The following is a 57,131-nucleotide window of genomic DNA, read 5'->3' on the forward strand; positions in this document are numbered from 1 at the left end:
CGACCTCAAGCGCGAATACGACGAGCGGTTCGGCCACGAACGGCCGCTCCACTACGGGCAGGTGTACTCAACCCTCGCCCGGCTGCTCAAGAACGGCTATGTCGAGGTCGAGGCGGAACCCGGTGACGGCCCCGATCGCAAGCGGTACGCGATCACCTCCGCCGGCGTCAGCGACGTCGCCTCCTGGCTGGACCAGCCCGAGAAGCCGGAGACGTACCTCCACAGCACCCTGTTCACCAAGGTGGTCCTGGCACTCCTCACCGGGCACGACCCCAAGGACGTGCTCGACACGCAGCGGGCCGCGCACCTCCAAGTCATGCGCGTGCTGACCCGCCGCAAGGCCGAGGGGGACCTCATCGACCAGTTGGTCTGCGACCACGCCCTGTTCCACCTCGAAGCAGACCTGCGGTGGCTCGAGCTGACCGCAGCACGCCTGGAGGACATCGCCAGCACGGTCCGTCCTTCCGCATGACCCGCCCATCAGCCGAGCAGCCAGACCGCCGCCCCGAGCTCGGGGCCGTCGCTGCATCACACCAGGGAGAGACCATGCACGATGCGCCGTTGATGACCGCCCGCGACCTGCACAAGCGATTCGGCGAGACGCAGGCCCTCGACTCCGCGTCGGTGGACCTGCACGCCGGGGAGGTCCTGGCGCTGATGGGGCCGTCCGGCTCCGGCAAGTCGACCCTGCTGCACTGCCTCGCGGGGATAGTCGCCCCAGACGCGGGCAGCATCATCTACGACGGCCGGGACCTCGCGCAGATGTCGGACGTCGAGCGCAGCGCCCTGCGGCGCTCGGAGTTCGGCTTCGTGTTCCAGTTCGGCCAGCTCGTGCCCGAGCTGACGTGCCTTGAGAACGTCGCGCTGCCGTTGCGGTTGGCCGGCGTCGGCCGTCGGGCCGCGGAGAAGTCAGCCGCTGAGTGGTTGCGGCGCCTGGAGGTCGCCGACGTCGCGGACAAGCGCCCTGGGCAGGCGTCGGGCGGGCAGGGCCAGCGGGTCGCCGTGGCGCGCGCGCTGGTCACCAGCCCGAGGGTCGTCTTCGCCGACGAGCCCACCGGCGCGCTGGACTCGCTGAACGGCGAGCGGGTCATGCAGCTCCTGATCGCGGCGGCTCGCGACACCGGCGCCGCGGTCGTCCTGGTCACGCACGAGGCCCGGATCGCGGCGTACTCGGACCGCGAGGCCGTGGTCCGTGACGGGCGCGTGCGCGAGCAGGAGTTCGCGCGATGACGGCCATGGCTCCCGTCCGGACGAACGCCCCCACGGCCCCACCACGACGACGCAGGGGGGCGCCGTGGTGGAGGGACATCATCCTCGGTGTCCGGCTGAGCGTCGGGGGAGGGCGGGCAGGGTGGTCCCGGCTCGCCCTGATCGCCGGGGGAGTGGGCGTCGGGGTGGCCGTGCTGCTCGTCGCCACCGCCATCCCCTCGGCGATGAGCGCCCGCGAGGGGCGCATGGCTGATCGCCACCCGGTCTCCCAGATGGTCGGCGAGTCCACCCCGACGGACAGCTCTGTGATCATCCAGGCCATCCGGTCCGACTTCCGCGCGAGCGCCATCGAGGGCCGGCTGATCCAGCCCGAGGGCGGCGACCCCGTGCTCCCGCCGGGCGTCGACCGGATTCCCGCCCCGGGAGAGATCCTGCTCTCGCCTGCGCTGGCCCGGCTGATGGACTCGGAGGACGGCGAGGCGCTGCGGGGCCGGTGGAGCGACGACATCGTCGGCGAGATCGGCGAGGAGGGCTTGTCGGGGCCGAAGGAGCTCACCTTCTACCTCGGGGCGGACGGCCTCGAGAAGAAGGAGTTCGCAGACCGCGTCACCGCGTTCGGGGGAGCGCAGCCGGGCGCGGGCGCGGAGGCCGCGTGGCTTGTGCTCGGCATGCTCGCCGCAGTGGTGGTGCTGATGCCCGTGGTGATCTTCATCATCACGGCGATCCGGGTCGGCGGCGAGGCGCGCGACCGACGGCTCGCCGCGGTGCGGCTGGTTGGCGCGGACGTCGGCATGACCCGGCGGATCGCCGCGGGCGAGACCCTCGCGGGGGCCGTCCTCGGGCTGCTGGGCGGCGGGGCGCTGTTCGCCTTCGTGGCGCGGTTCATCCACCAAGTGGTCCCCGCCGAGTTGAGCTTCTTCCCCGGCGAGTTCCGCCCGGTGCCGCTCTACGCGGCGCTGGTTCTCATCCTCGTTCCGGTCGCGTCCGTGCTGGTGACGGTCTCGGCGATGCAACGCGTCGTGGTCGAGCCGCTCGGCGTCGTGCGGCGCGGCGTCGCCCGGTCGCGCCGCCTGTGGTGGCGCCTCCCGCTCATCGTCGTCGGGCTCGGCCTGATCGCCGTCCCCTGGTCCAGCAGGGGATCCGACGACGGGGGAGGAAATGTGGCCATGGCCGCCCTCGCGGCCGGGCTCGTCTCCCTGTTCACGGGGGTCGTGCTCATCCTTCCGTGGCTCGTGGAGGCGACGGTCCGGCGTATGCGGCCCGGCGGCGTCGCGCGCCAGCTCGCCGTGCGACGTCTCCAGCTCGAGAGCGGCACGGCCTCCCGCGCCGTCTCCGGGATCGCCGTCTCGGTCGCCGGCCTCATCGCCCTCCACGGGGCGTTCGGGGCGGTCGGCCAGCAGCTCAGCGAGGGCGAGAGCCCGTGGACGGAGGTCACCGGCGCCCAGGAGGGATGGGTCGAGGACCTGCCGGCTGTGCAGGACGCCCACCCCGTCGTCAATGCCTGGGGGCCAGTTCGGGTGGTGATCGGCTCGTGCGCCGTCCTGACGCACTGGGCGCCGGTGGACTCGTGCCAGGACGGTGACGTCTTCACCATCGAGCGGGACGACTCCCCGGCGCTGGCGGCGGGAGACACGGTCGAGCTCAGCGGCGCCGACGAGGGCACGGACGTGCGGTGGGCCCTGCCCAGCACCACCCGTGCCGTGGCGTCGACCGACTGGTGGGGGCCGCAGGTGCTCGCGACGCCCGGCGCCGTCGATGGCCTCGCGATCGACAGGTCCGACGTCGACCTGTTGGTGGCGCTCGACCCATCCGTGCCCGACGCGATCGACCACCTGCGCACCGCGGTGTCCCAGCACAGCGTCACCGCGCGCGTCGAGTCAGGGTCCGCGCGGTACGAGGGGGCGATGAGCACCGCGCAGCAGGTGCTGATGGGCGTCAGCATCGCCATCCTGGTCATGATCGGGGCGAGTCTGCTGGTGAACATGCTCGAACAGCTGCGCGAGCGGCGACAGCTGCTCGCGGTGCTGCTCGCCTTCGGGACGCGTCGCAGCACGTTGAGCGGCTCGGTGCTCTACCAGGTCGCGATCCCGGTGGTGCTGGGGGTGGCCCTGGCGGTGATCACCGGCACCGGCATCTCGATGATCCTCCAGTCCGTGCTCGAGACGCCGGTCCAGGTGGACGTGGGCGGCATCGCGGCCACAGCGGGGGTGGGCGTGGCCGTGGTGCTGCTGGCCACCGCCGCCACGCTTCCTTTGCTGTGGCGGCTGACCAGCGCGGCGGGCCTGCGCACCGAGTGACGCGCAGTGCTAGGTGAACACCGCCGCACCGGCCTGCTTCCAGAGCAGGCCGGTGCGGCGTCTCGCGTGGTCCAGCTTTCGCTGGTGGACGTCAGTAGGTGAAGGTGTCGACCTGGGAGCGCAGGTCGGAGGACATGCGGGCGAGCTCGTCCACGGCGGCGCCCATCTGGCTGACGACGGCGGCGTTCGACTCGGCCGCGGAGGCGACGCCGGTGATGTTCGCGGCGATCTCCCCTGAACCGGAGGCCGCCTCGCCCACTCCGCGCGACATCTCGTTCGTGGTGGCGGTTTGCTCCTCGACCGCGGAGGCGATGGTGAGCTGGAAGTCGTTGATGGTCGCAATGATCTGGGAGATCTCGCCGATGGCGTCGACCGCGCCCGCGGTGTCGGCTTGGATGGCCTCGACGCGGCGGGCGATGTCCTCGGTGGCCCGGGCGGTCTCGGAGGCCAGCTCCTTGACCTCGCCGGCCACGACGGCGAACCCCTTGCCGGCCTCGCCGGCGCGGGCGGCCTCGATCGTCGCGTTGAGGGCCAGCAGGTTGGTCTGCTCGGCGATCGACGTGATGACCTTGACGACGTTGCCGATCTCCTCGGAGGACGTGCCGAGCTTCGCGACCCGCTCGTTCGTTGACGCGGCGACCCCGGTGGCCCGCTCGGCCACGCGTGCCGCCTCGTTCGCGTTCAGGGCGATCTCCCGGATCGAGGCGCCCATCTGCTCGGAGCCCGCCGCCACGGCCTGGACGCTGCGGTTGACCTGCTCGGCGGCCGCGGCCACCACCCCGGCCTGCACGCTGGTCTCCTGCGACCCGGCGGCCACCTGCACGTTCGCAGCAGACAGCTCCTCTGCCGACGCGGCCACCGCGTCTGCCGTTCCGGCGACGCCCCCGATGAGGTTGCGCAGCGAGTCCTGCGCCTCGCCCAAGCCACGTGCCATGTCCCCGAGCTCGTCGCGCGAGCGGACGACAGGGCGCACCGTCAGGTCACCGCGAGCCAGGGCGTCGACGGAGCGCTTCACCTCGGTCACCGAGCGGCGGATCCCGATGCTCAGCCATGCGCCCACCGCCGCGGCGACCAGCATGCCAGTCACGGCGACGAGCATCCCGAGCATCGTCGCTCTGGCGGCCTCGGACTCCGCTTCCTCCGCCATGGCGTTCATCGCCTCGGTGACCTCGGCCTCCACCTCAGTCAGGCTGGCGACCATCGCAGTTCCCTGCTCACCCATGCCGCCGCTCCGGAGCTTGAGGAAAGCGGCCGAGTCGGCGTTCCGGGCGGCGTCGAACGCGTCGCTCTCGACGGCGGCGCGGTACTCGCTGAGCGACGACGTGAACGCTGCCCAACTGGCGGGCTCGCCACCCATGTGCGAGTCGAACTCCGCCAAGAACACCACGCCAGCGTCATCGACTGTGTCGAACGCGCCGCTGACAGTCGACATCTGCGCGGTTGCCCCGTTCTTCCCGACGACGACCAGGTACGGAATCTGCATGCGGGTGTTCCACAGCGCGTCCTTGAGGCCGGTCAGCGACGCGGCGACCGTGGACTGCGTGTCCGCCAGCTCGGAGGACGCGTCCGCGACGGTCCTGAGCGACTTCGTGGAGTAGGCGCTCAACCCGCCTGTCAGCGCCATGGCCAGGCCCACCAGGGCGCCGATCTTCATGCCGACCGTGAACCTCCGCCCGCCGGGCGCGCTCGCGGCGCCAGCGTCAGCGGCTCCCGCCTGCGTACCACTGGACCCTGACATCGCCGACGACTCCGCAAGCACCACTCGACTTCTCCCCACGCGCTCCGGGCCGCGGGACGCTCCCGGTGGCCACGCAGATCCCATCGGCCGTCAACGGATAGTGGGGACGGAAACATGGTGTGATCCACATCATGCGTGGGGCATCTCATTGCGCGTGTTTGACCTAGGTTGTCGCTTAGTCACCCTCGTCGGCCTTCCCGCCCACCCTCTGCGTTGGGGGGCAGCCGAGACCCCGACGAGCCTCTCCTGCCACGTGTGGACCGCTCTACTCGCCCCTTCCGGCATCCGGACGGCCTGCCCGCTTCCCCCAGGACTGATACCGGCATCGGTTCGGGGGTGTCGGTGTCGAGCGCGAGGTGCGACCATGTCGTCGGTGAACCCCCTGAACTCGATGAACGCGGTCCCGGTCTTCGTCGCGGGCATCGGCAACTCGGGTCCCGAGCACTGGCAGACGTTGTGGCACGCCGAGCTGGCGCACAGCGTGTGGGTGGAGCATTCGTCGTGGGACGCGCCGGTGCGCGACGTGTGGGTGCGCGAGCTCGACGAGGCCCTCAGAGCCGTTGACGGGCCGAAGGTGCTGGTGGCGCACAGCCTCGGGTGCACGCTCGTCACCGAGTGGGCGGCGCAGCACAAGGACGAGGGCGTGGTCGCCGCGCTGCTCGTGGCAATGCCGGACGTCCACGGCCCCGTCTTCCCCGGCGAGGCGGTCGGGTTCGACACACCAGAGCTCCATGACCTGCCATTCCGGACCGTGCTGGTCGCCAGCCAGGACGACCCGTACGGCGCCTTCGCGCACGCCGAGGGCGCGGCGGCCACGCTCGGTGCCGAGTTGGTGGACGTTGGCGCCCTCGGCCACATCAACTCCCTGTCTGGCCTCGGGCGCTGGACACAGGGGCGGGCTCTGCTCGATGCGTTGCTGACAGCGCGCCGTGGAGCCGACGACTGACTCGCGAGCCGTGCAGGGTGGGATCACGCACACGTTCGACGGCCCCGCCTGGGCAATCGCCATATCGTGCATACTCGCCTCGAAAAGCGCATACCGGACACCGCTAGCGCCGGAGGGGGAGCCGCGAAACGCCGCGTCGAACCGCGCCTGCCGTCGGGGCACGTCTCGGCGGCGATGCCGCCTGCCCGCTTCCCGGGTCCTGCGCGGCAGCCTGGACGGAGGGCGCCACACCGAGGAGCGCGAAGGGTGATGAGCGCGGCCGCCGCGTTGCGAGACCGCAGTACGGCGCCCCCGATGCCGTGAACCGCCACCACTCGGCGCCCGGCCGCAGCCTGGAGTGGCAGGAACTGTGGCAAAGGGGCGAGCCGTCTCGCACGTCGCCTCTGGGGCGAACCTAGGGCCACAAGTGAGGAGGCGCCAGCCCCGCCACTAGCTTTTCGCCGCCCGGACCAATGGCTGGTCGCCCCGAGATGGGTCGGCGCGCCTTCTGCCCGCCCGTCACCATCCCCGGGCGCCGCGAGAGGTTGGTGCTCGGCGGCGTGCTGACGGCCGTCGACCCGCAGCCGCACGGTGGGCGATAAGGTCCCCGCGATGGGCTACTAGTGGCCCGTGCCAACTGGAAGAGCGCGCGCTGAGCGGTCTGAAGCGCTGAACCTGAGGGCCACCATGCCCGCGCCTACATGACAGTCGACGACTTGCACCGTGGGGCGGCGATCAGAGATCTCACCTGCCGCGATGAGCAGGGCGGGGTAGTCCCAGTCATGTGTGGGGTCACCAAGGGCGGGAAATGGCCGGGTGCTGGGCAGTTCAGAGGTGTAGCCATCGACGTCGGCCTGCGCCGCGCGCTTCGTGAGGTACGCCGGGGCTCTCGTCTCCTCAAGGACCGCGATCGGGTTTGCGGTGCCGCCCCACGCCTGGCACAGCCGTCGCACCATCGACTCTGCGTCCGTGATGTCTGAGACACAGCGAATCGTCCGATGCGGACGGAGGGCCACCGTCGCGCCGTGCAGCCCGGCCAGGAGCTCGCTGCCCAATACAGACTTCATCCCGATGATGCTCGCACCTCGGGAGCCTCGGGAGCCTCGGGAGCCTCGGGAGCCTCGGGAGCCTCGGGAGCCTCGGGAGCCTCGGACGCCGGTCCGACGCGGACGGACCGGCGATCTCTCTTGACCTCCTGGCATCTGGTCGCGCTCGCTCGACTGGTGTCGCCTCCGCTTCTGGCGCTTCGCGAACGATCCGAACCCGCCGGGTGCGACGGAAGTACTCGGGGTCTTTAGCCCCTCGAGGTGTGGAAATGCCGAGTCAGCTTCAGGGAGTGGACCGGTCGCCCGGACGGCTGCACGGCGAGCGTGCCGCCGCGGTAGCGGCGATGTTGCAGGACGATCACCGAGCCAGCCGAACGACGGACGTCAGGTGCTCTCGGCGCGTGGCGTCGCGGCTGCGGCTGACGCCCGCGCTACGACCAAACCTAGACGGTTGACCAAGACAATCGTCCAAGTCGTGTTTGGAGGAAAGCAACAAAAAAACTCCTGAATCTTTGTTCGGTGTTCGCCCGCAACATTGGCGAACCGCTGTCATGGTCATCGATGACTGCAGTTCCGGGGGTCAAGGGGGGCAAGTCAAAACGATGTCAAGGGGACAGCTTGACGTTTCGACGCTGATCCCGTTCGTGCCCACCCGGCGTTCCGAGATCGAGCCGTTCGCGGAGCTGGTCAGGGCAGGACGGTCGGGCCGGCTGTGGCAGGGCCAGGCGACGCGCGTCGAGACGTTCCAGGCGTTCGCGAACGTGCTGGGCTCGGGCGAGCGGTTCGCCGCCGGCACGGGCGTGACGCTGATGCCGCTGCGGCACCCGTACGAGGCCGCGATCCAGGCGCGCAGCCTCGCGATCCTCAGCGGTGAGCCGGTGATCGCCGGCTTCGGCCCCGGGTCGGTCCAGTTCCAGCAGTCGCTGCTCGGCGAGCCCTACGCGAAGCCCCTCGTCGCAGCCCGCGAGTACCTCCAGGTCGTCACGCAGCTCCTCCGGGAGGGGACGGCCGACCTGGACGGGCAGTACTTCCGCGTGCACGCCACCCTGCCGTTGATGGTCGCCCCGCGCGTGGACGTCGGCCTTGGCGTCCTGCGGCCCGGGATGGCCCGGCTGGCGGGCCGGGTGGCGGACGCGGCGATCACCTGGCTCACACCGGCGTCCTACCTGCGGGACGTCGTCGGGCCGGCCCTCCAGGAGGGCGCCGCCGACGCAGGACGGACCGTTCCCCGCCAGGTCGCCATGGTGCCGTTCGCCCTCCTCGAGCCCGGTCGGGACATCGAGGAGATCGTGCTCGCGAGCAACGAGGGGCACCTCGCGCAGCCCCACTACCTCGACATGCTCGCGACGTCGGGGATCGACGTCGCGACGAGCGACCCGGGCTCCCAGGCGCGTGCGCTGGTCAAGGGAGGTGCGTTCCTCCTCGGCACGCCGGCGGAGATCGCCGAGCAGCTGGACGCCTACCGTGCCGCCGGGGTGGGCGAGGTCGTGCTCAACGCCACCGGGGTCGCGCGCACGCTCGGTGCCCGCCACGCGCTCGCCGACCTCGAGGCCGTCATCGACGAGTGGCGGGGGCCGTCGCCCGCGCTGGTGAACGGCCGCCGCTCGACGACGGCCCGCCGCGATGCGTCCGACGAGCGACCGGCACCGACGATGCGTGCGGTCGGCGCGCGGCTGCTGTCCTGGGCGGCCGGCGAGGCCCCCGACGCCGGGACGCCCGCCGGGCGGGTGGTCGTGCTGGCCGACGCCGCCCACCTCGAGCCGCTCCTCGACGGTGAGCTGGTCGACCCCACCACGCTCGTGCTCGCGCCGCGCACACCGGGTGCGCCCGCCGTCGCGGGTGCCGTGGTGCGCTACACGGGCCGGCTGGACCTGCCCTCGACGACGTGCGCGGTCATCGGGAGCGAAACCTACCTCGACGTCACGACGTACTCGAGCACGCGCCCGCTGGCCGAAGGACCGCGGCTGGTCCGGTTCGTCGACGACGCGGACGTCCACCAGCTCGTCGGCGACGTCGGGGCGGCGCGCGAGACCGGCACCTTCCCCGCGCTGCTCCTGCACGGCGCCGTGCACCTCACCGACCTGCCGGCGCTCGGCGTCCCCACCTCGCGCGGGGGCCCCGCGCACCGGCTCTTCGTGGCCGCCGACGGGTCGTGCGCGGTCGCGCCGGGCGCGCCCGTCCTCGGAGCCGTGACCGACCCGCTCTCCGCTCTGGAGTCGCAGTGGTCGGCGTCGACGGGGCCGGCCGACGGTCCGCGGCCGACCGCAGGTGCCGGCACCGCCTGGGCTGCGCTGGCCGACGCGGTGGCAGCCGACCCCTGGCTGCCCCGGTACGTCCAGGCGGTGCGGCTGCTGCGCACGCTCGCCGTCCGCGGGATCCGCGACGTCCACGTCTCCGGCTTCGGTGCGCACCTCGCCGACGGGGTCGGCGCCGAGGTGGCGCCGCTCCCGACAGATCCGCTGGTCAGCTGGAACGACCGGTCCGCCTACCTGGGGGACCCGGTGACCGGTCGGTCGTTCGCCGTCGGCACCGGGGTGGCGCAGATCGTCGACGCCCTTGTGCGCTTCGGATCGGACTGCGTCGGGACGCTCGTGCGCCCCGAGCACGCCCAGCAGGTACGAGAACGTCTTGACGGTCTCGGGGTGACCCTGCGCCTGCACTGACGCCGCCCCGCCCACCGCACACCCGACAGCCACGAGGACAGGACACACATGCGTTCCGAGCAGACGGCCCGCCTCCAGGAGAGGCTCATGTCCTGGGCGACCGCCCGGACGTCGGCGACGCGCCCCGGGGGAGCGCCGGGCGTCGCGACGATCGTCGCGGAGGACCCCGACCACGTCGAGGCGCTCCTGGCGGGCGACTGCGTGGACGACGACTCCGTGATCCTGTCGCCCGACGAGCACCCGGACCCTCGCGTGGTGCGGTACCGCGGGTCCCTCACGGTCCCCGGTGACGAGGGCTCCATCAACGACGAGGTCTTCCTGCAGACGCAGGAGTACCGGTCGTGCCCGTACGTGTCCGTCCTCGGCCCCACCTTCGTCCGCATCACGCACCCGACCGACCTGGACGTGTTCTTGCGGGACGCCGACGCGGCACGGGCGACCGGGCAGATCGCCGACTACCTCCTGGAGCCCGCTCTGCGGGTCGCGGACGGGTGCGCGCTGGGCGAGTCCGCAGGCGGCGCCGGGCCGCGCTCGCGCCTGGTGGTCCGGGGTGGCGGCGAGGTCTCCACCTCGCCCACCGGAACCGCGCTCGGTGCGGTCGGCGACGGCCTCGCGGAGCTGGTCCGCCGCCACGACGAGATCAACGACGCCGCGACGCAGCCGTGCGCGGTGAGCCTGGGCGCGGTCGTCGACGACCAGGTGCGCACGCAGGCGCTGGACAGCCGCCCGTGGCTCGGGCGGTACCTGGCGGGGGTCGACGCGATCAAGGCGCTGCGGGCCCGCGGGGGCACGGGGCTGCACCTCTCGGGGTTCGGCCACCGGCTGTCCTCGGCCGTCGAGGGCATCGACGCCCGCGACGAGACCAGTCCGCTCCTGCTGCTGTGGTCGGACGACGCGGCCTACGTGGTCGAGCCGGCCACCCGGCGGACCGTGCGCATCGCGCTGCGCACAGGTGCGTTGGTCGAGGCGATCCTGGTGGCCGGGTCCGTCGAGGCGGCGGCCGCCGTGGTGGACCCCACCGCTGTCGCCGAGGTCGGCCGGACGCTCTCCGCCGCGGGGTTCCCGGTGCCGTCGGGCGTGCTCGCATGAGCGCTCTCCTCGACCTGCCGCTGCGCGCGGACGGTGCCGCACTCGCGGCGTTGCGCGAGCTCGACGGCGTGGCCACCGTCCACGACGTCTACGACGTCGTCGGCTCCGCGATCTACGACGACCTGGCCCAGCTGGACCGGCACGAGGTCCCCGAGCTGACCCGGGCGCTGCGGCACGTGCGGGGGCCGGTGCTGGAGCTGGCCGCCGGGTCGGGCCGGCTGACGCTGCCGCTCTTGGCCCTCGGGCTCGAGGTCCACGCCCTGGACCTGTCGGCGAGCATGCTGGACCTGCTGGGCGAGCGGCTCGAGACCGTGCCGCAGCGCATGCGGGAGCGGTGCCGCCCGGTGCAGGGCGACATGGCCGCGTTCGAGCTGCCGCAGACGTTCGACGCGGTCGTCCTGGGCACCACGTCGGTGTCGCTGCTCGAGCCGGCGGCCCGCCGATCGATGCTGCGCTGCGTCGCCCGGCACCTCGCCCCGGACGGCGTCTTCCTGCTCTCGACGGTCGCGCGCACCCGGTCCGACGCGTCCGAGCCGGACGTGCTGCGCGGTGCGAGCGGGCGCACGTACCGGCTGTTCGAGGAGTGGCCGGACAGTACCGACGCGTGCACGATCGTCATCGTCCCGGACCCCGACCCGGCGGGAGCCGTCCAGGTCTGCACGTCGGTGGTCAACGTCGTCGACACCGCGGTGCTCGGGGCCGAGCTGCAGGAGGCCGGTCTCGTCGTGACCGCCGTGCACCCGCTGGCGCCGGCCGGAGCCGGTCGCACCGCGACGCTGCTCGAGACGAGGGCGGCACGGTGAGCGCGATGCACCCGCTGTGGCCCTTCTTCGTGCCCCCGCACGAGCAGGACGACCCGCAGATCCGGCTCGAGTCGGCGCACGGGGTCCGGGTCCGGCTCACGGACGGCAGCACGCTGCTCGACGGCACGAGCGGTCTGTGGAACACCAACCTCGGGTACGGGAACGCCGCCATCGCGCGGGCGTGCGCCGAGGCCCTGCAGACGGCCTCGTACCTGAGTACCTTCCGGTTCGAGAGCGTGCACGCGCGCCGGGCTGCGCAGGCGCTGGTCGACGTGACGGGTGACGTGTACGCGCGGGTCCTCTTCTCGACGTCCGGCAGCGCCGCGAACGACCTGGTCATGAAGCTGGCCCGGCACTACCAGGTGCTCGGCGGCCAGCCGCGACGGCAGCTCGTCGTCGGCCTGCGCGACAGCTACCACGGGCTCACCTACGGCAGCTTCTCGCTCACGGGCGAGGACCTGGGCCAGGCGCTCTACGGGGTGGACCGCCGCCTCGTGCGGCACACCGCCCCGAACGACCTGGACGAGCTGTCCACCCTCCTGGCGCACCAGGGCCACCTCGTCGCGGCCGTCGTCGTCGAGCCCATGCTGGGTACGGGGGCCGTGCCGCTCACGGACGAGTTCGTCCGCGCGCTGCTGGCCGCCCGTGACGAGCACGGCTTCCTGCTGGTGGCCGACGAGGTCGCGACCGGCTTCGGGCGCACCGGGTCCCTGTTCGCCAGCGACCGGTGGCCCGCACGACCCGACGTGCTCCTCACCTCCAAAGCGCTGACCAACGGCACGTCCGCGACGTCGGCGGTGCTCGTCTCGGAGGACGTCGCACGCCGGTTCCACGACAGCGGTGCCGTCTTCGTGCACGGCGAGACGCAGGCCGGCTCGCCGGTCGCCGCGGCCGCCGTCGTGGCCACGCTGGAGGAGATGGAGCGGCTCGACGCGGTGGCGCTGGGGCACCAGGTGTCCGCCGGGCTCGACGCCGGGATCGCCGCGCTGCAGCGGTCCGACCAGCGCGTGACCGAGACGCGCGGCGTGGGGTGCTTCCGGGCGGTGGACGTCCTCGGCGACGACGGCGAGCCGCTCGACCCGCACGCCGTCGGCGCCCTGGTCCGTGCGGTCCGGCGGGCCGGCGCCATCGTCCACCCGGGCGTCGGCGGCATCCAGCTGGTGCCCGCGCTCACCTCGACACCCGCGGACGTCGCCGAGCTGTTCGACCGCGTGTCCGAGGGCCTGGCCGAGCTCACGGCCTCCTCCGCTCTCACGGTGGCCACCACGCCACCGTGAGCCGATCGTCTGCGCCGACGGCGCAGGTGCAGTTCCCGACGAGACGAGGAAGGGAGGAATGGAAATGGACACGATGTCAGACGCGCACGTGCGGGAGCTTCTCGCGCCGCTGGAGCTCGACATGCAGGAGCTCGAGCCGATGGACGCCCCGGGTTTCTGGAGCGTCTCCGGGTACATCAGTGGCGCTGTCGTGGGCAGTGCCGCCAGCTACGTGGTGGTCACGGTCTCGATCTCGACGATCACGATCACGTGAGATGTGCCCTCTCATCTCTCACCGAGACAACGAACGGAGGTGCTTGATGAACGCAAACGACGGGATCGACCTCCTGGCGCCGCTGGAGCTCGAGATGCAGGAGCTCGAGCCGATGGACGCGCCGGGTTTCTGGTCGAACTTCAAGGACGGCGTCCTGGTGTCGCTCGCCGTGTCCGCCATCTACGGCGGTGTGGCCAGCGCTGTCGTCACCTGACGCAGTGAGTGACCCGCGCTGAGCGGGCGCACGACGATGTCCCGGCTCGAGGGCGAGTGAAGCGCCCTCGAGCCGGGGCACCGCACCTCCTAGTAAAACAACTGACGGAGAAGATTCGAATGCCCGATCACCTGCCCTGGTACCGCAACAACCGGACCCTGACGCTGCTGCTGCCCTTCGTCATCATCGTGGCCGCGATCAGCCAGCTCTCCCTCACCGGTCGTGCCAAGGATCTCGGACTGATCCTGTCGATCGTCCTGCTGCTGGGGTTCGTCGTCCTGGTCTCGACGAACGTGGCCAAGGGCCGACGATGAGCTCGGCTCCGGCCGTCCTGTTCGACGGCGTCTGCAAGTCGTTCGGCTCGCGTGTCGCCGTCCAGGACGTCTCCTTCCAGGTCGATCCCGGACGCATCGTCGCGCTGCTGGGCCCCAACGGCGCCGGGAAGACCACGAGCCTGCGCATCGCGCTCGGCCTGGTCACCCCGACGTCGGGACGCGCGACCGTGCTGGGGCACGACTTCGCGAGCCTGCCCGACGCCGGCCGGCGCGTAGGACTGGCGATGGACGGGATCGGCGCCGTGCGCGGCGCGACGGGCCGCCGCGAGCTGGAGATCTGGGCGCGGGCCACCGGGGTGTCACGCCGGCGGGTCGACGACGTGCTCGGCCTCGTCGAGCTCACCGACGCGGCACGCCGGCGGGTCGCCAAGTACTCCACCGGGATGAAGCAGCGGCTCGCCCTGGCGACCGCCCTGCTCGCCGACCCCGAGGTGCTGGTGCTGGACGAGCCGACCAACGGGCTCGACCCCGAGGGCATCCGCTGGCTGCGCGGGCTCCTGCGCGGCTTCGCGGACGAGGGCCGCACCGTGCTCATCTCGACCCACATCCTGTCCGAGCTGAGCCAGCACATCGACGACGTCGTCGTGCTGGACACCACGCTCCGGTTCGACGGCACCCTCGACGAGTTCACGTCGTCCGGTGCCGTCTCCGTCGAGGACCGCTACTTCGAGCTCGTGTCGACCCGTCGGCCGGAGGGAAGCCACCATGCGTGACATCGTCGGCGCCGCACGGATGCGCGCCCTCACCGGACGCAGCTGGTGGCTGCTCGCCACCGGAGGGATCGGCGTGTGCGTGCTGGCTGCGGCCGGCTACGCGACGACCGTCACGGACCTGCCGCCGCAGGAGGCGACCGACGGGCTCGTGGGGCTCTGGTTCACGCTGCTGCTGTTCTCCGCGCTCTTCGCCGGGAACGTCACCGCGCGGGACCACGCGACGGGAACCATCGCCCGGACCGTCCTCACCGCCGGCGGCCGCGACCGCGCGCTCGCGGCCGGGCTGCGGGTGTCGGTCGAGATCGGCGTGGTGTACGGCCTTGTCGCCGCTGCTCTGGGAGCCGCGACGCCGTGGGTGCTGCTGCCCGCCGCGGGTGTCGACGTCGCCTGGACCGACTCCACCTGGGCCGTGGTGCTGGGGGTGTTCGTCGTGACCGCGGTCGCCGCGCCGTGGGGCGCGCTGCTGGGGTGGCTCGTGCGCAGCCAGGTGGCCACGATCGGCATCCTCGTCGTCCAGATGCTGCTCACCGACGAGCTCGTGCAGCGCCTGGCGCCCGGAGTCGGCAAGTTCGGGCTCAGCATGGCGATGGCGTCGATCTACGGGGACGGCCGGGACGACCTGCTCGCCGTGCCCGCGGCCGCCGCCGTGATCGCCGTGTGGCTCGCCGTCGCGGCGGTGGGCGCCGTGCTCCTGGTGCGTCGCAGGGACGTGCTGTGAGCCGGCCGGGCCGCTCGGCGCCCGTCGCCGTCGCCGAGCCGCAGACCGGGCTCCCCCGCACGCTCCGACTCGCCGAGGGGGCGGAGCTGCTCGAGCGTGACACCGAGGACGCGGTGTGCGTCGCCCGGGCACCCGACGGCAGGTACGTCCGCGTGGCGGCCGACATGGAGCGTCTGCTGCGTGCCCTCGACGGCCGCCGCACGGCGGCCGACCTGGCACGCGAGCTCGGACCGCGGTGGACGGTGGAGGCGGTCGAGGCGGCGCTGTTCCGTCTGATCGCGATGCGGCTGCTCGAGACCGGTGCCAAGCCTCCCCGCCCCCGGGGCAGCAAGCTGGTCACGTTCGTCCCGCCGCTCACGGTCCAGCTCACGGTCCTGCGCCCGGAGCGGCTCTTCGCCCGGCTCCGGCCGGTCATCGCGGTGCTGCTGAGCCGGTACGCCGTCGCCGCCGCGCTCGTCGTCGTGCTCGGCGGTCTGGTCGCGCTCGTCGTGCAGGGCGCACGGGTGCACGACGCGCTGGGCCACCCGCTGCCCGTGGCTGTGCTCCTGGCCGTCGCGGCGGCGTCGTTCGTGACCAGCGCGCTGCACGAGTTCGGGCACGGTGCCGCGCTCGCGCACCACGGCGGTCGCCCGAGCCGGCTGGGCATGATGCTCTTCTACCTGTCGCCCGCGTTCTTCTGCGACGTCACGGACGGCTGGCGGCTCGGCGACCGGACCGCCCGCGTCCGCGTCGCCCTGGCGGGGATCCTGGTCCAGCTCGTCGTGGCGGCGGTGGCCGCTCTGGCTGCCCTGGCCGTCCCGGGACCGTGGGGCTCGGCCCTGCTCGTCCTCGCGGTGACCACCACGGTGACCGGGCTGATGAACCTGATCCCGTTCGTGAAGCTCGACGGGTACATCGCCCTGATGAGCCACGTGGACGTCCCGTTCCTGCGCGAACGGTCCATGACGGACGCGCGGCGGTCGGTCGCCCGGGTGCTCTACGGCGGGCGGTACGAGCGCGAGCTCCCGCAGGTCACCTGGGCGGTGCCGTTCGGGTTGGCCAGCCTGGTGTTCCCGGCGGTGCTCGTCCTGGCGGCGCTGCGGATCTGGTTCCCCATCATCCTCGGCCTCGGCATCCTGGGCGCGGCCGTCGTCATCTCCGGCCTCGCCGTGGCTGCGCGGTTCGCCGTCCGGGCGACCGGGCGGCTGCTCGTGGAGGCGCGCGCGGCGGGGACCTCGGCGCTCCGGCGGCGCGTCGTCACGACGCTCGTGGTCGCCCTGGGGTGCGCGACGCTGCTGGTCCCGGTGCCCTACACCGTGGCCGGCGGGTTCGAGCAGGACGACGGGCACCTGTCGTTCGTCGTCGCCCAGTCGGCCGACCTCGACGCCCTGGCCCCCGGGACGCCCGTGACGCTCGCCCGCCGCGGGGTCGTCACGAGCACGGAGCTCGGGACCACCGCGGTGGGCAGCGAGGCCCCCCGCGACGGGACCGCGCCGCTGGCCGCGCTGCTGCCGGTCGCCGCGTCGGCCGCTCAGGTCCCCGTCGTGCTGGTCCCGCTGGAGCCGGAGATCGAGACCGGGGAGAGCGTCGGGTCGGCGGTCGCCGACCTCGGGACGCGCCGCCTGGGCACCTGGCTCTACCTCAACTACTTCGCCCAGCTGTGGCGATGACCCTGTCCTGACCGAGGAGACGAACCGTGGACGCTCCACTGCACCTGCGCTACTGCCGGCCGGACACGCCGTTCTTCGACGCGCCGGCGGCCGACCCGACGGCGACGGGGTACCTCGACGAGTGCCCGGCCCCGGCCGACGGGTGGCAGGTGACGGGCAACCGCGACTGGACGAGCCTGACGCCTCCCGACGCGGAGCTGCCGGCCCAGGGCTGGAAGGTGCACGTCTCGACGGTGCCCGACGACGCCTCGGAGGCGCTCGCGCGGACGTGGGACTACTGCGTCGGTCGCGGCGTGCCGTTCAAGTTCCTGCGGTCGCGCGACGTCCTGGTGCAGCGCAGCTCCAAGTACGGCGACCGGTCGGCCAGCGGCAAGTTCATCACCCTCTACCCGCGCGACGAGGACGAGCTCGCCTCCGTCCTCGACGAGCTCGGGGAGCGGCTGGACGGGCTGCGCGGGCCGTACATCCTGAGCGACCTCCGCTGGGGTGCCGGTCCGCTGTACGTGCGGTACGGCGGGTTCAAGTCGATCACCCGGCGCAACGACTCGGGCGCGGTGGAGTACCTCATCACCGACCCGCACGGCCGGCTGGTGGAGGACCGTCGCGGCCCCAGCTTCCGGCCCCCCGAGTGGGTGACGATCCCCGAGTGCCTGCACCCGGCGATCGTCGAGCGGAGCGAGGGACGTCTCACGGACTTCCCGTACAAGGTCACCAGGGCGTTGCACTTCTCCAACGGAGGTGGCGTGTACCGCGCCACCGACACCCGGACCGAGCGCGAGGTGCTGCTGCGGGAGGCGCGGCCCCTGGCAGGGCTGGACGGCCGGGGCGACGACTCGCTGACCCGGCTCGAGCGGGAGCGGTGGGCACTGTCCGAGCTGGCCGGCGTCCGTGGCGTGCCGGAGCTGCTCGACTACCGGCGCGGCAACGAGCACTACTTCCTCGTCCGGGACTACGTCGAGGGCGCACCCCTGTCGCGGGAGTGCCTGCGGCGCAACCCGCTGCTGCGCGGCGACTCGTCGCCGGAGGCGGTCGAGGAGTTCACGCGGTGGGCGCTCCACGTGCTGGCGCAGGTGACCGAGGCGGTCCGGGAGATGCACGACAGGGGAGTGGTGTTCGGTGACCTGCACCCCGGGAACGTGCTGGTGGACGAGTCCGGCACCGTCACGCTGATCGACTTCGAGACCGCCACGACGACCGCGCAGGACGCGCCGCAGGCCATCGGCGCGGTCGGCTTCACGGCGCCGTCGGGCTACATCGGCGCAGCGGTCGACCGGTACGCCCTCGGGGTGCTGCGGCTCGCGGTGTTCCTCCCCTTCGGGGCGACCCTCACGTGGGGCCTCGACAAGCTCGACACGGTGCTGGAGCTGGTCCGGTCGACGTTCCCGGTGGGCGACGGGTTCGAGAACGAGGTGCGCGTCGACCTCGGGCCCGCGCCGCACGAGGGTCCGACGATCCTGCGCCCCGACCCGGACGCGCCCGCCCGCACCGGCGCACCCGGCCCTGCCGAGCGGGTCCAGGGCTTGGTCGACGGGGTGCTCCGGTACGCCGACCTCACGCGCGACGACCGGCTCTACCCGGGAGACGCGGAGCAGTTCTTCCGGCCGGAGGGCGGGGTCGACCTGGCGACGGGAGCCGCCGGGGTCGTCTGGTCCCTGACCCGCGCCGGCGTGCAGGTCCCCGCCACCCACCTCGACTGGCTCGAGGCTGCGGCCGACCGGGTCCTCGGCTCGCCCCACCCCGTCGCGCCGGGGTGCTACGACGGTCTGAGCGGCATCGCGCTGAGCCTCGCCGCGGCCGGTCGCCCCGACCGCGTCGCGGACCTCATGGCGCGGGTGGACACCACCCCGGTCGACGACGTCGGCACGGGTCTGCACGGAGGGCTCGCGGGGATCGGGCTGGTCCACCTCGCGCTGGACCGGCCGGACGCGGCGGAGGCGCTCGCCGCGGCGACCGCGATCGGCACGGTCCTCGCGGAGCGGACGGACACGCCGCGCGCGCCCGGCCAGGAACGACCGGGCCTGCTGCGCGGCGCGACCGGTGCCGCGCTCTTCTGGCTGCGGCTGTTCGAGCGGACGGCCGACGAGGATCACCTGGACCGGGCGGAGGCGGCGCTCCGGGCGGACTTGCGCGCGTTCGGCTGGGCGCAGGCCGGCGACGACACCGAGGACGTGTTCGCGCGCCTGCCGTTCCTGGCGCACGGGGTCGCCGGCGCCGGGATGGTGCTGCACGACCTCCTCCGGCACCGGCGGCCCGCCGATCTCGTCGCCGCGCGGGACCGGGTCCTGGAGGTCGTCTCCTCGGCGTTCGCCGTCCAGGCCGGGCTGTTCAACGGAGCCGCGGGGCTCCTGCTCGCCCTGACGCACCTCGACGATCCCACCGACGGCGACGCACGGGTTGCTCGGCTGCGGGCGGCCCTGGAGCGCCAGGTGGTCGACGCCTCCGGGGTGCCCGTCATGCTCGGCCGGGAGGCGCTGCGCCTCTCGACCGACCTGTCGACCGGGTCCGCCGGGGTGGTGCTGGCCTGCCGTGGCGCGACGCTGCCGTTCTTCGGGGGCACCCCGTGAGGTCCCGCGTGCGGGTCTCCGTGATCTGCCCGACGTACAACCGGTCGCAGGCCATCCGCAGCACGCTGGCCTCGGTGGCCCGTCAGGCGTTCCCCGACTGGGAGCTGCTCGTCGCGTCGGACGGCAGCACCGACGACACCGACGACGTCGTGCGCGCGGTCTCGGCCGACGAGCCGCGCATCCGGCTGATCCCGACCGAGCCGCACGGTGATCCCAGCGAGCCCCGCAACATCGCGCTCGCCCAGGCGTCCGGCGACATCGTGGCGTACCTCGACCACGACGACCGGTTCCGGCCCGACCACCTGCAACGCGTCGTCGACCTGGTCGACGGGGGTGCGGAGCTCGTCGCGATGGGCAACGTGTACCGGGACGGCCACGGCATCGAGAAGCGGCGCTCGTCGTCCTTCGCCATGTGCTGGCACCCCGAGTTGCAGCTGCTCAGCGCGATGTTCGAGACCTCGCGGGTCTCGCACCGGCGCGAGCTGGTGGACGAGGCGGGAGGCTGGCGCGTGGTGCCCGGCTTCGAGGACTGGGACCTGTGGCAGCGGATGGCGGATCACGGGCACCGGTTCACCACCGTCAACGAGCACACGGTCCGCATGCTCGCCCGGGACGGGTCGCGTCGGCACACCATCCCGTCGCGGTACCGGCTCCCGCTGGTCGTGTTCGACGAGCCCGACCAGGCGCGCCTCGCCCTGAGCGAGCTGGAGTCGGACCGGCACACGCAGCGCCTGCGGGCGGCCAGCATCGTCGACATGCGCGCGTGGCTCGCGCGGCTGATGGAGTCGCCCGACTTCGTCCGGCCGAACGGGTGGTCCGGCGACCCGGTGCGGCACCACGTCCAGCGGGTGACGAAGGCCCACGCCCCCGTCGCGGGCCTGGTGGTCAGCCGGCACGCGGACGGGTGGGCGCTCGCCCAGCCGCTGCACTGCCCGACCGCCGACCACGCCGACCGGATCGTCGCCGCCGCCCACCGCGACCGGCCGACGCTCCTCGGCGAGGTCCAGGCCATCACGGCACCGTTCGGGGCGCGGTTCCCGCACGTGCGACCGGTGCGGACGAGCGGACTCGCCGACCTGCAGACCACCACGAGAGGGACGTCATGACGCCACAGCCCGAGGTCTCCCCGGTGGAGCAGGTCGCACGACGGATGAACGCCTGGGTGCGCGGCGACGCCGGTGCGGGTCGGACGATCGTGACGGAGAACCCGGGGTCGCTGGCGTGGCTCGCCGACCCGGCGACGGGCCTGGTCGACGACACGACGGTGGTCGTCAGCGCGGGGCCGCGCCGCCAGTCCGTCGAGCTGCCGGACGCTCCGGGGCTGTGGGTCCGCGCGATCGGCGCCGTCGCCGCACCCGGCGACGACCTCGCGCTCGGCTCGGACTTCTACCTCGAGACGCTCTCCTACGCCGAGCTCCCCGCACAGGGCGTGGCCGGGCCGACGGCCGTGCGGCTCACGACCGCGGCCGACGCCCTGCTGCTCGCGGCCGACGCGTCCGCCGCCGCCGAGTCCGGTCTGCTGCCGCCCGCGCTGCTCAACCCGTCCGTCGAGCTCGCCGACCAGTGCGCGGTGGTCGGTGACCCCACGTGCGGGGGACGCCGGCTCGAACGCCTCGCGATCGACCGCGACGGGGTGGTGCGCGCCGCCCCGGGGGGACGTCCGCTGGGGCGTGCGGGAGACGATCCCGCGGCGCTGGCGGCCGCGGCCGCGGGAGACGACCCGTGCGTCGCGCCGGAGGTCCGCGACGCGCTCGCGACGGTCGACGGCACCGCGCTCGCGCACCTGGTCTCCGCGCTGCGCGTGGTGCGTCGGCTGTCCCGCTCCCAGCCGTCCGCGTGGCGCGTGGTGGCCGGCGACACCGCACTGCTGGAGCCCGCGCGGTCGCGCCCCGTGCGGCCGGACCGCCTGCTGCTCACCGACGGTGCGGGGTACGTCGTCAGCGACGGCTGGGGCGAACGGGCCTTCCGGGTGAGCCGCGGTGTCGCGGAGGTGGTCGAGGCGGTGCTGGCGACGGCGACCGCCGACGAGGCGGCGGCGCTCGTCCGCGCGCACGGCACGGCGTCCGCGTCGGCCGACGACATCGAGCGGTTCGTCGAGTCGTGCCGCGCCCGGGGGATGGACCTGGCCCGTGCCGACGCCTGACCACCCCGCCTCGGTGCTCCGCTGGGGCGGCGGCGCCACGTGGTGGGCCGGCACCGGAGCTCTCGAGGCCGCCCTGCCGAGCGCCGTGCGCGACCAGCGGGTCCGGGTCCTCCTGGACGCGAACGTCGCCGCGACACCCGCGGGGGCCGCGCTGCGAGCGCGGATCGACCAGGTCGCCGTCCGCTCCGGCGCGTCCGTGACCTACCAGGCGCACGACCCCGCGCAGCCCGCGACCGCCCGGCTCGTCGACGAGGTGGCGCAGGAGTGGGAGCAGGACCCCGTCGGCGCGTTGCTGCTGGTCGGCGGCGGGTCGACGATCGACCTCGGCGTGCTCTCGCTGCTCCCCGCCGACGAGCGCGCGCTGCTGCGCGCAGGCGGTCGCAGCGGGCTGGTGCTGCTCCCGGAGACGCCGCGGGACGTGGGTCGACCGACGTGCGTGGCGATCCCGACGACGCTGGGGACCGGCGCCGAGACCAGCGCCGTGGCGTGCGTGGACCACGGCGGCAAGCGGCTCGTCGTCGGTGCGTGGTTGCGGCCCGACGTCTCGATCTGCGACGAGGCGGCCACCGACGGGCTGCCCGAGCGGCTGGTCCGTGAGGCCGTCGTCGAGATCATGGCTCGGCTCGTGGTGCCGTTCGCGGCGACCTCGCACGGGGTCGCGGCGCACCCGTTGTCGACCGCGCTCGGCGACGAGGTCCTGCTGGCCGACCTGCGGGTCCTGCTGCGCGCCGCGGACCAGCTGCGCACCTCGCCGACGTCCGACGCCCTCCTGCGGATGACGATCGCCGCGGTCAGCGCCCACACGCACGGCGGCTGGGCGAACGTCGGGAGGGCGTCGTTCTCCAGCCCGGTCTGGTTCGTGGGCACCGAGCTGTCGCACGTCCTGGGCGTCTCGAAGGCGACCGCCACCGCGCTGCTCCTGCCGACCTGGGCCGAGCTCGTCCTGGCCGGTCGTCCCGGCTGGGGCGACGCGGACCGGCTGCGGCAGCTCGCCGCCACGCTCGACCCGGGCGCGGACCCGGCGGACGTGGTCCGGCGCACGTGCGCGCTGGTGGTGCCGCCGGCGCCGCTCGACGCGCACCGGCTCGACGACGAGGACGTCGTCGGGGACGTCGCCGACCGGTGCATGCGCCGGTGGGGCGGGGGCCTGCCCATGCTCGCGGGGCTGGTGCGGGCGGACGTCGAGGCACTCGTCGGCGGCGCGCTGTCGCGGACACGTCGGGAAGGAGCTGTGCTGTGCTCGATCTGATGGCAGCACTGGGCACCGAGCGCGGGGTCGCGCGGGCGTCGGCGGTGCGGCGACCGGACGACCTGCCGCTGTGGCTGGTGGGTGTGGACGTGGGGCTCTCCGACGCACGGGAGGCCGCCGGCGGCGTGCGGACGCCGTTCGACGCGGTCGGCGCGTACGGCTGGACCCGGACGGACGCGATGCGGCGAGGCGTCGGCGAGGCGGTCGAGCGGTACAGCCTCATCGCGCCGGTGGACGACCCGCTGGTGGCTGCCGACCCCTCGCCGTCCGACGCCGACGAGACGGTGGACGCGCTCGTCGGTGCGAACGTGCTGGGCCCGGGCACTCCCCGCGACGGGCTCCGGTGGGGCCGCGCGGTGGAGCTGACGCCGGACGGGCCGGTCGACCGGGCGCTGCCGACCGCGCTCCTCACCGACCCGCTGCCGGAGGTGCCCTGGGCGGACGGCTCGCCGTCGGGTGCCGCGGCCGGCCCCGGCTGGGCGTTCGCCGCCGAGCGTGCCCTGCGGGAGTCGGTCGAGCGCGACGCGTCGATCTGCGCGTGGGCCCTGCGGCCGCGGCTCCCGTTCGTCGACACGCTGGACGCGGTGCGCCTGACCGGTGCCCTCGATGCGGACGCGCTGCTCGACGCCGCGGAATACCTCGAGCGGCACACCGTGCGCGCGGTGACCGTGGTGGTGCCCACGGACGTCCACCCGGTGGTGTCCGCGCTGACGTTCGTGATCGGTCGGGCCGGGACGATCCCTGTCGTCGCGACCGGTGCCCGGGCGTCGACGGAGGTCGCCGAGTGCATCGCGGTCTCGCTGCGCGAGGCGCTGCAGGTGCACGCGTCGCTGCTGCCGCTGCCGGAGATGGGCCGTCCGGCGCCGCCCGGTGCGCCGGCCGTGGACGAGCCGACCCGCGCCTGGGCCTGCATGTCCGCCGACGCCGTGGAGCACGTCGAGGGGTGGATCGCCAAGGCGGGAGTCGTCCCGGCGCGCGACCTGGACCTGCGGCCGGGCGGGGGACCGCTGCGGGTCGACCAGCTGGCGGCAGCCCTCCGAGGCGCCGGGTTGCGGCCCCTCGTCGCCGACCTGTCGCCGAGGCTGCCCGACCCGTTCCGGGCCGACGGCTGGGCGTCGGTCCGCGCCCTCGTCCTCGGCCATCAGCAGTACCGGATGGACGACACGAAGCTGTGGAGCTGGTGCCCGCAGCGCCTGGAGCGGTGGGCGTCGTGGCTGCACGACGTCGACGCCGTGGACCCGACGATGCTCTCCCACTCACTCATCTAGAACCCTGGAGGCGACCGACATGGCCGGATCGAACGACGTCGAGGCTGCGATCTACGACGCACTGCTCGCGCTCGCGGAGGAGGCGCGGACCCAGAAGGGCATGATCCGGTCCACCATGGTCCGCGACGCGGCCATGGCGCACTGGTTCCTGCGCACGGGTGCCACCCCGAGCGACGCCGCGTTCCCGCTCGATCCCCGCACACCACGGTGAGGGCGACGGTGACGATCGGCTGAGGTCGAGAGCGTCGGAAGGTCGGCGCGCGTCCGACCGAGACGGAGGACGTTCGGCCCGCGACGGCGAACGTGTTCTGCGCGACCGTGGTCCCATGACAGCACTCCTCGTCTTCGAGTCGATGGACTGAAGCACCGCTGCGGTCGCCGAGGCTGTCGCGGCCGGGCTGGCCGAGCTGCGGATCCCGGTCACGGTCTGCGAGGTGGGGGTCGCGCAGATCCCGACGTCCTCCACCCGCCCGGACCTGCTCGTCGTGGGCGCGCCGACGCACCAGCGTGGCCTGTCCACCACGCGCACCCGGGAGGCGGCGCGCGGGACCGTCGCCACGACCGTCTCGCGCGGGATACGCCAAATCCAGCGCGTTGACGCCAGCGAGGAAGTCCAGGACGTCGACCGGCTGGTGATCGCGGGGATGGAACGGTTGGTATGGCTGCGACGGCGGACGTGCCCCCCTCGATGTCTGCCAGGCGTGCAGGAACGCCGCCGCCTGCCAGTGCGGATGTGCGATGCCCACCGAGGTGTCGGGTGTGTCCTCAAAGTCGAGGTACAGCCAGACCGGGATGTCACCGGGCGTGGGTACCGCTGGCCAGGTTCCCGACGATGCCGGCGACGGCGATCGTGGAGCGGCTGGACCGGCCGTTGACGATCTTGAGGGACCGGATGCGGGTGCTGCGGCTGTTGTTCGTCGGGGTGGACCCGGGTGGCGGGGGTCGAGCAGGCCCGACATAGCGTGCGCGGCAACACGGCGGTCAGTCAGTTCGAGTCGAGCTCCGGCGTCCGAGAGCGGCGGCACGGATTTGGCTGCCGCCCCTCGAGGCGTGCCCGGTCGTCGGTCGTGCGCCGGAGCGCCCGGCCCGGGCGAGGCCGTGGGTGACGCTCGTGTGGTACGCGGGCGACCAGTCCGTGCCCAGCGGGTAGCCGTCCTTGTCGCACTTGCGGCCGACCGGGGTGCGCACGTACTCGGCGACCAGGTCGCCCAGGGTGCGGGCCCGGGGGTCGGCTCGGCCGGCCAGGCGGGCGTCGAGCGGCTGAGCGCGGTTCCACGCGATCCGGGCGGAGCGGCTGCCCGAGCTGTGGTGGCGCCGGCCCGTCTCGTCGACATAGACGATGCGGTAGTACGGCCGGGCAGCGGTGGGCTCGTGCAGGGTGACCCGGCCGGTGCCGCCGATGGGCAGCCCGCGGCGGCGGGGGCTCATGCCGCCACCGCCCGGGCGGAGCGGACGGCCGCGATCGCGGCCAGGGCGTCGTCCTCGCCCGCGACGTACCGCGGGGGAGCGGCTGCCGTCGTGGGCCGGGCGGGCGCCGGTGCGGCGGCGGGCGGTACGGGGGTAGGCATCGGCGCGGTGCCGGCGGCGACGAAGTCGAGGACCTGCTCGCGGCGCCAGTACAGCCGGGCGGTGCGCGCGGGGCCGGTGCGGAACGCGGCCGGGAACCCGGGGGCGGCGACCAGGGCGCGGGTGGCCCGGGCGCCGAGCCGGAAGGCGAGCGCGACGTGCTCGACGGTCCAGATCGGGTCGGCCAGGTCGGGCGGCGGCAGGGGGGTTGTCCGGGGGTGCATGCCGGGGACCGTCCGGCGGCCCGCGGCCGGGGCAACCGGCGCACGCGGTTGTGGCAAAAAGTGTGGCAACCCCGCCGCCACGAGGGCGACGGGGTTGCCGTTGCTGCAGGTCAGACGCTCACGGGAGCAGCCGTGAGCGGTGCCGATCAGCAGTCGTAGTAGAGCTCGAACTCGTGGGGGTGCGGCCGCAGGCGGATCGGGTCGACCTCGTGCGAGCGCTTGTAGTCGATCCACGTCGAGATCAGGTCGGGGGTGAAGACACCGCCGGCCGTGAGGTAGTCGTGGTCGGCCTCGAGGTTGTCGAGCACCTCGGAGAGCGAGCCCGGGACCTGCTGGATGAGGGCGTGCTCCTCGGGCGGCAGCTCGTAGAGGTCCTTGTCGACCGGCTCCGGCGGCTCGATGCGGTTCTGGATGCCGTCGAGGCCAGCCATGAGCATCGCCGCGAAGGCGAGGTACGGGTTGGACGACGGGTCCGGGACGCGGAACTCGATGCGCTTGGCCTTCGGGTTCGAACCGGTCACCGGGATGCGGATGCATGCGGAGCGGTTACGGGCCGAGTAGACCAGGTTGACCGGGGCCTCGAAGCCGGGGACCAGGCGGTGGTAGGAGTTCACCGTCGGGTTCGTGAAGGCGAGCAGCGAGGGCGCGTGCTTGAGCAGGCCGCCGATGTACCAGCGGGCCATGTCGGACAGGCCGCCGTAGCCTTTCTCGTCGAAGAACAGCGGCACGCCGTCCTTCCACAGGGACTGGTGGACGTGCATGCCCGAGCCGTTGTCGCCGAACAGGGGCTTCGGCATGAACGTCGCGGTGCGGCCGTTGGCGTGCGCCACGTTCTTCACGACGTACTTGAAGAGCTGGACCTTGTCGGCGGACTTGCCGAGCTCGTCGAAGCGGTAGTTGATCTCCGCCTGGCCGGCGGTGCCGACCTCGTGGTGCGCGCGCTCGACCTGGAGGCCCAGGGCGTCGAGCTGCAGCGAGATCTGGTCGCGGATGTCAGCGAACTGGTCGACCGGCGGGACGGGGAAGTAGCCGCCCTTGTAGGGCGTCTTGTGGCCGAGGTTGCCACCCTCCTCGACGCGGCCCGAGTTCCAGGCGCCCTCGATCGAGTCGATGTAGTAGTACCCGGCGTTCTGCTTCGTCTCGAAGCGCACGTCGTCGAAGATGTAGAACTCGGCCTCGGGGGCGAAGAACGCCGTGTCCGCGATGCCCGTCGAGCGCAGGTACGCCTCGGCCTTGGCGGCGACCTGGCGGGGGTCGCGGCTGTACGGCTCGTCGGTGTACGGGTCGACGATGTGGAAGTTGATGTTGAGCGTCTTCTCGGCCCGGAACGGGTCGATGTACGCCGTCGTGACGTCGGGGATCAACTTCATGTCGGACTCGTGGATCGCCTGGAACCCACGGATCGAGGAGCCGTCGAACATCTGGCCGTCCGTGAAGAAGTCCAGGTCGAGGGTGCCGGCCGGCACGTTGAAGTGCTGCATCGTGCCGGGCAGGTCACAGAAACGCACGTCGACGAACTTGACGTCCTCGTCCCTGATGAACGCCAGGACTTCTTCTGGCTTGCTGAACATCCGCTGCTCCTCGGGTTGTCGTGCCCTGATCGGGCGGTTCGAGGCTAGGCCCACGTCGTTACCCGGCCATGTGCCGCCTGTTTCGGGGGTGTTACGCGATGCCCCCTGGTGTAACGATCGCGTGGCCGCCGTCGCGTGGATCTGCGTCCGGCTGTCGCCCGCCCCGTGGTTAGGCTAACGGTGTGGACGCGCGTCAGAGCATGGGGTCATGGCTTGAGGGTGGCCCGTCGAGCGGCGGAGGCGCCTATCAGGGGGCCCGGTTGGGGCTCCCGCAGGACGGTCCGGGCTCGCTCGCGCCGCTCGGTCGACGCGCGGTGGCGTTGATCATCGACTGGGTCGCGTGCGTCGCGATCTCCACCGCGTTCTTCGATGGACATCCGATGGCCACGCTGGCCGTCTTCGCGGTCGAGAACATCCTTCTCGTGAGCCTGCTCGGCACCACGCTCGGGCACCGGCTGCTGGGCCTGCAGGTCCGGCGCGTCGCCTCCCCGGAGCGCCTGGGCCCGCATCCGAGCGGCCACGAGCAGGCGCCGGACCCGGGCCCCGCGGTCGCGCCGGGGCTGCTCTCCGGCGTGGTGCGCTCGGTGCTGGTCTGCCTGGTCATCCCGGCGGTGATCTGGGACGCCGACGGGCGGGGCATGCACGACAGGCTGGCCGGCACCGCCATCGTCCGGCGCTGACCGGCCTGCGAGGAAGACGGCTGAGCATCCGAGCAGCAGCCTCGCTACGGTGCGCGGGTGACCACTTCACGCGGGCTGCTGCCACGTTCGACGCCTGCCGCCGCGGGGGTGTCGTCGCGGGCGGTCGCCGCCATGCTGGACGACCTCGAGGCGAGGTCCGTCGAGTGCCACTCGCTCATGATCGTGCGGCACGGTGACGTCGTCGCCGAGGGCTGGTGGTCGCCGTTCTCGCCCGAGCGCCCGCATCTGCTCTACTCGCTGACCAAGTCGTTCACCTCGATCGCCGTGGGCCTCGCGATCGCCGACGGGCTGCTCTCGCTCGACGACCGGGTCGTGGACGTGCTGCCCGAGCATGTCCCGGCCGATGTCTCGGCCCAGGGCCGCCGCATCACCGTGCACCACCTGCTGTCCATGACGGCCGGGCACGCGGCGGACAGTCTCGAGGAGGCCTGGGGGCTCGAGCCGCATGACCTGGTCCGCGGCTTCCTCCGCGTCCCGTTCACCGAGCCGGAGGGCACGCGCCACGCCTACGACAACTCGACCACCTACGTCCTGGCGCGGATGGTGGAGAAGGTCACGGGCCGCGGCCTGCCGGAGCTGCTCGACGACCGACTCTTCGGGCCCATGGGCATCGACCACGCGGAGTGGGACCGGGTCGGGAGCGGCGCCTCGTTCGGCTTCCACGGCCTGCACCTCACCACCGAGGCCGTCGCCGCCTTCGGCGAGCTCCTGATGCGCGGGGGCCGCTGGGGCGAGCAGCAGCTCGTGCCGCGGGAGTGGGTCGAGCTCGCGACGCGTCGCCACGTCGCGACCCAGCACGTCGAGGGCGCGGTGGAGGGCGCCGACGCCTGGTGCGGGTACGGCTACCAGTTCTGGATGTCCCGCCACGGCTACCGTGCTCACGGCGCCTACGGCCAGCGGTGCGTGGTCGTCCCCTCGCACGACCTCGTGGTCGCGGTGACCGGCGCCACGGAGCCGCAGGACGTCCTGGACGCCATCTGGGAGCACCTGCTGCCCGGCATGGACGCCCCGGCGAGCGCGGCCGACGACGAGGTGCTCGCTGAGCGGCTGCGCGGGCTGTCACTGGCGCCGGTCAAGGGCTCGGCCGACCGGGGCCGTTCCGTGAGGGCCGGTGTCATCGCGTCCTCGGCGGACTCTGCGCTGGCCGAGGGGACGTCGGTGGTCGTCGACCCGGTGGACGGTGGGTGGGCCGTGCGGATCGGGCCGTCCCTCGACCTGCTGGTGGGGCACGGCGCCTGGCGGGAGAGCGCGCCGCTCGGCCGCCCTGTGGTCGCCGCGGGCGCGTGGCAGGGTGACGCCTTCGTCGCAGACCTGTACGTCATCACCACCCCGCACCGGGTCCGGCTCGAAGTCGACGCCGGCGCGGGCACGGCCGTGGCCACGTGGAGCACGGTGCCCCTGACGGGGCCGAGGCTCGAGCCGCACCTGCGGTCGCCGCTGATGACCAGGCCCGACGTCGCGTAGCGAACCGCCGCGCCGACCCGCCGCAGGTCACATGTCGTCGAGCAGCCGGTCGATCTCGCGGAACGGTCGCAACGGGTCTCGGCATCCGCCGAGACTAGGGGCGTCCGCCCGTGGGCGGCGCCAAGTGGACGCGCATCAGCGTCCGCGCATGCCCTTGCGGTCCGGGCGCGCCTTCATCGGGTCGACGCCCTTGGGCACCGGCAGCCGGACGGCGCCGAGCGCGGTGAGGCGCTTGATGACCTCGGCGGTCTCCTGCTTGGTGAGGGTCGGCTTGAGCTTCTGGACGGCGCGCGGGAGCTTGCGCAGCGGCACCTGGCCCTCGCCGTTGCCGGCCTGGATGAGCGTGATCGGCACACCGGAGATGACGCGGGCGGTGCGCTTGCGCTCCGACTCGAGCAGCTTCTCGATCCGCGGCGACGGGCCCTCGCCGATCAGCACGACACCGGCCCGGCCGACTCCGCGGAACACCAGGTCCTGCGTGCGGGGGTCCACGGCGACCGGCTCCTCGGGGAACGTCCACCCGCGGCGGATCGTCCCCAGGGCGGCGCGCGCGGCGCCTGGCTGCCCCTCGATCTGCGAGTACGCGGCAGCCTCCGCCCGGCGGGCGAGCACGAACATCGCGCCCAGCACGGCGAACGGGATGCTGACCACCAGCACGTAGACCGGGTGGTTGATCAGGAGGCCGATGAGCGCGCCGAGCGCGACCACCCCGAAGAACACCCCCAGCACGTACCAGGTCACCGCCGGGTCGTTGCGCCGGGTCATCTGGTACGCCTGCCAGACCTGGTGGTACCACCGGGTCTTCTTCACCTTGGCAGGGGCGGGATTGGTGTCACGGGCCATGACGTTGGAGTCTACCGACCGTCCGAGGGAGCTCGGGACCGGTATTCCCTCCAAGGTCAGCGAGCCAGCAGGCTCGACGCCTCCTGGCGGGACGTCCGCTCCTCGCCGAGGTGCGCGAGGGCGTCGGGGATCGCGTGCCCCTTGCGGCGCATCGCCTGGCCCCAGAGGCGCCCGGCGCGGTACGACGAGCGCACCAGCGGCCCGGACATCACCCCGAGGAAGCCGATCTGCTCGGCGGTCTCCGACAGCTCCACGAACTCTTCTGGGCGCACCCACCGGCTCACCGGGTGGTGCCGCACCGAGGGGCGCAGGTACTGGGTGATGGTGATGAGGTCGCAGCCGGCGGCGTGCAGGTCGGACAGCGCCTCCTTCGCCTCGTCGATCGTCTCGCCCATCCCGAGGATGAGGTTCGACTTGGTGACGAGCCCGGCGTCCCGCGCCATCGTGATCACCGACAGCGAGCGGTCGTACCGGAAGCCCGGCCGGATCGTCTTGAAGATGCGCGGGACCGTCTCCACGTTGTGCGCGAGCACCTCGGGACGCGAGGAGAACACCTCGGCGAGGAGCTCGGGCGTCGCGTTGAAGTCGGGGATGAGCAGCTCGACGCCGGTGCCGGGGTTCCCCGCGTGGATCTGGCGGACCGTCTCGGCGTAGAGCCACGCGCCGCCGTCGGGCAGGTCGTCGCGGGCGACGCCGGTGATGGTCGCGTACTTCAGGCCCATCGCCCGGACGGACTCCGCGACGCGTCGCGGCTCGTCCGCGTCGAAGTCGGCGGGCTTGCCGGTGTCGATCTGGCAGAAGTCGCACCGCCGGGTGCACTGGTCGCCGCCGATGAGGAACGTCGCCTCGCGGTCCTCCCAGCACTCGAAGATGTTGGGACAGCCGGCCTCCTCGCACACCGTGTGCAGGCCACCGCTCTTCACCAGGCCCTTGAGCTCGGTGTACTCGGGTCCCATCGTGGCCCGGGTGCGGATCCACTCGGGCTTCTTCTCGATGGGGGTCTCGGCGTTGCGAGCCTCGACGCGCAGCATCCTGCGGCCTTCGGGTGCGATCGTCACGTTCCTCACCCTACGTCAGCGACCCACGCCGGGTCAGGAGGCGCCCAGTGCTGCCTGCGTCACACAGATTCGCTGGTCACGTCAGTGATCGAGGTCGCGCCAGGACGGGCCCGCGGCGAGAGCAGGCCCGCCGCGGTGACGAGGGCAGCGGCGGCGAGCGGGACCAGGAACACGGTGGGGGCGCCCGCCCGGTCCGCGATGGCCCCCGCGACCGCCGCCCCGATCGCGACGCCGACGACGTTGGCGCTGACCAGCATCGTCATCGCCGATCCGGCCTGGGCGACGGGGACCAGCGCGCCGCCCACCGAGAAGAGGGTCACGAGCGTGGGCCCGACGAACAGCCCCACGACGGCGAGCACCGCGACGAGCTGGCCCGGGCCGTGGGTGAGGAGCATCGCCGCGGTCGTCACGGTCAGGCCGACGGCGCCGATGACCCACCGGCTCCGGGAGCCCACGGAGTCCGGCACGGCGACCAGCGCGAGCGCGGTGGCCGCCGATCCGATCCCGAGCACGGCGTAGAGCAGGCCGGCGATCCCCGGCTTCCCAGCCGCCTCGGCGACAGCGGTGACTCCGGCCTGGGTGCCGCCGAAGAACGTCCCGATGGCCAGCATCCCGACCAGGGGGAGGACGAGCCGGCGCAGCACGCGCGTCGAGGCCGGGCGGGCCGCGCCGGCGGCGCGCCGCGGGTGGCGCGCGGGCGCGGTGGCGGTCGGGTGCATGGCGAACGCGAGGCCGAAGACGCTGACCAGCGCGCCGGCGACGAGCAGGGCGGCGGCAGGGCTGCCGGTCGTGGCGATGACGCCGACCAGGGCCGGGCCCAGCACGAACGTGATCTCGTCAGCCGTGCTCTCGTAGCCCATCGCCGCGTTGACTGTCCGCGGGGCGCCGGGCGCCAGCGCGATCCAGCGCACCCGGGCGAGGGCCCCGACCTGCGGGGCGCTCGCGCCGAGCAGGAAGCACGCGGCTGCCAGGACCGCACGGGCCGTGTCGCCGGTGGCCGCGAGGACGACGAGGACCGCCGAGATCGCGTTGAGCAGGCTGGCGACGACCAGGACGGGGCGTTGGCCCAGGCGGTCGGCGAGCTTGCCCTGCACCGCGCCGAAGCTGGCGGTTCCCAGCGAGGCGGCGGCGGTGGCGATGCCGGCGGCGGCGATGGAGCCGGTGCTGGCCGTCACGAGGACGAGCACCCCGAGGGTGTTCATGGAGAACGGGAGCCGCGCGAGGAAGGCGATCGGCAGGTAGGCGCGGCCGCTGAGCGCGGGGAGCGCGCGGTACGCGGTGAACGGGCCGGATGTGGTGGTGCTGTGGTTCATGGCCTCGGCTATGGGTGAGGGCGCGCCGACCCACCCGTTCCCGGCGCGCACGTGACCCTGTGTGAGTCGATGGTACCGGGGCGCCGCCCGAGGACCGCCGCACGGTGGCGGGCGGAAGGTTGGGGACCTCTGGCCTAGCGCGCAGGCCCGTGACCTGTGCACGCTGGTCCAGGGCGACGAGGCCCCCCCGACCAGCCCGGAGGTTTCTGTGCGCATCTTGGTGAGCGTCGCGTCCCGCCACGGGGCGACGCAGGAGATCGGAGGCGTCGTCGCCGAGGTGCTGGCCGGGGCCGGGCACGAGGTCGACGAGATCGATCCGGACGACGTCGGCACGCTGGCGCCCTACGCCGCGGTGGTGCTCGGCTCGGCGGTGTACGACGGGCGGGTCGGCGCTGCGCTGCGCGAGCTGGTCGACCGCCAGGAGGGCGCGCTCCAGGCCCGGCCCGTCTGGCTGTTCTGGTCGGGGCCCGTGGGCGACGAGGCGCCTCCGCCGGAGCCTGACGACGTGACCACCATCGTGCGCCGCACCGGCGCCTTCATGCCGCGCTGCTTCCCCGGGCGGCTGAAGCCCACCGACCTCGGCATCGACGAGCGGGCGGTCGTGGCGCGGATCGACCCGGAGCCGGGCGACTTCCGGGACCTGGACGATGTCCGCGCCTGGGCGGCCTCGATCGCCGAGCAGCTGGTGCGCCCGCGAGGCCCCGGGGGCTGACCCTCAGGCGGTCGCGGCCGGCGCCTCCTGCTCGGCCGCGAGGATCGGCTCGAGCACTTCGGCCAGCCGCTGGCGCACCAGGGGCAAGGCCTCGGAGATCGTGACCGGCCGGCCCGCCTCGAGGGTCAGGGACGTGACGTCGGCGTCGGGGATCCCGCAGGGCACGATGCGCTCGAAGGCCCCGAGGTCGGCGTCGCAGTTCAACGCGAACCCGTGCATCGTCACGCCTCGTGCGACCCGGACCCCGATGGCGGCCACCTTGCGCGCGCGGCGTCCCGGGGCGCCGTCGGCGGCGGGCTCGTCGGCGGGGAACCAGACGCCGCTGCGCCCCTCGACGCGCACGGCGGCCAGGCCCAGGTCGGCGCAGGCGCGGATCAGCGCCTCCTCGAGCGCCCGGACGTAGCGGACCACGTCGACCGGCTGCGGCAGGCGCACGATGGGATAGCCCACCAGCTGGCCAGGGCCGTGCCAGGTGATGCGGCCGCCCCGGTCCACGTCGACGACCAGTGAGCCGTCGACGGGGCGGTCCCACGAGGCCGTCCGGCGCCCGGCGGTGTAAACCCCCTCGTGCTCGCACAGCAGCACGGTGTCCTCGCGCTCGCCCGCGACGACATCGGCGTGCACGGAGCGCTGGAGGTCCCAAGTCGGCTGGTAGGGGAGGAGGCGCTCTCCCAGGTCGAGCTCGACGAACTGCATGGCGCCCAGGCTAGTCCTGCGCGCGCCCGCGGTCCGGGAGCGTCGCGCTCGAGCCGTTCGGGCCCGCCCCTGCCCGGCCGTCGCGTGCTCCGAGGGCGTCGTCCGCCGTCGCGGTGGCGACGATGGCGAGGAGCTCCCGCAGCTGGTCGATCTGCTCCGGGGAGAGGCCGCGGGTGGTCATCTCCTCGGCGGGGACCGGGTCGGCGGCCACTGCGACGGCGGCGCGGCCCGCCTCGGTGACGGCGATGACGTGCCTGCGCTTGTCGCTCGCGTGGGCGGTGCGCGTGATGTGCCCGTTGCGCTGCATCCTCGCGAGGATACGGCTCATCGTCTGCTCGGTCACACCGCAGGCGTTGGCGAGCTCGCGCTGGGAGCGCGGGCGGGCCATCAGATGCACCAGGACGGGCAGGCTCGCGTGGTTGAGGTCCCAGTGCGACAGGTGGCTGTTCCACTCCCGCTCGACGCGGCGCGCGGCGGCAGAGAGCAGGCGGCCGAGCGGCCAGTCGCGCATGTCGGAGGAGCCCATCTGGTCCCAGGGCATGGAGCCCTCAACAAGGGGGGCGTCCTGCTGAGACTGGTGCTCGGTGATCATCGCCGCGCCGTCCCTTCCGAATTGCGCCCGGGCGACCTAGCAGCGATAGTACTCAGCATGCTGAGTAAAAGCGCAGGGGCAGTAGTCCGTGCTCTCGTGATCGTCGCTGTCCTGGCCGCATGGCTCGCCATCGGTGGTGTGGGGGGGATGGCTCAAGGCCGCCTCTCGCAGGTCCAGACCAATGACAACGCGGCGTTCCTGCCGTCCTCTGCGGAGTCGACCCGGGCCGCCGAAGCGGGACAGGGATTCATCGACGAGGAGACCCTACCGGTGCTCGTCGTCATGACGCCCTCCGACGGGGGTGACGTCACGCCCGCTCAGCTCGCCGGTGTCCAGGAGTACCTGCAGACGATCCCCCAGATCGCCATCCCCGGCGCCGACGCCGCCGAGGGCGATCCCGTGACGTTCGCGGACATCCTGGTCGGCCCTGCCGTCGCGGTGCCCTCGGAGGACGGCAAGGCGCTCCTGGTGCCGTTGTCGCTCGACGCCGCCCAGACGGAAGACCCCCTCGCCGACGGCGAAGGCGCCACCGGCGTGATCGTCGACGAGCTGCGCGCCTCCCTCGCCGACGAGCTCGGAGCCACCGCGGACAGCGCAGGCGAGCTCGGCCTGCAGGCCTGGGTCACCGGGCCCGGCGGCTACGTGGCCGACCTGGTCGAGGCCTTCGGCGGCATCGACGGCGTCCTGCTGCTCGTCGCGCTCGGCGCGGTCTTCGTGATCCTCGTGCTCGTCTACCGCTCGCCGTTCCTGCCGGTGATCGTCATCTTCTCCGCCGTCTTCGCGCTGTGCCTCGCAGCCCTGGTGGTCTACAACCTGGCCGCGAACGACGTGCTGGTGCTCAACGGCCAGGCACAAGGCATCCTCTCGATCCTGGTGGTCGGAGCCGCGGTCGACTACTCCCTGCTGCTCGTCAGCCGCTACCGCGAAGAGCTCCGCCGTGTGCAGAGCCCGTACACCGCGATGGCGCGGGCCGTGCGCGGCTCCATCGAGCCGATCGCCGCGAGCGCCGGCACCGTGATCGCGGGCCTGCTGTGCCTCCTGCTCTCCGACCTCGGGTCCAACCGCAGCCTGGGCCCGGTGGGCGCCATCGGCATCGCGTCCGCGCTGCTCGCCACGCTGACGTTGCTGCCGGCGCTGCTGCTGATCCTCGGCTCGCGCTCCCGTGGGCTGTTCTGGCCGCGCAAGCCCCGGCCGACCGAGGTCGGCGCGCACGGCGTGGCGCCCGCGCAGCGCCCCACCGCGGAGGTCCTCACCGGCCTGTGGGGCCGCCTGGCCCGGTTCGTCGGAGCGCACGCGCGACCCGTGTGGGCCCTGACCACGCTGCTGCTCGTCGCGGGCGCGGCGTTCCTGCCGACCCTGCAGGCCAGCGGCACCAGCCAGTCCGACGTGTTCCTCACCCCGGTCGACTCCGTGGCCGGCGAGGAGGTGCTCGCCGAGCACTTCCCGGCCGGCGTCGTGCAGCCCGCCGTCGTCATCGCCCCCGAGGGCGACCTCGACGCGGTGCTCGAGGCCGCGCAGGCCGTCGACGGGGTCGAGTCGGCGACGCCCGTCACCGACCAGGACACCGGGGCTCCCGTGGGCGGCGCGCCGCAGGGGGACCAGGGCGAGCCGCGCGTGGTGGACGGCACGGTCAAGGTCACCGTCGTCACCACGGCCGGATCGGACACCCAGGGCGCCGTCGAGACCATCGAGGAGCTCCGCACCGCGGTCCACGACGTCTCGCCTGACGCACTGGTGGGCGGCGCCGCCGCGCAGACCCTCGACACGCAGCTGGCCGGGGCGCGCGACCTCAAGGTCATCGTCCCGACCGTGCTCGCCGTCATCCTGGTGATCCTGGTGATCCTGCTGCGGGCGTTCGTGGCTCCGCTGCTCCTCATGGTGGCCAACGTGCTGTCCTTCGGCGCCGCGCTGGGCATCTCCGCGATCGTGTTCAACCACGTGCTCGACTTCCCGGGCGCAGACCCGACCGTCCCGCTGTACTCGTTCGTGTTCCTCGTCGCGCTCGGGGTCGACTACTCGATCTTCTTGATGACACGGGTCCGCGAGGAGACAGTGCACTTCGGCACCCGTGCCGGCGTGCTGCGCGGCCTGGCGGTGACCGGCGGGGTGATCACGTCCGCTGGGGTGGTGCTCGCGGCGACCTTCGGGGCGCTGGGCATCCTCCCGCTGCTGTTCCTCGCGCAGCTGGCGTTCATCGTGGCCCTCGGGGTGCTGATCGACACGCTGATCGTGCGCAGCCTGCTGGTCCCCGCCTTGGTGCACGACCTGGGCCGCGTCGCCTGGTGGCCCAGCCGGCTGGCCCGCGAGGACGTCGAGGCCGAGGCCATCGCGGCCCACGCCCAGACGTCCGGTGGCGCCCACGCGGCCGGGGCCCGCTGACGGGACGAGGGGGCCCGCCGTGCCAGAAGGGTCCCGTCGTCGCCTCTCGTCCAGCGGACCCGCCCGGCCGCGACCTAGGGTGAGCCCATGAGCGTGACGAGGCGTGTCGGACTGGTCGGGTACGGGTCTGCCGGCCGGAGCATCCACTCCCGGCTGCTGCGGGAGGCGGGCCTGCGCGTGACTCATGTGGTGACCCGCAGCCCGGAGCGATCTGCCGCCGCCCGGGAGGACTGGCCCGGCGTGACGATCGTGCGGAGCGTGGGCGCGCTCCTGGAGCGGGCGGCCATTCTCGACCTGGTCGTCATCGCCAGCCCCACGGCCGAGCACGCGGCGCAGGCGCACGCCGTCCTCGAGGCCGGGCTGCCGGTGGTCGTCGACAAGCCGCTCGCCACCACCACCGAGACCGCGCGCGCCCTGGCGCGGGCCGCCGAGGGCGCGGGGGCGCGGCTCACCGTCTTCCAGAACCGGCGGTGGGACCCCGAGCAGCTCACGCTGCAGTCGGTGATCGCCTCCGGTGAGCTGGGCGTGGTGCACCGGTTCGAGCGCCGGTGGGAGCGGTGGCGGCCCGAGCCGCAGCGCCGCTGGAAGGAGCAGGACCTGGTGGGCGGCGGCCTGCTGCTCGACCTCGGGGCGCACCTCGTGGACTCCGCGATCGAGCTCTTCGGCGCCGTCGTCAGCGTCTACGCCGAGCTCAGGTCGATCACGACGCCCGCCGAGGACGACGTGTTCCTGGCACTGACGCACCGGTCCACGGACGGCGGGCCGGGCGTCATCAGCCACCTCCAGGCGAGCGGGATCACGGGAGCACCCGGCCCGCGCACCCGGGTGCTGGGGGACAAGGGCGCCTATCTCGTGACCAGCTACGAGGGAGAGGCGACACCGTTCTCCGTGCTGGACGAGACGTGGGTCGCCCGGGGCCGCGACAAGGACCACGAGGGCTGGCTGGTCCACGGCTCAGACCGGGTGGCGGTGCCGAGGGCGCCCGGCGGCCACCAGGACTTCTACCGGGACGTGGTGCGCTGGCTCGATGAGGGCGCGCCGCCGCCAGTCGACCCGTGGGATGCGGTCCGGACCGCCACCGTGCTGGACGCCGCACGGGTCTCGGCGCGGGAGTCGAGGGTGGTCACGCTCGGACCGGCCACCACCGGCTGATCCCGAACGAGGGGCCTGTGGACAGCCGTCCTGGCGCCCCTGGGCGCGGTTCGATGGGCCCCATGCGGTTCCACGGGCCCTCGCCGACGTCTCGTCCCTCCGAGCCGCGCGCGACGGCGCCCCCGGACGACAGGCTCGACCCCGCCGTCGCCGCGGCGCTGCTCACGGCCGGGTACCGCGCGCTCGGCCCGGTGGGGCGTGGCAGCGGCGGCCCGGCGTGGTCGGCGACGTCCCTCGACGAGCCAGGGCTCCGGGTGGTCGTGCGGGTCGTCGACCTCGCGCCCGACCCTCGCCGCGAGGCACGCCTGCGCCGGCTGGTCGGCGTCAGCCACCCGCACCTCGCACGACTGGTGGCGGCCGTCCCCGTCCCACCCGACCGCTGCGCGCTGCTCGTCGAGCACGTCCCCGGGCCGACGCTCGAGGCCCTGCGCGAGGCGCGCGGGCCGCTCACCTCAGGGGAGGCGGTGACGGTCGCCGTGCCCCTGGCCGACGCCCTCGACGCGCTGCACACAGCCGGCCTGGTGCATGGCGACGTCTCCCCGGCCAACGTCATCGTGCGGCAGGACGGCCGACCGGCGCTCGTCGACCTGCAGGGCGCCGTGGTGGACAGCGGCGGCACCGTCGGCTTCGCCGCGCCCGAGCTCGAGCAGGGAGTCGAGCCGAGTGCCGCGTCGGACGTGCACGCGCTCGCCCAGACGATCCTGGCGCAGCTCCCACCCGACCGGCCGCCGGGGACGCCGAGCGCAGAGCTCACCGAGCTGCGTGCCGTCATCGCCGAGGCGAGCGCGCCCGAGCAGGAGGCCCGGCCCGGCGCCCGCGCGTTCGGCGACGCCTGCTTCCGGGTCGACGAGGCCGAGCCCATCGGCCTGCCCGACCCCTCCGTCCTGGCGCGGACCGAGCTCGCGCGCCTCGCCGCCCGCCCCGGCGCCCGGTCCACCACGCGCCCCGGAGCCGTCGTGCGAGGGCGCGGGGCATCCCGGCATCGCGCGCCGAGACGCTGGCGTGGGCCGGCGGCCCGGCTCGTGGTCGCCGTCGTCGTCGTGGGCCTCGCCGGCACCGGGGCCTTGGCCCTGTCGGGGAGCGCGCGGGACGCGGACGTGGCCGCGGAGAGCCCGGCAGCCGCCAGCCCCGTCCTGACGGCGGCGCCCGCGCCCGATCCAGTCGCCGCCGCGGTGGCACTCACCGCCGCTCGGGTCGAGGCGATCGCCAGCGGCGACAGCGCACGGCTCGACGCCGTCGAGGGGCCAGGCTCCCCGGCGCACGTCGCGGACACCCGGCTTCTCGCCGAACTCGCGGAGCAAGGCGTGCGGGTTGAGGGCCTGCAGGTCCAAGTCCACGACGCGCGACGCCTGGTGGGCCGTCTCGCCGACGCGGCCCGAGCGTCGCGCGAGGAGTCGGCGCCAGCCCAAAGGACCGCCCGGGTCGAGGTCACCTCGACACTGTCGTCGCATCGCCGGGTAGGCGTCGACGGCGCAGTCCTGCAGGAGGTCGCGGCGAGCGGCCCGACGGCGGTGGTGCTGGTCCTGCGTCTCACAGCGGTGGGCTGGAGGGTCGCAGAGGTCGAGGTCAGCCCGCACCGGTGACGTAGCGGGCGGCGGCCTCGACGTCCGGATGCCGCGGGACGAAGCCGCTGGCGGCGAGCTTCGCCGGGGTGGCGCGCACCGAGCCCAGCACCTCCTGCGAGAGGTCGCCCAGCACGAGCCGCAGCGCCCACGCCGGTGGGCGCAGCACCGCGGGGCGGCCCATCCGAACGGCGATCGCGCGCGTCAGGTCGGCGTTCGTCGTCGCGGACGCCACGAGGTTGACCGGGCCCCGCACGGGAGCGTCGAGGAGGTGGATGATCGCGGCGACCTCGTCGGGCAGCGTGATCCAGCTCCAGTACTGCCGCCCCGTGCCGAGGGGCCCGCCGAGGCCGAGGCGCAGCAGCGGCAGGAGCCTGCCCAGCGCGCCTCCCTCCGGCGACAGCACGATGCCCGTGCGGAGGTGGGCCACCCGGACGCCCGCCGCCTCGGCGGCGGCCGTCGATGCCTCCCACTGGCGCACCACGCCCGCGAAGAAGGTGTGCCCCAACGGCTCCGACTCGTCGATCAACGTGTCGCCACGGTCCCCGTAGGCGCCGATGCCGGAGGCCTGGAGCAGCACTGCCGGGGGAGCGTCCAGGGCGGCGACCGCCTCGCTGAGCAGCGTCGTGGAGCGCGTGCGCGACGCGACGATCTCCCGCTTGCGGGCAGCCGTCAACGGCCAGTCGCCGATGCTCGCGCCTGCCAGGTTCACCACGGCGTCCACGCCCCGCAGGCCCCGCGGGTCGAGCGTGCCGGCGCGCGGGTCCCACCGGAGCTCGTCTGGCCCCTGAGCGTCGCGTCGGACGAGGCGGCGGACCCGGTGCCCGCGATCCCGCAGCCCGGTGGTCAGGGCTGTGCCGATCAGGCCGTGCGAGCCGGCGATGACGATGTCCATGCGGTCACCCTACGGATGACGGCGCCGTGCCACCCGGCGCCCCGTCGGCCCGGGACACGACACTGCCCCGGTGGCCAGCGTGAGCCGGCCACCGGGGCAGTGGGGACGAGCAGGTGTCAGAGGCCGACCTGGTCCTCGAACGCGCCCTCTTCGATGCGCTGCTTGACCGTCATGAGGTAGCGCGACGCGTCGGCGCCGTCCACCAGGCGGTGGTCGTACGACAGCGACAGGTAGCACATCGAGCGGATCGCGATGACCTCGGCGCCGTCGGCGTCCGTCGTCACCACGGGGCGCTTGACGATCGTGCCGGTGCCCATGATGGCGGAGGTGCCGCCGGGGACGATGGGCGTGTCGAACAGCGCGCCGCCGGAGCCGGTGTTCGTCACCGTGAAGGTGGCGCCGCTCAGCTCGTCGGGCGTGACCTTGTTGTCCCGCGTGCGGGCCGCGAGGTCCGCGATCTTGCGGGAGATGCCCGCGAGGTTGAGGTCGCCCGCGTCGCGGATGACCGGCACCAGGAGCCCGCGCGGCGTGTCGACGGCGATGCCGACGTTCTCCTCGCCGTGGTAGGTGATCTGGTTGCCCTCGAGCACCCCGTTGACCTTGGGGTGGACCTTCAGCGCCTCGATCGCGGCGAGGACGAAGAACGGCAGGAACGTGAGGTTGACGCCCTCGCGGGCCTTGAAGTCGTTCTTGGCCTTGGCCCGCAGGCGGGCGACCTTCGTCACGTCGACCTCGACCACCGTGGTCAGCTGGGCCTGGCTGTGCAGGGCGTCGACCATGCGCTCGGCGATGATCTGACGCAGCCGGCTGGCCTTCTCGGTGGTGCCCCGCAGCGGGGACACCTCGACCGGGGCGGTTGCCTTGGCGGCGGCGGGAGCCGACGCGGCGGGCTTGGCCTCAGCGGCCTTCGCGGCCTCGGCTGCCTTGGCAGCGGCCTCGAGGACGTCCTCCTTGCGGATGCGGCCTCCGACGCCCGTGCCCGCCAGGGTCGAGACGTCGACGCCCTTCTCGGCCGCGAGCTTGCGGACGAGCGGGGTGAGGTACGAGCCCGAGGCGGCCGGAGCCGCGGCCTGCTCGGCGGGGGCCGGCGCGGGAGCCGGGGCGGGCGCGGACTGGGCGGGCGTGGCGGCCTTCGGAGCCGGCGCGGCCTCCGGGGCCGGTGCCGCCTCGGGTGCGGGAGCCGGGGCCGCGGCGGCCGGTGCGGGCGCCTCCTGGGCGGCGCCAGAGCCGATCACGGCGAGCACGGCGCCGACCTCGACGGTCTCGTCCTCCTGGACCCGGATCTCCTGGATCGTCCCGGCGAGGGGCGAGGGGATCTCGGTGTCGACCTTGTCCGTGGAGATCTCGAGCAGCGGCTCGTCGACCTCGACGGTGTCGCCGACGCTCTTCAGCCAGCGGGTGACGGTTCCCTCGGTGACGGACTCGCCCAGCGCGGGGAGGGTGACCTCCTCGCCGCCAGAGCCGCCAGCCGCGGGGGCCTCGGCGGCCGGGGCCGACTGCTCGGCGGGAGCCTGCTCCTGCTCGGGGGCGGGCGCGGGCGCCGCCTCCGGCTCGGGGGCCTTCTCGGCGGAGTCGGCCGCGGGGGCCGCGCCGTCGCCGGAGCCGATCACTGCCAGGTTGGCGCCGACCTCGACGGTCTCGTCCTCCTGGACCAGGATCTGCTCGAGCACGCCCGCGAAGGGCGAGGGGATCTCGGTGTCGACCTTGTCGGTCGAGATCTCGAGCAAGGGCTCGTCGACCTCGACGGTGTCGCCGACGTTCTTCAGCCAGCGGGTGACGGTGCCTTCGGTGACGGATTCGCCGAGGGCGGGGAGCTGCACGTTGTCAGACATGACCGCTCGTGTCTCCTTCGATTCGTGGGGTCAGTTGTGGGCGTGCAGCGGCTTGCCGGCGAGCGCGAGGTGCGCCTCCCCGAGAGCCTCGTTCTGCGTGGGGTGGGCGTGCACCAGTGCGGCGACGTCCTCGGGGTAGGCCTCCCAGTTGACGATGAGCTGGCCTTCGCCGATGAGCTCGCCGACGCGGGCGCCGATCATGTGGACGCCGATGACGGGTCCGTCCTTCTGCCGCACCAGCTTGATGAAGCCGGCCGTGCCGAGGATCTGGCTCTTGCCGTTGCCGCCCAGGTTGTACTCGAGCGTCTCGACGGCGTCCGCCCCGTGGATCTCCTTGGCCTTGGCCTCGGTGAGCCCGACGGAGGCGACCTCCGGGTCGGAGTAGGTGACGCGGGGGATGCCCGACTCGACGATCGGCTGGGGGTTGAGGCCCGCGATCTGCTCGGCGACGAAGATGCCCTGGGCGAAGCCGCGGTGCGCGAGCTGCAGGCCGGGCACGATGTCGCCGACGGCGTAGATGTTGCCGACGCCGGTGTGCAGGCGTTCGTCGGTGATGACGAAGCCGCGGTCGAGCGTCAGGCCCTGCTCCTCGTAGCCGAGGCCCGCGGTGACCGGCCCACGGCCGACGGCCACGAGCAGCAGGTCGGCGTCGAACGTCTTGCCGTCCTCGAGCGTGACGTGCACGCCGTTGTCGTCCTGCGTGACGCCCTGGAAGCGGACCCCCAGGTTGAAGCCGATGCCGCGCTTGCGGAACGCCCGCTCGAACGCCTTGGACAGTGCCTCGTCCTCGTTCGGGACGAGGTGGGGGAGCGCCTCGATGATCGTGACGTCGGCCCCGAAGGAGCGCCACACGCTCGCGAACTCGGAGCCGATGACGCCGCCGCCGAGGATGATGGCCGAGCGGGGCACCCAGTCGAGCTGCAGGGCCTGGTCGGAGGTGATGACCCGGCCGCCGATGTCCAGGCCGGGCAGCGAGCGGGCGTAGGAGCCGGTGCCGAGGACGATGTTCTCGCCCGTGATCCGCTCGCCGTTGACCTCGACCGCGTTCTTGTCGACGAGCTTGCCGTAGCCCTCGAAGACGGTGATCTTGCGGGACTTGATGAGTCCCTGGAGGCCCTTGTACAGGCGTGCGACAACGGACTCCTTGTACTGGTTCACCCCCGCCATGTCGATGCCCTTGAGCTCGGTGTGCACTCCGAAGTGCGCGCCGTCGCGGGCGTTGTCGGCGATCTCAGCGGCGTGCAGCAGCGCCTTGGTCGGGATGCAGCCGTTGTGCAGGCAGGTCCCGCCCAGCTTGCCGCCCTCGATCAGCGCCACGCTCTTGCCGAGCTGGGCGCCACGGAGCGCAGCCGCGTAGCCGCCGCTTCCTCCGCCCAGGACGACGATGTCGAAAGCGGTTCCGGTGGTGTCGGCCACGTGCAACTCCTCAGGTGCAGACGTGTAAGTTCTTGCTGTTCGGCGCCCATCTTGTCATCCCGGCGCAGAGCGAACGAACCTGATCGGCTCTTGTGGCTTGTGACGCTGGGAACATTCGTCCCATGTATGTCCGGCTTCTCCCCGTCTTGAGCCGCCGCTGTGACGGCACGCACACGGCGCGCGGCCTCGCCGAGACCAACGGCCCACAAGGGAGCGGCGCGCGCGTGGGCCCGGTCGGTACGCTGCCGTCATGGGTCTGTTCACACGTTGGCGCCGCGCCGGACGCACGACGCCGCCGCCGGACACCGCGCCGGAGAGCGGGCGGGACCGTGAGCGGGCCACGCTGGCCCACCTCGGGGACTTCGTCGCCACCCGGGTGGGCGTCGAGGCCTACGTCGAGCCCCAGACGAACGTCACCCAGACCACCGTGATGCTGATCGCGACAGACGGTGAGTGGACGCGCCGGCGCGTGCCCGACGCGAAGGCCGCGTACGAGATCGCGCGCTCGCTGGCCATCCCCGTGTACGACGTGCAGCGCACCGGCTACCCGCAGCGGATGCGGGACTGGAACACCCGGCAGCGGATCGAGCGGCAGCGCCGCAGGGCCTGAGCGGGCGCAGCGCTGGCAGGGGCGCAGCACATGGGAGAGGCCCGGTCGGCGAGCCGACCGGGCCTCTCTGCGTCCTCGTGCCGCGCCGTGGCCGGCGCGGCGGCTACTTCGCGGCCGCGCGCGCCTCGACGAGCGCGAGCAGCGTCCGCACGCCCACGCCTGTGCCGCCCACCGGCGTGTAGCCGTGGGCGGCCTTCTCGTTGAACGACGGGCCGGCGATGTCCAGGTGGGCCCACGGCGTCGAGCCGACGAACTCCTGCAGGAACAGGCCCGCGCTCAGCATCCCGCCGAAGCGGTCGCCGATGTTCGCCAGGTCGGCGACCTTCGACTTGAGCCCGGCGCGGAGCTCGGCCGGGAGGGGCATGGGCCAGAACTGCTCGCCCGACGCGTCAGCGGCGGCGACGACCTCGGAGCGGACGTCCTCCGAGCCCATCACAGCCGAGACCCGGTTGCCGAGCGCGACGATCTGCGCGCCGGTGAGCGTGGCGATGTCCAGGACCACGTCCGGCTTCTCCTCGACGGCCGCGGCCAGGCCGTCAGCCATCACGAGCCGGCCCTCAGCGTCGGTGTTGAGCACCTCGACGGTCTTGCCGCCGCGGATCGTTATCACGTCGGAGGGGCGCTGCGCAGTGCCGGACGGCATGTTCTCCGCGAGGCACAGCCAGCCCGTGACGGCGACGGGCAGCTCGAGCTGGGCCGCGGCGATGACGGTGTGCAGCACCGCCGCAGCACCGGCCATGTCGGACTTCATGGCGTCCATGCCGGCGGCCGGCTTGATCGAGATGCCGCCGGAGTCGAACGTGATGCCCTTGCCGACCAGCGCCACCTTGGCCGCCGGCTTGCTCGGGGAGTACGCGACCTTCACCAGGCGAGGCGGCCGAGCGGAGCCCTGCCCGACGCCGATCAGGCCGCCGTAGCCGCCCGCGGCCAGCGCCTTCTCGTCGAGCACGGTGATCTTCAGCGCGCTGCCGCGCCCCGCCTCCTTGACCGCGGCCTTGGCCAGGTCCGCGAACGCGGCGGGGTACAGGTCGTTCGGCGCGGCGTTGACCAGGTCGCGGGTGGCGCGGACGGCGTCGGCGACGACCTCGGCGCGTGCGACGGCGGCCTTCGCGGCCTTGTCCTTGGCGAGCGGGGTGACGACCTGGATCTCGGCGACCGGGGCCGCCTTCGCGCCGGCCTCCGCGTCGCGGTAGCGGGTGTAGGCGTAGGCGCCGAACAGGGCGCCCTCGGCGACGGCCGCCGCGTGGGCGACGTCGGCCGCGGGCAGGGCCAGGGCGACCGAGGCGGAGCCCGCGAGCTCGCGCACGGCGGCGCCCGCGGCACGGCGGGTGGCCTCCTCGTCCGGCGTGGTGTCCGGGCCGACACCCGTCAGCACGAGGACCTTCGCGGCGACACGACCGCCCGTGGGCAGCTTGCGCACCTCGTCGACGGCGCCGGTGATCCCGAGCGTGGTCGCCACGGACGTGATCTCCGCGCTCACCTCCGCGGGGAGCCAGTCGGCGTCCACGAGCAGGGGCCCGCTGTCGCCCTGGGCGACAGCGACGACCAGGGCGTCGACGGAGAGGCGGTCAGGATTTTGGGAAGTCAGAGTCAGTCGAGGCACAGGTCGATCGTAGTCCGCGGGCAGACCCGGGCCCGTGACCTCCTGCCCATGGCGCGTGGGCGGCCGCCTCGGCCCGCCTGGCGCTGCGCCGGGATTGCGCCGGGACTGCGCGGCGCGCCGGTACGGTGGTGCCTCGTGGTCGTCCCCCTCGTGCTCCTTGTGATCGGAACCGCAACCGCCCTCGCGGGCTGGGCTGCCTGGTTCGTCGTCCGCGACCGCGCGGTGATCCTGCGCCAGCTCTGGGGCGGCGCCGTGGTCGAGGTCCTCATGGTGCTGCAGGCCGTCGTCGCCCTGGTGCTCGTGCTCAACGGGTCGGGCTCGCCGGAGCCGGGGACGTTCTGGGGCTACGTCGTGGTCCAGCTCATGATCCTGCCGTTCGCCGCCGCCTGGGCGTTCGCCGAGCGGACCCGGTGGAGCTCGGTGGTGCTGCTGGTGGCGTGCCTGACCGTGGTCTTCCTTGAGTACCGACTGCTGCAGATCTGGATGGGTTGAGATGGGCATCAAGCTGCCGGAGCAGTCCGCGCCAACGCCGGGCAGCACCTCATCGGGCCCAGGGCGGGCCCTGGTGGCCGTCTACGGCGTGTTCGCGTTGGCCGCCACCGCCCGCGCGGGCTTCCAGATCGCGACCAAGCTCGGTGAGGCGCCGCTCGCGTACCTCCTGTCCGGGCTGTCGGCCGTGGTCTATGTGGTCGCCACCGTCGCGCTGGCCAAGGGCTCGCCCGCGGCGCGGAGGGTGGCCTGGGCGGCCGTGGCCGTCGAGCTGGTCGGCGTGCTCGCTGTCGGGGCGCTGTCCCTCCTCGACGCCGCGGACTTCCCTGACGAGACGGTGTGGTCCGGCTTCGGCGCGGGGTACGGCTACGTGCCGCTGGTGTTGCCGTTCCTGGGCATCGCGTGGCTGTGGCACACCCGGCCGCGCCTGGGCGCGACCGGGGAATGACCCCGGACCGGCAGTGGCGATCCCCACACTCGCCGCGCCGCTCGGGCCGGTGGGAGCGTGCGTGGGGGTTGAGCGCCGACGCGCCCTGAGCGCGGGTCGACGGGTGCTTGCGCGGGAGGTCGTCACGCGGTTGGAGACACCACTGCGCCCCCATGCCCGAGCCTGTCTGGCGGACCGCGACCGCGGCCGCCTATGACCGTCGGTTCGTGATGATCACGCAGGCGGCGGCCGAGAAGCGGCCAGGGGGCGAGGCCTGCTCGAGGGGTGTCCGGCCGCTCAGCGACCCGGTCCCGACGCGGCCGTTGCGCGGGCTGTGGCGTTCGAGGCCCGACGCTCCGCAAGGGGGGCAGGGGAGCGCCGGGCGGACGTCACGTTACCGCGCCGGAGCAGCAGCCAGCGTGACCGTGCACAGCCGGCGCCGGCTGTCGCCGTGTGGCGAGCACGCCCCGCGTCCCGCAGGATGGGTCGGCACTGCACCAACACCTTCAGGAGACATCCATGAGTGGAACCGACCTCTCGATCGCTCCCGCGGCGCGTCGGTCCGACGCTTCGACACACGGAGCGTCGCCCATCTACGACGCCCTCGTGGGCGAGTTGGGCGACCCCACGGAGTCGACGCCCGCGGTCAAGGGCGGCAAGGCGGCCCGGGGCTCTCGCGGCAAGTGACCGCAGGGTCTGCTGCTCGTCGCCTGGTCCCGCCGCGCGGCGTCGCCCGGCGGTTCCGCGGCACCCGGGGAATAACCCCTGGACGTCCAGCGCTACACCTCGCAGACTGAGGCTCCCGGTCTGCGCGGCGGTGTCAGCATCCCGCCGCGAAGGATCGGCCCGGACGCGGAGCACGCTCCCCTAGTGAGGGGAGGACGGACGCGGTCCGGGTGGCTCGTCACCGACAGCCCCCAACACGGCCCGGGGCGGTTCAAGCCGCATGTGAAGAGGACAAGCGGATGCGGTGGACGGTGACGCACAGATGCTGAACGACATCCAGCGGCCCCGGGATCCCACGATCCCGGGGCCGCTGTCGTCTTGGGGGTTGATTGCCGTCGCGCCGCGCGCCGCAGGCGCTCACGCGCACTGAGTCGCGAGGCGGCGCATCTGGTCCACGTAGTGGCCGCCGAACAGCACCGCATGGACCGCCACCGGGTATAGCTGATGGAGGCCGACACGCCGCCGCCAACTGGCGCGCAGCGGGTGCGCCTGCTGGTACCCGGCCACGACGTCGTCCAGGAACGGGAGCCCGAACAGCGCCAGCATCGCGAGATCCGACTCGCGGTGGCCACCGTGCGCCGCAGGATCGATGAGGGTCGCCCCCCGCGGCGTCCACAGCACGTTCCCGGCCCAGAGGTCGCCGTGCACGCGCGACGGCGGCTCGCCGTCGTCCCACGACCCGCTCGCGGCACGCCGCGCCACAGCCTCGAGCAGGCCGGCGTCGGCGGGCCCCAGGGCGCCCCGCTCGAGGCCCTGGCGCGCGATCGGCTCCAGCCGGCACCTGGCGTAGAACTCGCCCCAGTGGGCGAACGCCCCCGAACGCAGCGCCAGCGGGTCCGACAGGGGGCCGAAGAACCCGTCCCCGTCCCACCCGTCAGGCGGGCTGCCGAACGCCGGCGCCCCGGCGTCGTGCGTCGCCGCGAGCAGGGAGCCGAAAGCGCGGGCCGCCTCCCTGCTCGGGGCCGCCTCGGTGAGCCGTTCGAGATCCAGGTGGTCGGGGCCGACGTCGACGACGCGTGCCACCGGGGCTCCGTGGGCCGCACGCAGCCACTCGAGGCCCGCCGCCTCGCACGCGAAGAACCCGTCCGGCGCGTCGGCACGCCCTTTGCGGAAGACCCCCGGCGGCATCCGGCCTCCCGTCCTGTCGTAGCGTCATCGCGTGGCCCCCGCGATCGACCCCGTCCTCACCATTCCGACGATCCTGCACGACGGCATCGGCCGCACACCCGCCGGCGCCGAGTGGCTCGCTGCCCTGCCACGGCTCGTGGAGGCCGCCGCGCGCCGTTGGGGCCTCGCCGTCGGCGAGCCGTTCCAGGACGGGTCCGCGGCCTGGACGGCGCCCGCGCGGACCCCGGAAGGACGCGCCGTCGTCCTCAAGGTGGTCATGCCGCACGACGAGGCACGCCACGAGGCGGCAGTGCTGCGCGCCTGGCAGGGGCATGGCGCCGTCACGCTGGTGGCACATGACCCGGGGGACTGGGCGCTGCTGCTCGAGCAGGTCGTGCCAGGCACCCCGATGACGGCGTCCACCACGCCCGCCGCCGAGCTGTTGGGCGCGGCGGCGGCCGTCCACCGGGCCCTGCTGGCCGCCCCCGTGGTCGGGCTCGCCGACCTGCCGGCCATGGCTGACGTGTGCCGCGCCTGGTCGGAAGGGCTGACGGACCGGGCGGGCCGCGCGGCGGCGGAGGGCGACCTCGACCTCGACGGCACGCTGGTCGAGCGAGCGCACCACTTGCTGGACGAGCTGCCGGGGACCACGGGCCACCACGCCGTCGTGCACGGCGACCTGAACCCCGGCAACCTGCTGCTCGGGCTTGACGGCGAGTGGGTCGCGATCGACCCCAAGCCGATGGTCGGGGACCCCGCGTACGACCTGTGGCCGCTGCTCGAGCAGGTCGACCCGCCGTTCCGCGCCGCGGATCCCGCCCGGCTGCTGCGCGAGCGCACCGCGCTCCTGTCCGACCGCACCGGCCTCGACCCTCGACGCGTCGCCGGCTGGGCGTTGGCCCGGTCGGTCGAGTCCGCGCTGTGGCGATGGGACCGGCTCGGGGACATCGCGGGCGCCCAGCGGGAGCTCGACCGGTCGGCGGTGTGGGCGGCTCTCGCCTGAGAGACGTTTCGCCTGACGCGGACGCCGCTGGCCCGACAGACTGGGGCAGACCCGACGCAGCCCCCCGTCACCGAGCGATCAGGAGTCACGCGATGAGGATCGGCATCCCGACCGAGGTCAAGAACCGCGAGTACCGCGTCGCCATCACCCCCGCCGGCGTCGACCAGCTCGTCACCGCCGGGCACGAGGTCTTGGTGCAGGCGGGCGCCGGTTCCGGGTCCGCCATCTCGGACGCGCTGTACGCCGACGCGGGCGCGCAGGTCCTTCCTCGGGCCGCGGACGTGTGGGAGGGCGCCGACCTGGTCTGCAAGGTCAAAGAGCCGGTCCCGTCGGAGTACGGGTACCTGCGCGAGGACCTCGTGCTCTTCGCCTACCTGCACCTGGCGGCCGACAAGCCCACCACCGACGCGCTGCTGGCCTCCGGCGCCACCGCCATCGCCTACGAGACCGTCCAGCTCGAGGACGGCTCGCTCCCGCTGCTGGCGCCCATGAGCGAGGTGGCCGGCCGGTTGGCGGCGCAGGTCGGCGCGTACCACCTGATGAAGAGCGTCGGCGGCTCGGGCAAGCTCCTCGGCGGGGTGCCCGGTGTGGACGCCGCCACGGTGGTGGTGATCGGCGGTGGCGTGGCCGGGCGCAACGCCGCCGAGATCGCGCGCGGGATGCGGGCCGACGTCACAGTGCTGGACGTGTCATCCCGGCGGCTGCGGGAACTCGACATGGAGTTCCAGGGGTCCGTGCGCACCCTCGCTTCCAACGCCTACACCCTCGAGCGCGAGGTCGCGGACGCCGACCTCGTGATCGGCGCTGTGCTGGTCCCGGGCGCGCGCGCCCCCCGACTGGTCAGCACCGAGCTGATCAGCCGGATGCGGCCCGGCTCGGTGCTCGTCGACGTCGCCGTGGACCAGGGCGGGTGCTTCGAGCCGACCCGGCCGACCACTCACGACGAGCCGACGTTCCGAGTCGGGGGCGCGGTCCTGTACGCCGTCGCCAACATGCCCGGGGTGGTCCCCGTCACCTCCACGCGCGCTCTGACGAACGCGACGCTGCCCTACCTCAGCGCGCTCGCGGACCACGGGTGGCGGGCCGCCACCACCGCCGACCCGGCGCTCGCCGCCGGGCTGACCGTCCACGGCGGGAGCCTCCTCAGCCCCGAGATCGCCGCCGCGCATGGGTACACGGCGTCGGCCCCGCCAGGGCTCCCAGGCTGACGCCCGCCCAAACAGGCCCGGGGATCTGGCCCGCTGGCGCGCGTGCAGGTCGGGCCGTCGTTATCGTCGGGGGACGGCCGGACCGGGGGGACTGCCATGGCCATCCAGCGTCGCGTCAAGAGCATCGAGCAGGCCATCGCGGAGACGGAAGAGCCCGATCGGCGGCTCAAGCGGGACCTGCGGGCCGTCGACCTGATCTCCTTCGGGATCGGCGTCATCATCGGCACCGGCATCTTCGTGCTCACCGGGCAGCAGGCGGCCGTGAACGCGGGGCCCGCGGTGACGATCTCGTTCCTGCTCGCCGGCATCACCTGCGCCTTCGCGGCCCTGTGCTACGCGGAGCTCGCCTCGAGCGTCCCCGTCGCGGGGAGCGCCTACACGTACACGTACGCGACCCTCGGCGAGTTGGCCGCGTGGGTCATCGGCTGGGACCTGCTGCTCGAGCTGATGCTGGGAGCGGCCGTCGTCGCGCGAGGATGGTCCGCCTACCTGCAGACCCTGTTCGACCTGCCCAGCTGGCTGGCCGGCACGCAGGCGAGCCCGGACTGGTCGGCGGCGGCCATCGTGGCGGCCCTGACGGCCATGCTGCTGTTCGGGGCGAAGGACGCCGGGCGCTTCACCGGCGCCCTGGTCGTCGTGAAGGTCGCGGTCGTCTTCATCGTCATCGTGGTGGGCGCCCGCTACATCGACACCGCGAACTACAGCCCGTTCATCCCGCCGGCGGAGCGGGTGCCCGTGGAGAGCGCCGACGTGCTCCGACAACCCATCGTCCAGGCGTTCTTGGGAGTGGAGCCGACCGTCTACGGCGTCTACGGCATCCTCGCGGCGGCGTCCGTGGTGTTCTTCGCCTACATCGGGTTCGACATCGTGGCGACGACCGCCGAGGAGACGAAGAACCCGCAGCGGGACGTGCCGCGGGGGATCCTCGGGTCGCTGGCGATCTGCACCCTCCTGTACATGGCGGTGGCGGCCACGATCACGGGCATGGTGCCGTACCAGGAGCTCAACGACGCCGACCCGCTCGCCCAGGCGTTCGTGACCCTGGGCGTGACATGGGCCGCGAAGCTCATCGCGCTCGGCGCCGTGGTGGGCATCACCACGGTGATCCTGGTGCTGATGCTGGGCCAGTCGCGGGTGCTCTTCGCGATGGCCCGCGACCGGCTGCTGCCCGAACGGCTCGCCCGGGTGAACCGGCACGGCGCCCCGTCGACGATCACCGTGGTGATCGGGCTCGGCGTGGCGCTGCTGGCCGCGTTCGTCCCGTTGAGCGAGCTGTCGGAGCTGGTGAGCATCGGCACCCTGTTCGCCTTCACGGTCGTGTGCATCGCCGTGCCGGTGCTGCGACGCACGCAGCCGAACCTGCGCCGGCCCTTCCACACGCCGTGGGTGCCGGTCGTGCCCATCCTCGGCGTGGCGACGTGCGTGTGGCTGATGCTGAACCTGCCCGTCGAGACGTGGCTGCGGTTCGTGGTGTGGATGGCGATCGGACTGGTGATCTACGTCGCCTACGGCCGTCGCCACAGCCGACTCGTCCCGGGCGGGCCCTCCGCGCCGGCGCCGGAGCCGCGCGAGACGGGGCGGTAGGCCGAGGCGATCCCCGCCCTCGTGTCAGCGCCCGATGGGACGCTCGCGCCATGACCCTCACGCAGTACTACGTCGCAGCGAGCATGGACGGGCACATCGCCGACGCGGACGGCTCGCTGGACTGGTTGCTCCAGTTCAACGACGCCGAGGGCGTGGGCGAGCACATCGAGGCCTTCATGGCCGACGTGGGCGCGCTGGCGATGGGCGCCTCGACGTACGAGTTCCTCCTGGGTGAGCCGGAGTGGCCGTACCCCGGCCTGCCTGCCATCGTCTTCACCCACCGCGACCTGCCGCGGTTCCCGGACGCCGACATCACCCTGACCAGCGACGACGTGGCCGACGTGCACGCGCGGCTGGTCGAGGCCGCCGCCGGCCGGAACGTGTGGCTCGTGGGGGGCGGCGGCCTCGTCGCCCAGTTCGCCGAGCGTGGGCTGATCGACGAGATCTGGCTGGGCATCGCGCCGGTGGTGCTGGGCGGTGGCGCGCCGCTGCTGCCCGCCCGCCTCCCCGGCGTGTGGGACCTCCAGGACGTCGAGCGGCTCGGCCGCTCCTTCGTCGAGCTCCGTTACCGGCGGCAGGGCGCTGGTCAGGAATGATGGCGGCATGACGACGACCGACCTCGACCCGGCCAACCCCTTCGCCACCGAGTCCACGCTCCCGTACGGGCTGCCCGACTTCACGCGCATCCGCGAGGAGCACTACCTGCCGGCGCTCGTCGCCGGCATGGCGCAGCAGCGCGAGGAGATCGAGCGGATCGCGACCGACCCCGAGGACCCGACCCCCGAGAACACCCTCGAGGCGCTCGAGCGGTCCGGGCGGCTGCTGCACCGCGCCGCCACGGCGTTCTTCAACCAGTCCAGCTCCGACTCGACGCCCGGCCTCGAGGCGATCGAGGAAGAGGTGGCGCCGTTGCTGGCGGCGCACCAGGACGCGCTCTACCTCGACGGGCGTGTCTATGCCCGCCTCGAGGCCCTGGACGCCGCGGTGGAGTCCGGCGAGCTGGCGCTGGAGCCCGACACCGCCTGGCTGCTGCACCAGCAGCGCACCGCGTTCGTGCGCGCCGGCATCGGGCTCGACGCCCAGGCCCAGGACCGGCTGCGCGCGCTCAACGCGGAGATCACCACACTCGAGACAGCGTTCGGCCGCAAGCTGCTCGCCGGCGCGAACGCCGCCGCGGTGCTGGTGACCGACGAGGCCGAGCTCGACGGCCTCTCGCCCGACGCCCGCGCCGCGGCCCGCCAGGCCGCGACCGACCGCGGCCACACGGGCGCCTGGCTCATCGAGCTCCAGCTGCCCACGCAGCAGGCGCCCCTGGCGAGCCTGCGCGACCGGGCGCTGCGGGAGCGCCTGCACACGGCCTCGGTCACCCGCGGGGCGACCGGCGGCGAGCACGACACCCGCGACACCGTCCTCGAGCTGGTGCGGCTGCGGGCCGAGCGGGCGCGCCTGCTCGGCTACGAGCACCACGCCGCCTACATCGCGGAGGACGCCACCGCCAAGACCTCCGAGGCCGCCACCGGCATCCTCACCCAGCTGGCGCCAGCCGCCGTGGCGAACGCCCGGGCCGAGGCAGCCGACCTGCAGCGCGCCCTCGAGCGCGACGTCCCCGGCGCCACGCTCGAGGCCTGGGACTGGGCGTACTACGCCGAGCAGGTCCGCAAGGAGCGCCGCTCGCTCGACGACTCGCTGCTGCGGCCCTACCTCGAGCTCGAGCGAGTTCTCCACGACGGGGTGTTCCGCGCCGCGACGGCGCTCTACGGCATCCGGTTCACCGAGCGGACGGACCTCGTGGGCTACCACCCCGACGTGCGCGTCTTCGAGGTCCACGAGGAGGACGGCACGCCGCTTGGCCTGTTCCTCGGCGACTTCTGGACGCGTGAGTCGAAGCGCGGCGGGGCGTGGATGAACAACCTGGTCGACCAGTCGAGCCTGCTCGGCGAGAAGCCGGTGGTGGTCAACAACCTCAACATCCCGAAGCCGCCCGCGGGGGAGCCGACGCTGCTCACGTGGGACGAGGTCATCACGATGTTCCACGAGTTCGGGCACGCGCTGCACGGGCTGTTCTCCGACGTGCGCCACCCCTCCCAGTCCGGCACCGAGGTGCCGCGCGACTTCGTCGAGTACCCGTCCCAGGTCAACGAGATGTGGGCCTGGGAGCCGTCGATCCTGCGCGCGTACGCGGTGCACCACGTCACCGGCGAGCCCATGCCGCAGGAGTGGGTCGACACGATGCTCGCCTCCCGCCTCGACAACGAGGGCTTCGCCACGACCGAGTACCTGGCCGCCGCGTTGCTCGACCAGGCCTGGTACCAGCTCGCGCCGGGCGAGGCGCCCACGGACGTCGCCGACGTGGTGCCGTTCGAGGCTGCGGCGCTCGAGCGGGCCGGGGTGGCGTTCGGCCCGGTCCCGCCGCGCTACCGCACGACGTACTTCAACCACGTGTTCGGCGGCGGCTACTCGGCCGGCTACTACTCGTACATCTGGTCCGAGGTCCTCGACGCGGACACCGTCACCTGGTTCGAGGAGAACGGCGGCCTCAGCCGCGAGAACGGCGAGCGGTTCCGCCGCACGCTGCTCGCGAAGGGCGGGTCGGGAGACCCGATGGACGCCTTCCGCGAGCTTCGGGGCCGCGACCCGCAGATCGCCCCGCTGCTCGCGCGCCGTGGGCTGCTCGCGGCCGCGGCCACGCCGGGCGACTGAGCGTCGCACCCGCCGCCGGGTTCACCGACCCGGCGGCGGGTGGGGGGCGAACGTGCCGACCAGCGCCTGCGGTCGTCGTGCTCAGCCGTCCTCGACAGCTGCGCTGTCCTAGCATGCTCGGATGCCCGAACAGCCCCGCCGTGTCCGCGTCGTCGGCAACTCCGGCTCCGGCAAGACGACGTTCGCCCGTCGCCTCGCCGTCATCCTCGGGGTTCCGCACCTGGAGCTCGACGAGGTCTTCTGGGCCGCGGACTGGACCAAGCGGGATGTCGGCGAGGCGCGGGCGGTGATCAACGGGTTCGTGTCGTCGGCGCACGACGGCTGGGTGGCCGACGGCAACTGGGCCGCCGGGACCGAGGGCATGCTCGAGGATGCCGACGCGTTCGTCTGGCTCGACTACCCGCGCCGGACGGTGATGCCGCGGGTGATCCGGCGGACCCTCCGCCGAGGGCTGTTGCGGACGGAGCTGTGGCACGGCAACCGGGAGGACCTGCGCAACCTCGTGAGCCGAGACCCGGAGCAGAACGTGGTGCTCTGGTCGTGGACGGCGCACACGTCGAACCGTGCCCGGTACGCCGCGCTCGCTGCCGAGTCCTCGACACCTGTGGTGTGCCTTCGCAGGCCGCGCGATGCTCGCCGCTGGCTAGCGACGCTCTCACACTGACTCGGCGCCCTCGCCTGAGGACTCCTCACGCCGCGCGCCGAAGCCGTCTCCGCGAACGGGCTCCGTGGAGGGGGCCACGCGCTCCGTGCCGGCGGCGGGTCCGGACGCTGGGCGGGCCCCCGACGCTGATCCCGCCAGCGGTACGGTGTGGGCATGTCCGCAGGTGAAGACCGTGCCTCGACCACCGCGCCCGTCGGCGCCCCCGCCGCGCCGAGCGGCCATCCCACCGCTGAGGACGAGGTCGTCCGGATCTGCCAGGAGCTGATCCGCATCGACACCTCCAACTACGGCGACGGGACGGGACCGGGGGAGCGCGCCGCCGCCGAGTACGTCATGGGCCTGCTGACCGAGGTCGGCCTGTCTCCCGAGTACTTCGAGAGCGAGCCCGGCCGCGCCAACGTCGTGGTGCGGCTCGAGGGGCGGGACCGCGAGCGTCCGGCGCTCGTCCTGCACGGGCACCTGGACGTCGTTCCCGCGCAGGCTTCCGACTGGTCGGTCGACCCGTTCTCCGGCGAGGAGAAGGACGGCCTGATCTGGGGCCGCGGCGCGGTGGACATGAAGGACATGGACGCGATGATGCTCGCGGTCGTGCGGCAGATGGCCCGCGAGGGACGCAAGCCCGCGCGCGACGTGGTGCTCGCGTTCTTCGCCGACGAGGAGGCGGGCGGGGTGCACGGCGCCCGTTGGGCGGTGGACAACCGCCCCGACCTCTTCGAGGGGGCGACCGAGGCGATCAGCGAGGTCGGCGGCTTCTCCGTCGAGGTCGACGGGCGCCGCGCGTACCTGCTGCAGACCGCCGAGAAGGGCATCGGATGGCTGCGCCTGGTCGCCGACGGTCGGGCGGGCCACGGCAGCCAGGTCAACCACGACAACGCCGTCAC

At 73.4% G+C, this 57,131-nt stretch carries 51 protein-coding genes (2 of these 51 running past the window's edge); 37 read left to right on the plus strand and 14 right to left on the minus strand.

Annotated features, from left to right (window positions below; all coding sequences use genetic code 11):
• The 3 genes from NP064_RS06360 to NP064_RS06370 form a co-directional block, all read left to right on the plus strand.
• Positions 1-472, plus strand: the 3' portion of a protein-coding gene (locus NP064_RS06360; protein WP_227568782.1) for a PadR family transcriptional regulator. The gene continues 56 nt to the left of window position 1, outside the view; only the last 472 of its 528 coding nucleotides appear in the window; its start codon lies off the left edge, out of view; its stop codon occupies positions 470-472.
• A gap of 74 nt (positions 473-546) precedes the next feature.
• Positions 547-1,230: an ABC transporter ATP-binding protein gene (locus NP064_RS06365; RefSeq protein ID WP_227568783.1), complete on the plus strand. Its 684-nt coding sequence runs from the start codon at positions 547-549 to the stop codon at positions 1,228-1,230.
• Positions 1,227-3,506: an FtsX-like permease family protein gene (locus NP064_RS06370; RefSeq protein WP_227568784.1), complete on the plus strand. Its 2,280-nt coding sequence runs from the start codon at positions 1,227-1,229 to the stop codon at positions 3,504-3,506. The genes NP064_RS06365 and NP064_RS06370 overlap by 4 nt, the downstream gene beginning before the upstream one ends.
• A 91-nt stretch (positions 3,507-3,597) precedes the next feature.
• Here the strand turns inward: NP064_RS06370 and NP064_RS06375 are convergent, their stop codons facing one another.
• Positions 3,598-5,160, minus strand: coding sequence for a methyl-accepting chemotaxis protein (locus tag NP064_RS06375; RefSeq protein WP_227568785.1), 1,563 nt, complete (start codon positions 5,158-5,160; stop codon positions 3,598-3,600).
• A 457-nt stretch (positions 5,161-5,617) separates the two neighbouring features.
• Here NP064_RS06375 and NP064_RS06380 point away from each other — a divergent pair, with 457 nt between their 5' ends.
• From NP064_RS06380 to NP064_RS06460, 17 genes are all read left to right on the plus strand, one after another.
• Positions 5,618-6,190 (plus strand): RBBP9/YdeN family alpha/beta hydrolase, encoded by a 573-nt coding sequence (locus NP064_RS06380; RefSeq protein WP_227568786.1) that lies wholly within the window; start codon positions 5,618-5,620, stop codon positions 6,188-6,190.
• A gap of 1,669 nt (positions 6,191-7,859) precedes the next feature.
• Positions 7,860-9,878 carry a daptide biosynthesis RiPP recognition protein gene (gene mpaB / locus NP064_RS06385; RefSeq protein ID WP_227568787.1) on the plus strand — a complete coding sequence of 673 codons (2,019 nt, stop codon included), beginning with the start codon at positions 7,860-7,862 and terminating at the stop codon, positions 9,876-9,878.
• 87 nt (positions 9,879-9,965) lie between these two features.
• On the plus strand, positions 9,966-10,967 hold the full coding sequence (gene mpaB, locus NP064_RS06390) for a daptide biosynthesis RiPP recognition protein (RefSeq protein ID WP_227568788.1): 1,002 nt from the start codon (positions 9,966-9,968) through the stop codon (positions 10,965-10,967).
• A complete protein-coding gene (gene mpaM / locus NP064_RS06395) occupies positions 10,964-11,770 on the plus strand; it encodes a daptide-type RiPP biosynthesis methyltransferase (RefSeq protein ID WP_227568789.1) in 807 nt (268 codons plus the stop codon). The genes mpaB (NP064_RS06390) and mpaM overlap by 4 nt, the downstream gene beginning before the upstream one ends.
• A gap of 5 nt (positions 11,771-11,775) precedes the next feature.
• Complete coding sequence (gene mpaD / locus NP064_RS06400; protein WP_227568796.1) at positions 11,776-13,047, plus strand: daptide-type RiPP biosynthesis aminotransferase; 1,272 nt, start codon at positions 11,776-11,778, stop codon at positions 13,045-13,047.
• Positions 13,048-13,111: 64 nt separating this feature from the next.
• On the plus strand, positions 13,112-13,300 hold the full coding sequence (locus NP064_RS06405) for a daptide-type RiPP (protein WP_227568790.1): 189 nt from the start codon (positions 13,112-13,114) through the stop codon (positions 13,298-13,300).
• Between the two features lie 46 nt (positions 13,301-13,346).
• Positions 13,347-13,514, plus strand: coding sequence for a daptide-type RiPP (locus NP064_RS06410; RefSeq protein WP_227568791.1), 168 nt, complete (start codon positions 13,347-13,349; stop codon positions 13,512-13,514).
• Positions 13,515-13,633: 119 nt separating this feature from the next.
• A complete protein-coding gene (locus tag NP064_RS06415) occupies positions 13,634-13,828 on the plus strand; it encodes a hypothetical protein (protein ID WP_227568797.1) in 195 nt (64 codons plus the stop codon).
• Positions 13,825-14,562 carry an ABC transporter ATP-binding protein gene (locus NP064_RS06420; RefSeq protein WP_227568798.1) on the plus strand — a complete coding sequence of 246 codons (738 nt, stop codon included), beginning with the start codon at positions 13,825-13,827 and terminating at the stop codon, positions 14,560-14,562. The genes NP064_RS06415 and NP064_RS06420 overlap by 4 nt, the downstream gene beginning before the upstream one ends.
• Positions 14,555-15,280: a hypothetical protein gene (locus NP064_RS06425; protein ID WP_227568799.1), complete on the plus strand. Its 726-nt coding sequence runs from the start codon at positions 14,555-14,557 to the stop codon at positions 15,278-15,280. The genes NP064_RS06420 and NP064_RS06425 overlap by 8 nt, the downstream gene beginning before the upstream one ends.
• A complete protein-coding gene (gene mpaP / locus NP064_RS06430) occupies positions 15,277-16,929 on the plus strand; it encodes a daptide biosynthesis intramembrane metalloprotease (RefSeq protein WP_227568800.1) in 1,653 nt (550 codons plus the stop codon). Before NP064_RS06425 ends, mpaP begins: the two co-directional genes overlap by 4 nt.
• A gap of 26 nt (positions 16,930-16,955) precedes the next feature.
• Positions 16,956-19,493, plus strand: coding sequence for a class III lanthionine synthetase LanKC (lanKC, locus tag NP064_RS06435; protein WP_227568801.1), 2,538 nt, complete (start codon positions 16,956-16,958; stop codon positions 19,491-19,493).
• A gap of 8 nt (positions 19,494-19,501) precedes the next feature.
• The gene (locus NP064_RS06440; RefSeq protein WP_227568802.1) at positions 19,502-20,599 is read left to right on the plus strand and encodes a glycosyltransferase family 2 protein; all 1,098 of its coding nucleotides are present in this window, start codon (positions 19,502-19,504) and stop codon (positions 20,597-20,599) included.
• A complete protein-coding gene (gene mpaB, locus NP064_RS06445; RefSeq protein WP_227568803.1) occupies positions 20,596-21,636 on the plus strand; it encodes a daptide biosynthesis RiPP recognition protein in 1,041 nt (346 codons plus the stop codon). The genes NP064_RS06440 and mpaB (NP064_RS06445) overlap by 4 nt, the downstream gene beginning before the upstream one ends.
• Positions 21,623-22,885 (plus strand): iron-containing alcohol dehydrogenase, encoded by a 1,263-nt coding sequence (locus NP064_RS06450; protein WP_227568804.1) that lies wholly within the window; start codon positions 21,623-21,625, stop codon positions 22,883-22,885. Before mpaB (NP064_RS06445) ends, NP064_RS06450 begins: the two co-directional genes overlap by 14 nt.
• Positions 22,873-24,153 (plus strand): YcaO-like family protein, encoded by a 1,281-nt coding sequence (locus NP064_RS06455; RefSeq protein ID WP_227568805.1) that lies wholly within the window; start codon positions 22,873-22,875, stop codon positions 24,151-24,153. Before NP064_RS06450 ends, NP064_RS06455 begins: the two co-directional genes overlap by 13 nt.
• A gap of 19 nt (positions 24,154-24,172) precedes the next feature.
• Positions 24,173-24,364 carry a hypothetical protein gene (locus NP064_RS06460; protein ID WP_227568806.1) on the plus strand — a complete coding sequence of 64 codons (192 nt, stop codon included), beginning with the start codon at positions 24,173-24,175 and terminating at the stop codon, positions 24,362-24,364.
• Positions 24,365-25,134: 770 nt separating this feature from the next.
• Here NP064_RS06460 and NP064_RS06465 read toward each other — a convergent pair.
• The 3 genes from NP064_RS06465 to glnA all read right to left on the minus strand — a co-directional run bounded on the left by NP064_RS06465 (position 25,135) and on the right by glnA (position 27,514).
• Positions 25,135-25,581, minus strand: coding sequence for a hypothetical protein (locus NP064_RS06465; protein WP_227568807.1), 447 nt, complete (start codon positions 25,579-25,581; stop codon positions 25,135-25,137).
• Positions 25,578-25,943 (minus strand): hypothetical protein, encoded by a 366-nt coding sequence (locus NP064_RS06470; protein ID WP_227568808.1) that lies wholly within the window; start codon positions 25,941-25,943, stop codon positions 25,578-25,580. Before NP064_RS06470 ends, NP064_RS06465 begins: the two co-directional genes overlap by 4 nt.
• 146 nt (positions 25,944-26,089) lie before the next feature.
• Positions 26,090-27,514: a type I glutamate--ammonia ligase gene (gene glnA, locus NP064_RS06475; protein WP_227568809.1), complete on the minus strand. Its 1,425-nt coding sequence runs from the start codon at positions 27,512-27,514 to the stop codon at positions 26,090-26,092.
• Positions 27,515-27,696: 182 nt separating this feature from the next.
• Between glnA and NP064_RS06480 the strand changes: the two genes are divergently transcribed.
• Together NP064_RS06480 and NP064_RS06485 are read left to right on the plus strand one after the other, a co-directional pair.
• Positions 27,697-28,194, plus strand: a complete 498-nt coding sequence (locus tag NP064_RS06480) for an RDD family protein (protein ID WP_227568810.1) — start codon at positions 27,697-27,699, stop codon at positions 28,192-28,194.
• A gap of 57 nt (positions 28,195-28,251) precedes the next feature.
• Positions 28,252-29,679, plus strand: a complete 1,428-nt coding sequence (locus NP064_RS06485) for a serine hydrolase domain-containing protein (RefSeq protein WP_227568811.1) — start codon at positions 28,252-28,254, stop codon at positions 29,677-29,679.
• 135 nt (positions 29,680-29,814) lie between these two features.
• On the opposite strand, the gene NP064_RS06490 is transcribed toward NP064_RS06485, so the two are convergent.
• From NP064_RS06490 to NP064_RS06500, 3 genes are read right to left on the minus strand one after another with little or no spacing between them, the layout of a single operon-like run.
• Positions 29,815-30,522 carry a DUF4191 domain-containing protein gene (locus NP064_RS06490; protein ID WP_227568812.1) on the minus strand — a complete coding sequence of 236 codons (708 nt, stop codon included), beginning with the start codon at positions 30,520-30,522 and terminating at the stop codon, positions 29,815-29,817.
• A gap of 56 nt (positions 30,523-30,578) precedes the next feature.
• Entirely contained in the window at positions 30,579-31,580 is a 1,002-nt protein-coding gene (gene lipA / locus NP064_RS06495; RefSeq protein ID WP_227568813.1) for a lipoyl synthase, read from the minus strand.
• 59 nt (positions 31,581-31,639) lie between these two features.
• Positions 31,640-32,893 carry an MFS transporter gene (locus NP064_RS06500; RefSeq protein WP_227568814.1) on the minus strand — a complete coding sequence of 418 codons (1,254 nt, stop codon included), beginning with the start codon at positions 32,891-32,893 and terminating at the stop codon, positions 31,640-31,642.
• Between the two features lie 208 nt (positions 32,894-33,101).
• Between NP064_RS06500 and NP064_RS06505 the strand changes: the two genes are divergently transcribed.
• On the plus strand, positions 33,102-33,605 hold the full coding sequence (locus NP064_RS06505; RefSeq protein ID WP_227568815.1) for a flavodoxin domain-containing protein: 504 nt from the start codon (positions 33,102-33,104) through the stop codon (positions 33,603-33,605).
• 3 nt (positions 33,606-33,608) lie between these two features.
• Here NP064_RS06505 and lipB read toward each other — a convergent pair whose 3' ends face one another.
• Entirely contained in the window at positions 33,609-34,301 is a 693-nt protein-coding gene (lipB, locus tag NP064_RS06510; protein ID WP_227568816.1) for a lipoyl(octanoyl) transferase LipB, read from the minus strand.
• A gap of 10 nt (positions 34,302-34,311) precedes the next feature.
• Positions 34,312-34,842: a MarR family winged helix-turn-helix transcriptional regulator gene (locus NP064_RS06515; protein ID WP_227568817.1), complete on the minus strand. Its 531-nt coding sequence runs from the start codon at positions 34,840-34,842 to the stop codon at positions 34,312-34,314.
• A 108-nt stretch (positions 34,843-34,950) separates the two neighbouring features.
• Here NP064_RS06515 and NP064_RS06520 point away from each other — a divergent pair, with 108 nt between their 5' ends.
• From NP064_RS06520 to NP064_RS06530, 3 genes are all read left to right on the plus strand, one after another.
• Entirely contained in the window at positions 34,951-37,272 is a 2,322-nt protein-coding gene (locus tag NP064_RS06520) for an MMPL family transporter (RefSeq protein ID WP_227568818.1), read from the plus strand.
• 87 nt (positions 37,273-37,359) lie between these two features.
• Entirely contained in the window at positions 37,360-38,424 is a 1,065-nt protein-coding gene (locus NP064_RS06525) for a Gfo/Idh/MocA family oxidoreductase (protein ID WP_227568819.1), read from the plus strand.
• A 62-nt stretch (positions 38,425-38,486) separates the two neighbouring features.
• Positions 38,487-40,007, plus strand: a complete 1,521-nt coding sequence (locus NP064_RS06530; RefSeq protein WP_227568820.1) for a protein kinase domain-containing protein — start codon at positions 38,487-38,489, stop codon at positions 40,005-40,007.
• Here the strand turns inward: NP064_RS06530 and NP064_RS06535 are convergent.
• The 3 genes from NP064_RS06535 to lpdA form a co-directional block, all read right to left on the minus strand.
• Positions 39,991-40,881, minus strand: a complete 891-nt coding sequence (locus tag NP064_RS06535; protein ID WP_227568821.1) for a TIGR01777 family oxidoreductase — start codon at positions 40,879-40,881, stop codon at positions 39,991-39,993. The two genes, NP064_RS06530 and NP064_RS06535, sit on opposite strands and share 17 nt — an antisense overlap.
• A gap of 116 nt (positions 40,882-40,997) precedes the next feature.
• Complete coding sequence (gene sucB / locus NP064_RS06540; RefSeq protein WP_227568822.1) at positions 40,998-42,713, minus strand: 2-oxoglutarate dehydrogenase, E2 component, dihydrolipoamide succinyltransferase; 1,716 nt, start codon at positions 42,711-42,713, stop codon at positions 40,998-41,000.
• Positions 42,714-42,743: 30 nt separating this feature from the next.
• Complete coding sequence (gene lpdA, locus NP064_RS06545) at positions 42,744-44,129, minus strand: dihydrolipoyl dehydrogenase (RefSeq protein ID WP_227568823.1); 1,386 nt, start codon at positions 44,127-44,129, stop codon at positions 42,744-42,746.
• Between the two features lie 250 nt (positions 44,130-44,379).
• Between lpdA and NP064_RS06550 the strand changes: the two genes are divergently transcribed.
• Positions 44,380-44,739 carry an oxidoreductase gene (locus NP064_RS06550; protein ID WP_227568824.1) on the plus strand — a complete coding sequence of 120 codons (360 nt, stop codon included), beginning with the start codon at positions 44,380-44,382 and terminating at the stop codon, positions 44,737-44,739.
• 103 nt (positions 44,740-44,842) lie between these two features.
• On the opposite strand, the gene NP064_RS06555 is transcribed toward NP064_RS06550, so the two are convergent.
• The gene (locus NP064_RS06555) at positions 44,843-46,342 is read right to left on the minus strand and encodes a leucyl aminopeptidase (RefSeq protein ID WP_227568825.1); all 1,500 of its coding nucleotides are present in this window, start codon (positions 46,340-46,342) and stop codon (positions 44,843-44,845) included.
• Between the two features lie 135 nt (positions 46,343-46,477).
• Here NP064_RS06555 and NP064_RS06560 point away from each other — a divergent pair, with 135 nt between their 5' ends.
• The 3 genes from NP064_RS06560 to NP064_RS06570 all read left to right on the plus strand — a co-directional run bounded on the left by NP064_RS06560 (position 46,478) and on the right by NP064_RS06570 (position 47,945).
• The gene (locus NP064_RS06560) at positions 46,478-46,834 is read left to right on the plus strand and encodes a hypothetical protein (RefSeq protein WP_227568826.1); all 357 of its coding nucleotides are present in this window, start codon (positions 46,478-46,480) and stop codon (positions 46,832-46,834) included.
• 1 nt (position 46,835) lies between these two features.
• The gene (locus NP064_RS06565) at positions 46,836-47,279 is read left to right on the plus strand and encodes a hypothetical protein (protein ID WP_227568827.1); all 444 of its coding nucleotides are present in this window, start codon (positions 46,836-46,838) and stop codon (positions 47,277-47,279) included.
• A gap of 498 nt (positions 47,280-47,777) precedes the next feature.
• A complete protein-coding gene (locus NP064_RS06570) occupies positions 47,778-47,945 on the plus strand; it encodes a hypothetical protein (protein ID WP_227568828.1) in 168 nt (55 codons plus the stop codon).
• A 396-nt stretch (positions 47,946-48,341) separates the two neighbouring features.
• Here NP064_RS06570 and NP064_RS06575 read toward each other — a convergent pair whose 3' ends face one another.
• Positions 48,342-49,112, minus strand: coding sequence for a fructosamine kinase family protein (locus NP064_RS06575; protein WP_227568829.1), 771 nt, complete (start codon positions 49,110-49,112; stop codon positions 48,342-48,344).
• A gap of 31 nt (positions 49,113-49,143) precedes the next feature.
• Here NP064_RS06575 and NP064_RS06580 point away from each other — a divergent pair, with 31 nt between their 5' ends.
• The 7 genes from NP064_RS06580 to NP064_RS06610 all read left to right on the plus strand — a co-directional run.
• Positions 49,144-50,094 (plus strand): aminoglycoside phosphotransferase family protein, encoded by a 951-nt coding sequence (locus NP064_RS06580; RefSeq protein ID WP_227568830.1) that lies wholly within the window; start codon positions 49,144-49,146, stop codon positions 50,092-50,094.
• 92 nt (positions 50,095-50,186) lie between these two features.
• Positions 50,187-51,302, plus strand: coding sequence for an alanine dehydrogenase (ald, locus tag NP064_RS06585; protein ID WP_227568831.1), 1,116 nt, complete (start codon positions 50,187-50,189; stop codon positions 51,300-51,302).
• Between the two features lie 96 nt (positions 51,303-51,398).
• Positions 51,399-52,886, plus strand: a complete 1,488-nt coding sequence (locus NP064_RS06590; protein ID WP_227568832.1) for an amino acid permease — start codon at positions 51,399-51,401, stop codon at positions 52,884-52,886.
• Positions 52,887-52,936: 50 nt separating this feature from the next.
• Positions 52,937-53,482: a dihydrofolate reductase family protein gene (locus NP064_RS06595; RefSeq protein WP_227568833.1), complete on the plus strand. Its 546-nt coding sequence runs from the start codon at positions 52,937-52,939 to the stop codon at positions 53,480-53,482.
• A 7-nt stretch (positions 53,483-53,489) separates the two neighbouring features.
• Positions 53,490-55,586, plus strand: coding sequence for a M3 family metallopeptidase (locus NP064_RS06600; RefSeq protein ID WP_227568834.1), 2,097 nt, complete (start codon positions 53,490-53,492; stop codon positions 55,584-55,586).
• Positions 55,587-55,707: 121 nt separating this feature from the next.
• A complete protein-coding gene (locus NP064_RS06605) occupies positions 55,708-56,250 on the plus strand; it encodes a P-loop NTPase family protein (protein WP_227568835.1) in 543 nt (180 codons plus the stop codon).
• Positions 56,251-56,403: 153 nt separating this feature from the next.
• A protein-coding gene (locus NP064_RS06610) for a M20/M25/M40 family metallo-hydrolase (protein WP_227568836.1) crosses the window boundary here: on the plus strand, positions 56,404-57,131 show its 5' portion. It continues 646 nt past the right edge of the window; 728 of the gene's 1,374 nt are visible here — the first part of the coding sequence; its start codon is at positions 56,404-56,406; the stop codon falls past the right edge of the window.

This window comes from Cellulomonas chengniuliangii (genome assembly GCF_024508335.1).
Lineage (GTDB): Bacteria > Actinomycetota > Actinomycetes > Actinomycetales > Cellulomonadaceae > Cellulomonas_A > Cellulomonas_A chengniuliangii.

Coding starts and splice junctions, on each gene's coding strand:
- mpaM (WP_227568789.1), top strand. CDS start 10,964: ATGAGCGCTCTCCTCGACCTGCCGCTGCGCGCGGACGGTGCCGCACTC.
- NP064_RS06530 (WP_227568820.1), top strand. CDS start 38,487: ATGCGGTTCCACGGGCCCTCGCCGACGTCTCGTCCCTCCGAGCCGCGC.
- NP064_RS06590 (WP_227568832.1), top strand. CDS start 51,399: ATGGCCATCCAGCGTCGCGTCAAGAGCATCGAGCAGGCCATCGCGGAG.
- glnA (WP_227568809.1), bottom strand. CDS start 27,514: ATGTTCAGCAAGCCAGAAGAAGTCCTGGCGTTCATCAGGGACGAGGAC.
- ald (WP_227568831.1), top strand. CDS start 50,187: ATGAGGATCGGCATCCCGACCGAGGTCAAGAACCGCGAGTACCGCGTC.
- NP064_RS06575 (WP_227568829.1), bottom strand. CDS start 49,112: ATGCCGCCGGGGGTCTTCCGCAAAGGGCGTGCCGACGCGCCGGACGGG.
- NP064_RS06365 (WP_227568783.1), top strand. CDS start 547: ATGCACGATGCGCCGTTGATGACCGCCCGCGACCTGCACAAGCGATTC.
- mpaB (WP_227568803.1), top strand. CDS start 20,596: ATGACGCCACAGCCCGAGGTCTCCCCGGTGGAGCAGGTCGCACGACGG.
- NP064_RS06520 (WP_227568818.1), top strand. CDS start 34,951: ATGCTGAGTAAAAGCGCAGGGGCAGTAGTCCGTGCTCTCGTGATCGTC.
- NP064_RS06370 (WP_227568784.1), top strand. CDS start 1,227: ATGACGGCCATGGCTCCCGTCCGGACGAACGCCCCCACGGCCCCACCA.
- NP064_RS06550 (WP_227568824.1), top strand. CDS start 44,380: ATGGGTCTGTTCACACGTTGGCGCCGCGCCGGACGCACGACGCCGCCG.
- NP064_RS06375 (WP_227568785.1), bottom strand. CDS start 5,160: ATGAAGATCGGCGCCCTGGTGGGCCTGGCCATGGCGCTGACAGGCGGG.
- NP064_RS06600 (WP_227568834.1), top strand. CDS start 53,490: ATGACGACGACCGACCTCGACCCGGCCAACCCCTTCGCCACCGAGTCC.
- NP064_RS06525 (WP_227568819.1), top strand. CDS start 37,360: ATGAGCGTGACGAGGCGTGTCGGACTGGTCGGGTACGGGTCTGCCGGC.
- NP064_RS06465 (WP_227568807.1), bottom strand. CDS start 25,581: ATGAGCCCCCGCCGCCGCGGGCTGCCCATCGGCGGCACCGGCCGGGTC.
- lipB (WP_227568816.1), bottom strand. CDS start 34,301: ATGCAGTTCGTCGAGCTCGACCTGGGAGAGCGCCTCCTCCCCTACCAG.
- NP064_RS06470 (WP_227568808.1), bottom strand. CDS start 25,943: ATGCACCCCCGGACAACCCCCCTGCCGCCGCCCGACCTGGCCGACCCG.
- mpaD (WP_227568796.1), top strand. CDS start 11,776: ATGCACCCGCTGTGGCCCTTCTTCGTGCCCCCGCACGAGCAGGACGAC.
- mpaB (WP_227568788.1), top strand. CDS start 9,966: ATGTCCTGGGCGACCGCCCGGACGTCGGCGACGCGCCCCGGGGGAGCG.
- NP064_RS06460 (WP_227568806.1), top strand. CDS start 24,173: ATGGCCGGATCGAACGACGTCGAGGCTGCGATCTACGACGCACTGCTC.
- NP064_RS06490 (WP_227568812.1), bottom strand. CDS start 30,522: ATGGCCCGTGACACCAATCCCGCCCCTGCCAAGGTGAAGAAGACCCGG.
- NP064_RS06420 (WP_227568798.1), top strand. CDS start 13,825: ATGAGCTCGGCTCCGGCCGTCCTGTTCGACGGCGTCTGCAAGTCGTTC.
- NP064_RS06500 (WP_227568814.1), bottom strand. CDS start 32,893: ATGAACCACAGCACCACCACATCCGGCCCGTTCACCGCGTACCGCGCG.
- NP064_RS06425 (WP_227568799.1), top strand. CDS start 14,555: ATGCGTGACATCGTCGGCGCCGCACGGATGCGCGCCCTCACCGGACGC.
- sucB (WP_227568822.1), bottom strand. CDS start 42,713: ATGTCTGACAACGTGCAGCTCCCCGCCCTCGGCGAATCCGTCACCGAA.
- NP064_RS06410 (WP_227568791.1), top strand. CDS start 13,347: ATGAACGCAAACGACGGGATCGACCTCCTGGCGCCGCTGGAGCTCGAG.
- NP064_RS06595 (WP_227568833.1), top strand. CDS start 52,937: ATGACCCTCACGCAGTACTACGTCGCAGCGAGCATGGACGGGCACATC.
- NP064_RS06515 (WP_227568817.1), bottom strand. CDS start 34,842: ATGCCCTGGGACCAGATGGGCTCCTCCGACATGCGCGACTGGCCGCTC.
- NP064_RS06535 (WP_227568821.1), bottom strand. CDS start 40,881: ATGGACATCGTCATCGCCGGCTCGCACGGCCTGATCGGCACAGCCCTG.
- NP064_RS06570 (WP_227568828.1), top strand. CDS start 47,778: ATGAGTGGAACCGACCTCTCGATCGCTCCCGCGGCGCGTCGGTCCGAC.
- NP064_RS06565 (WP_227568827.1), top strand. CDS start 46,836: ATGGGCATCAAGCTGCCGGAGCAGTCCGCGCCAACGCCGGGCAGCACC.
- NP064_RS06405 (WP_227568790.1), top strand. CDS start 13,112: ATGGACACGATGTCAGACGCGCACGTGCGGGAGCTTCTCGCGCCGCTG.
- NP064_RS06605 (WP_227568835.1), top strand. CDS start 55,708: ATGCCCGAACAGCCCCGCCGTGTCCGCGTCGTCGGCAACTCCGGCTCC.
- NP064_RS06415 (WP_227568797.1), top strand. CDS start 13,634: ATGCCCGATCACCTGCCCTGGTACCGCAACAACCGGACCCTGACGCTG.